The 57,671-nt window shown below is 52.1% G+C and carries 51 protein-coding genes and 1 pseudogene (1 of these 52 running past the window's edge); 29 read left to right on the top strand and 23 right to left on the bottom strand.

The features are described 5' to 3' along the window. The 4 genes from nhaB to iraP form a co-directional block, all read left to right on the top strand. A protein-coding gene (nhaB, locus tag ACM615_RS17550) for a sodium/proton antiporter NhaB (protein WP_112288454.1) crosses the window boundary here: on the top strand, positions 1-555 show its 3' end. The gene continues 1,023 nt to the left of window position 1, outside the view; 555 of the gene's 1,578 nt are visible here — the last part of the coding sequence; its start codon lies beyond the left edge, outside the window; the stop codon is at positions 553-555. A 179-nt stretch (positions 556-734) separates the two neighbouring features. Continuing rightward, positions 735-1,265, top strand: a complete 531-nt coding sequence (dsbB, locus tag ACM615_RS17545; protein ID WP_112288453.1) for a disulfide bond formation protein DsbB — start codon at positions 735-737, stop codon at positions 1,263-1,265. Between the two features lie 362 nt (positions 1,266-1,627). Next, positions 1,628-2,737, top strand: a complete 1,110-nt coding sequence (locus ACM615_RS17540) for an AI-2E family transporter (RefSeq protein ID WP_112288452.1) — start codon at positions 1,628-1,630, stop codon at positions 2,735-2,737. A 170-nt stretch (positions 2,738-2,907) separates the two neighbouring features. Beyond that, the gene (gene iraP, locus ACM615_RS17535) at positions 2,908-3,249 is read left to right on the top strand and encodes an anti-adapter protein IraP (RefSeq protein ID WP_112288451.1); all 342 of its coding nucleotides are present in this window, start codon (positions 2,908-2,910) and stop codon (positions 3,247-3,249) included. A 78-nt stretch (positions 3,250-3,327) separates the two neighbouring features. On the opposite strand, the gene ACM615_RS17530 is transcribed toward iraP, so the two are convergent. The 4 genes from ACM615_RS17530 to ACM615_RS17515 form a co-directional block, all read right to left on the bottom strand. After that, entirely contained in the window at positions 3,328-3,777 is a 450-nt protein-coding gene (locus ACM615_RS17530) for a YcgN family cysteine cluster protein (protein ID WP_112290041.1), read from the bottom strand. Between the two features lie 107 nt (positions 3,778-3,884). Further along, positions 3,885-4,541 (bottom strand): fumarylacetoacetate hydrolase family protein, encoded by a 657-nt coding sequence (locus ACM615_RS17525; RefSeq protein WP_159282151.1) that lies wholly within the window; start codon positions 4,539-4,541, stop codon positions 3,885-3,887. A gap of 26 nt (positions 4,542-4,567) precedes the next feature. Further along, positions 4,568-5,746, bottom strand: a complete 1,179-nt coding sequence (locus tag ACM615_RS17520; protein WP_129638787.1) for a lytic murein transglycosylase — start codon at positions 5,744-5,746, stop codon at positions 4,568-4,570. A 122-nt stretch (positions 5,747-5,868) separates the two neighbouring features. Continuing rightward, complete coding sequence (locus ACM615_RS17515; protein WP_129638786.1) at positions 5,869-6,141, bottom strand: YcgL domain-containing protein; 273 nt, start codon at positions 6,139-6,141, stop codon at positions 5,869-5,871. Between the two features lie 136 nt (positions 6,142-6,277). Between ACM615_RS17515 and minC the strand changes: the two genes are divergently transcribed. Genes minC through minE form a run of 3 tightly spaced genes read left to right on the top strand, consistent with a single transcriptional unit; the run spans position 6,278 to position 8,077 of the window. Next, positions 6,278-6,967 carry a septum site-determining protein MinC gene (minC, locus tag ACM615_RS17510; protein ID WP_112290035.1) on the top strand — a complete coding sequence of 230 codons (690 nt, stop codon included), beginning with the start codon at positions 6,278-6,280 and terminating at the stop codon, positions 6,965-6,967. Positions 6,968-6,991: 24 nt separating this feature from the next. Continuing rightward, positions 6,992-7,804 (top strand): septum site-determining protein MinD, encoded by an 813-nt coding sequence (minD, locus tag ACM615_RS17505; protein WP_431012241.1) that lies wholly within the window; start codon positions 6,992-6,994, stop codon positions 7,802-7,804. Between the two features lie 3 nt (positions 7,805-7,807). Beyond that, positions 7,808-8,077 (top strand): cell division topological specificity factor MinE, encoded by a 270-nt coding sequence (gene minE, locus ACM615_RS17500; RefSeq protein WP_112290033.1) that lies wholly within the window; start codon positions 7,808-7,810, stop codon positions 8,075-8,077. Between the two features lie 380 nt (positions 8,078-8,457). On the opposite strand, the gene rnd is transcribed toward minE, so the two are convergent. From rnd to ACM615_RS17475, 5 genes are all read right to left on the bottom strand, one after another. After that, positions 8,458-9,579, bottom strand: coding sequence for a ribonuclease D (rnd, locus tag ACM615_RS17495; RefSeq protein ID WP_431012240.1), 1,122 nt, complete (start codon positions 9,577-9,579; stop codon positions 8,458-8,460). Positions 9,580-9,676: 97 nt separating this feature from the next. Beyond that, positions 9,677-11,374, bottom strand: a complete 1,698-nt coding sequence (gene fadD / locus ACM615_RS17490) for a long-chain-fatty-acid--CoA ligase FadD (RefSeq protein WP_112290029.1) — start codon at positions 11,372-11,374, stop codon at positions 9,677-9,679. Between the two features lie 337 nt (positions 11,375-11,711). Next, complete coding sequence (locus ACM615_RS17485) at positions 11,712-12,344, bottom strand: Slp family lipoprotein (RefSeq protein ID WP_279918519.1); 633 nt, start codon at positions 12,342-12,344, stop codon at positions 11,712-11,714. A 72-nt stretch (positions 12,345-12,416) separates the two neighbouring features. Then, positions 12,417-13,118: a tRNA (adenosine(37)-N6)-threonylcarbamoyltransferase complex dimerization subunit type 1 TsaB gene (tsaB, locus tag ACM615_RS17480; protein WP_431012239.1), complete on the bottom strand. Its 702-nt coding sequence runs from the start codon at positions 13,116-13,118 to the stop codon at positions 12,417-12,419. Between the two features lie 197 nt (positions 13,119-13,315). After that, positions 13,316-15,229: an ATP-dependent DNA helicase gene (locus ACM615_RS17475; protein WP_120162835.1), complete on the bottom strand. Its 1,914-nt coding sequence runs from the start codon at positions 15,227-15,229 to the stop codon at positions 13,316-13,318. Positions 15,230-15,371: 142 nt separating this feature from the next. Here ACM615_RS17475 and ACM615_RS17470 point away from each other — a divergent pair, with 142 nt between their 5' ends. Then, complete coding sequence (locus ACM615_RS17470) at positions 15,372-15,716, top strand: RidA family protein (protein WP_112290022.1); 345 nt, start codon at positions 15,372-15,374, stop codon at positions 15,714-15,716. Between the two features lie 66 nt (positions 15,717-15,782). On the opposite strand, the gene ACM615_RS17465 is transcribed toward ACM615_RS17470, so the two are convergent. Both ACM615_RS17465 and zwf read right to left on the bottom strand, forming a co-directional pair. Then, positions 15,783-16,424: a bifunctional 4-hydroxy-2-oxoglutarate aldolase/2-dehydro-3-deoxy-phosphogluconate aldolase gene (locus ACM615_RS17465; protein ID WP_112290021.1), complete on the bottom strand. Its 642-nt coding sequence runs from the start codon at positions 16,422-16,424 to the stop codon at positions 15,783-15,785. Positions 16,425-16,714: 290 nt separating this feature from the next. After that, the gene (gene zwf, locus ACM615_RS17460; protein ID WP_112290019.1) at positions 16,715-18,190 is read right to left on the bottom strand and encodes a glucose-6-phosphate dehydrogenase; all 1,476 of its coding nucleotides are present in this window, start codon (positions 18,188-18,190) and stop codon (positions 16,715-16,717) included. A 408-nt stretch (positions 18,191-18,598) separates the two neighbouring features. Between zwf and ACM615_RS17455 the strand changes: the two genes are divergently transcribed. From ACM615_RS17455 to ACM615_RS17430, 6 genes are all read left to right on the top strand, one after another. Next, positions 18,599-19,468, top strand: a complete 870-nt coding sequence (locus tag ACM615_RS17455; protein WP_112290018.1) for a MurR/RpiR family transcriptional regulator — start codon at positions 18,599-18,601, stop codon at positions 19,466-19,468. Positions 19,469-19,699: 231 nt separating this feature from the next. Beyond that, positions 19,700-21,142 (top strand): pyruvate kinase, encoded by a 1,443-nt coding sequence (pyk, locus tag ACM615_RS17450; RefSeq protein ID WP_112290017.1) that lies wholly within the window; start codon positions 19,700-19,702, stop codon positions 21,140-21,142. Between the two features lie 628 nt (positions 21,143-21,770). Then, positions 21,771-23,339 carry a pyridoxal phosphate-dependent decarboxylase family protein gene (locus ACM615_RS17445; RefSeq protein WP_129638780.1) on the top strand — a complete coding sequence of 523 codons (1,569 nt, stop codon included), beginning with the start codon at positions 21,771-21,773 and terminating at the stop codon, positions 23,337-23,339. Between the two features lie 19 nt (positions 23,340-23,358). Beyond that, entirely contained in the window at positions 23,359-24,663 is a 1,305-nt protein-coding gene (locus tag ACM615_RS17440) for a lysine N(6)-hydroxylase/L-ornithine N(5)-oxygenase family protein (protein ID WP_181955554.1), read from the top strand. Positions 24,664-24,677: 14 nt separating this feature from the next. Beyond that, positions 24,678-27,062 (top strand): GNAT family N-acetyltransferase, encoded by a 2,385-nt coding sequence (locus ACM615_RS17435; protein ID WP_129638778.1) that lies wholly within the window; start codon positions 24,678-24,680, stop codon positions 27,060-27,062. Between the two features lie 113 nt (positions 27,063-27,175). Further along, positions 27,176-28,396 (top strand): MFS transporter, encoded by a 1,221-nt coding sequence (locus tag ACM615_RS17430; RefSeq protein ID WP_129638777.1) that lies wholly within the window; start codon positions 27,176-27,178, stop codon positions 28,394-28,396. Positions 28,397-28,441: 45 nt separating this feature from the next. On the opposite strand, the gene lpxM is transcribed toward ACM615_RS17430, so the two are convergent. The 3 genes from lpxM to znuA all read right to left on the bottom strand — a co-directional run bounded on the left by lpxM (position 28,442) and on the right by znuA (position 31,800). After that, positions 28,442-29,422: a lauroyl-Kdo(2)-lipid IV(A) myristoyltransferase gene (gene lpxM, locus ACM615_RS17425; RefSeq protein ID WP_129638776.1), complete on the bottom strand. Its 981-nt coding sequence runs from the start codon at positions 29,420-29,422 to the stop codon at positions 28,442-28,444. A gap of 93 nt (positions 29,423-29,515) precedes the next feature. After that, positions 29,516-30,850, bottom strand: coding sequence for a murein DD-endopeptidase MepM (gene mepM / locus ACM615_RS17420; protein ID WP_120162829.1), 1,335 nt, complete (start codon positions 30,848-30,850; stop codon positions 29,516-29,518). A gap of 20 nt (positions 30,851-30,870) precedes the next feature. Further along, the gene (gene znuA / locus ACM615_RS17415; protein WP_120162889.1) at positions 30,871-31,800 is read right to left on the bottom strand and encodes a zinc ABC transporter substrate-binding protein ZnuA; all 930 of its coding nucleotides are present in this window, start codon (positions 31,798-31,800) and stop codon (positions 30,871-30,873) included. Positions 31,801-31,893: 93 nt separating this feature from the next. Between znuA and znuC the strand changes: the two genes are divergently transcribed. After that, on the top strand, positions 31,894-32,652 hold the full coding sequence (gene znuC, locus ACM615_RS17410) for a zinc ABC transporter ATP-binding protein ZnuC (protein ID WP_129638775.1): 759 nt from the start codon (positions 31,894-31,896) through the stop codon (positions 32,650-32,652). Continuing rightward, positions 32,649-33,434, top strand: coding sequence for a zinc ABC transporter permease subunit ZnuB (gene znuB, locus ACM615_RS17405; protein WP_129638774.1), 786 nt, complete (start codon positions 32,649-32,651; stop codon positions 33,432-33,434). Before znuC ends, znuB begins: the two co-directional genes overlap by 4 nt. Before the next feature lie 45 nt (positions 33,435-33,479). Here znuB and ACM615_RS17400 read toward each other — a convergent pair whose 3' ends face one another. Beyond that, positions 33,480-34,859 (bottom strand): cation:proton antiporter, encoded by a 1,380-nt coding sequence (locus ACM615_RS17400; RefSeq protein ID WP_129638773.1) that lies wholly within the window; start codon positions 34,857-34,859, stop codon positions 33,480-33,482. A gap of 54 nt (positions 34,860-34,913) precedes the next feature. Here ACM615_RS17400 and ACM615_RS17395 point away from each other — a divergent pair, with 54 nt between their 5' ends. Next, a complete protein-coding gene (locus ACM615_RS17395; RefSeq protein ID WP_232829943.1) occupies positions 34,914-35,318 on the top strand; it encodes an EthD family reductase in 405 nt (134 codons plus the stop codon). A 113-nt stretch (positions 35,319-35,431) separates the two neighbouring features. Here ACM615_RS17395 and ACM615_RS17390 read toward each other — a convergent pair whose 3' ends face one another. Then, positions 35,432-35,758 carry a hypothetical protein gene (locus ACM615_RS17390; protein ID WP_129638772.1) on the bottom strand — a complete coding sequence of 109 codons (327 nt, stop codon included), beginning with the start codon at positions 35,756-35,758 and terminating at the stop codon, positions 35,432-35,434. A gap of 330 nt (positions 35,759-36,088) precedes the next feature. Here ACM615_RS17390 and ACM615_RS17385 point away from each other — a divergent pair, with 330 nt between their 5' ends. From ACM615_RS17385 to wrbA, 4 genes are all read left to right on the top strand, one after another. After that, a complete protein-coding gene (locus ACM615_RS17385; protein WP_431012238.1) occupies positions 36,089-37,945 on the top strand; it encodes a YadA-like family protein in 1,857 nt (618 codons plus the stop codon). Between the two features lie 49 nt (positions 37,946-37,994). Then, positions 37,995-38,411: a hypothetical protein gene (locus tag ACM615_RS17380; protein ID WP_431012237.1), complete on the top strand. Its 417-nt coding sequence runs from the start codon at positions 37,995-37,997 to the stop codon at positions 38,409-38,411. Continuing rightward, positions 38,408-38,632, top strand: coding sequence for a hypothetical protein (locus ACM615_RS17375; RefSeq protein ID WP_120162824.1), 225 nt, complete (start codon positions 38,408-38,410; stop codon positions 38,630-38,632). Before ACM615_RS17380 ends, ACM615_RS17375 begins: the two co-directional genes overlap by 4 nt. 304 nt (positions 38,633-38,936) lie before the next feature. Then, positions 38,937-39,536, top strand: coding sequence for an NAD(P)H:quinone oxidoreductase (gene wrbA, locus ACM615_RS17370; RefSeq protein ID WP_015689874.1), 600 nt, complete (start codon positions 38,937-38,939; stop codon positions 39,534-39,536). Positions 39,537-39,571: 35 nt separating this feature from the next. On the opposite strand, the gene ACM615_RS17365 is transcribed toward wrbA, so the two are convergent. From ACM615_RS17365 to fusA, 3 genes are all read right to left on the bottom strand, one after another. Further along, a complete protein-coding gene (locus ACM615_RS17365) occupies positions 39,572-39,883 on the bottom strand; it encodes a CcdB family protein (protein ID WP_095921782.1) in 312 nt (103 codons plus the stop codon). Continuing rightward, positions 39,883-40,119: a type II toxin-antitoxin system CcdA family antitoxin gene (locus tag ACM615_RS17360; RefSeq protein WP_095921781.1), complete on the bottom strand. Its 237-nt coding sequence runs from the start codon at positions 40,117-40,119 to the stop codon at positions 39,883-39,885. The genes ACM615_RS17365 and ACM615_RS17360 overlap by 1 nt, the downstream gene beginning before the upstream one ends. Before the next feature lie 140 nt (positions 40,120-40,259). Then, positions 40,260-42,365 (bottom strand): elongation factor G, encoded by a 2,106-nt coding sequence (fusA, locus tag ACM615_RS17355; RefSeq protein ID WP_431012236.1) that lies wholly within the window; start codon positions 42,363-42,365, stop codon positions 40,260-40,262. A gap of 236 nt (positions 42,366-42,601) precedes the next feature. Here fusA and ACM615_RS17350 point away from each other — a divergent pair, with 236 nt between their 5' ends. Continuing rightward, positions 42,602-42,955: an ArsR/SmtB family transcription factor gene (locus ACM615_RS17350; protein WP_112289990.1), complete on the top strand. Its 354-nt coding sequence runs from the start codon at positions 42,602-42,604 to the stop codon at positions 42,953-42,955. Between the two features lie 11 nt (positions 42,956-42,966). On the opposite strand, the gene ACM615_RS17345 is transcribed toward ACM615_RS17350, so the two are convergent. After that, positions 42,967-43,884: a LysR family transcriptional regulator gene (locus ACM615_RS17345; protein ID WP_181955545.1), complete on the bottom strand. Its 918-nt coding sequence runs from the start codon at positions 43,882-43,884 to the stop codon at positions 42,967-42,969. Between the two features lie 150 nt (positions 43,885-44,034). On the opposite strand from ACM615_RS17345, the gene ACM615_RS17340 reads away from it, so the two are divergent. The 3 genes from ACM615_RS17340 (at position 44,035) to ACM615_RS17330 (ending at position 47,183) form a co-directional block, all read left to right on the top strand. Then, on the top strand, positions 44,035-44,592 hold the full coding sequence (locus ACM615_RS17340) for a chromate transporter (protein WP_431012333.1): 558 nt from the start codon (positions 44,035-44,037) through the stop codon (positions 44,590-44,592). Then, a complete protein-coding gene (locus tag ACM615_RS17335; RefSeq protein ID WP_129638771.1) occupies positions 44,592-45,110 on the top strand; it encodes a chromate transporter in 519 nt (172 codons plus the stop codon). Before ACM615_RS17340 ends, ACM615_RS17335 begins: the two co-directional genes overlap by 1 nt. 111 nt (positions 45,111-45,221) lie before the next feature. Then, the gene (locus ACM615_RS17330; protein ID WP_129638770.1) at positions 45,222-47,183 is read left to right on the top strand and encodes a glycoside hydrolase family 3 protein; all 1,962 of its coding nucleotides are present in this window, start codon (positions 45,222-45,224) and stop codon (positions 47,181-47,183) included. Between the two features lie 9 nt (positions 47,184-47,192). Here ACM615_RS17330 and ACM615_RS17325 read toward each other — a convergent pair. Continuing rightward, positions 47,193-47,372: pseudogene (locus tag ACM615_RS17325) on the bottom strand (methyltransferase); the annotation flags it as partial. A gap of 409 nt (positions 47,373-47,781) precedes the next feature. Between ACM615_RS17325 and ACM615_RS17320 the strand changes: the two are divergent. Continuing rightward, the gene (locus ACM615_RS17320; protein WP_129638769.1) at positions 47,782-49,899 is read left to right on the top strand and encodes a TonB-dependent siderophore receptor; all 2,118 of its coding nucleotides are present in this window, start codon (positions 47,782-47,784) and stop codon (positions 49,897-49,899) included. 153 nt (positions 49,900-50,052) lie between these two features. Here ACM615_RS17320 and ACM615_RS17315 read toward each other — a convergent pair whose 3' ends face one another. Together ACM615_RS17315 and ACM615_RS17310 are read right to left on the bottom strand one after the other, a co-directional pair. Next, positions 50,053-50,643, bottom strand: a complete 591-nt coding sequence (locus ACM615_RS17315) for a TetR/AcrR family transcriptional regulator (RefSeq protein ID WP_129638768.1) — start codon at positions 50,641-50,643, stop codon at positions 50,053-50,055. Positions 50,644-50,680: 37 nt separating this feature from the next. Beyond that, entirely contained in the window at positions 50,681-51,805 is a 1,125-nt protein-coding gene (locus ACM615_RS17310; protein WP_129638767.1) for an HlyD family secretion protein, read from the bottom strand. Positions 51,806-51,885: 80 nt separating this feature from the next. Between ACM615_RS17310 and ACM615_RS17305 the strand changes: the two genes are divergently transcribed. From ACM615_RS17305 to phoA, 3 genes are all read left to right on the top strand, one after another. Beyond that, positions 51,886-53,439, top strand: a complete 1,554-nt coding sequence (locus ACM615_RS17305; RefSeq protein WP_129638766.1) for a DHA2 family efflux MFS transporter permease subunit — start codon at positions 51,886-51,888, stop codon at positions 53,437-53,439. 263 nt (positions 53,440-53,702) lie between these two features. Next, positions 53,703-54,623 carry a L,D-transpeptidase family protein gene (locus tag ACM615_RS17300; protein ID WP_112289982.1) on the top strand — a complete coding sequence of 307 codons (921 nt, stop codon included), beginning with the start codon at positions 53,703-53,705 and terminating at the stop codon, positions 54,621-54,623. A gap of 859 nt (positions 54,624-55,482) precedes the next feature. Beyond that, complete coding sequence (phoA, locus tag ACM615_RS17295; RefSeq protein ID WP_129638765.1) at positions 55,483-56,907, top strand: alkaline phosphatase; 1,425 nt, start codon at positions 55,483-55,485, stop codon at positions 56,905-56,907. The last annotated feature ends 764 nt before the right edge of the window (positions 56,908-57,671 follow it).

Genomic DNA, 57,671 nt, shown 5'->3' with positions numbered 1-57,671 from the left:
GATGAACATGCGATTGGTAAAGCATTCCAGGATTCCCTGCCCTTCACCGCCCTGCTGACCGTCTTTTTTGCCATCGTTGCCGTGATCGTCGAACAGCATCTGTTCACTCCAATCATTCACTTTGTGCTTCAGTCAGCGCCGTCAAATCAGCTGTCATTGTTCTATCTGTTCAACGGATTGCTTTCTTCCGTGTCTGATAACGTTTTTGTCGGCACTGTTTATATCAATGAAGCAAAATCTGCACTGGTTAATGGCGTGATTGACCTGAAGCAATTTGAACTGCTGGCGGTCGCGATTAATACCGGCACAAACCTGCCATCGGTTGCCACGCCCAATGGTCAGGCGGCGTTCTTGTTCCTGCTGACGTCCGCCCTTGCTCCACTCATCCGCCTTTCATACGGCAGAATGGTGTGGATGGCGCTACCTTACACAGTGGTCATGACGCTGGTGGGTTTGCTGTGCGTGCAATATCTGCTGCCGGATATGACGCAGTGGTTTACGGAGATGGGATGGCTGAGCATGCCACCGGCCAGTGAAGTACTCATGCCTCACTAATACACAGACATAACGTCGGTAATTCTCTGGCAGCTCCGTAGCCCAGAAAATTACCGAAATTAAAGTCGAATTCTCCGATTTATATTAATTATTTACCTATTATTTATTCTGACAGGCTGGCAGCAGGGAGCAATTGGTTTACACTGCGTATCAGTAGCTAACCGCAGGGAAATTTTACTATGTTGCAATATCTTAACCGCTGTTCACAAGGCCGCGGTGCATGGCTTCTGATGGCTCTGACAGCTCTGATTCTTGAGCTGGTTGCGTTGTATTTTCAACACGTGATGCTTCTTAAACCTTGCGTCATGTGTATTTATGAACGCTGTGCGTTGATGGGTATTCTGGCTGCCGGGCTGGTCGGTGCGATTGCACCCTCTACCTGGTTACGTTATGCCGGTATTCTTATCTGGATTTACAGCGCTTACGAAGGGATCCGTTTGTCATGGGAACACACCATGATCCAGCTGCATCCTTCTCCGTTCGCGACCTGTGATTTTGCTGCCCGCTTCCCGACCTGGCTGCCACTGGACAAATGGTTCCCGTGGATGTTTATTGCCAGCGGTGATTGTGCGGAAAAACAATGGGAATTCCTGTCACTCGGTATGCCGCAGTGGCTGGTTGTTGTTTTCAGCGTGTTTATGGTCATTGCGATTCTGGTGCTGCTGGCACAGTTCGTAAAACCTAAACGACGTGACTTGTTCGGTCGTTAATTTCAGTAAACTAAATTCACAAAGGCGCCTCCCGGCGCCTTTTCTATGACCTTCAGTATCATCATGCAGGGAATGCAGACTTTTTAATCAGAGTGGTTTATATGACTAATTTGGAACCTGCAATGAAAAATCTCCCTGTCGGGCTGGTCTGGATAATCTGCGTCGGAGCCTGTCTCCTTTTCTGGGTCGTAGTCGGTTTTATTTTTTATGGCTTGTTCAGATAACGCCACACTGGCGGCCTGTCCGGACGAGTATCAGCTGGCAGGTTCGCTCAATACACTGTGCAAAAAAAGACCTGGATTTGTAAAAACCTCAATGAGTTCTATGCTACGAGGGCAAAAAGGTTCATCAGAGGAACAGATATGGTTGTAAAAGGGTTTTCAAAAGGGTTTTTCATCGCGATTCTTTTAATCGTTACTTTGGCTTTTTTTGATGTATTGAGGCCTTATTATTCTTCCGTACTATGGGCAATTATACTTGCGGTGATTTTCAATCCGCTGAAAAACCGGCTTAAACAATTTGTCGGTGATCGCAACGGTGTTGTTTCTTTATTAACCGTCTTGATTATTTGTCTGATTGTATTCACACCGCTGGCGATTATTACTTCTTCGCTGGCGATCGAATTCAATGCGGTATACACCAAGCTTCAGGCGAATGATTCCCAGTTGCCGGCGATGCTGACCGATACCATCCACCATTTACCGCGATGGGCCAGACATTTCCTTGCGGAGCATAATCTGGACAGCACGACTGAAATTCAGAAAAAGCTTTCTGATGTCGCGCTGCAAGGCAGCCAGTATCTGGCGGGTAGCGTTTTTGTCATTGGTAAGAGCACGTTCGGCTTTGTTGTCGGTTTCGGCATCATGCTGTACATCCTGTTCTTCCTGCTGAAAGATGGCGCTTATCTGGTTAATCTGACGCTGGAAGCCCTGCCGCTTTCCCGCCACGTTAAACATCATTTGTTTATGAAGTTTGCGGCCGTATCCCGCGCGACAGTTAAAGGTACGGTGGTGGTGGCAATCGTTCAGGGTGCGCTGGGCGGGCTGGCATTTTACATCGCGGGTGTGGATGGCAGCCTTCTTTGGGGCGCGCTGATGGCCTTCCTGTCAATCATCCCTGCGGTTGGATCAGCCATTATTTGGGTACCGGCTGCCATCTATTTCTTCGCTTCAGGAATGTTGTGGCAGGGGATCTTTATCGTGGTCTTCTTCGTGGTGGTTATCGGTATCGTGGATAACGTTTTACGCCCGCTGCTGGTTGGCAAAGATACAAAAATGCCGGATTACCTGATCCTTATCACCACGCTGGGTGGCATGGAAGTTTATGGCATTAATGGCTTTGTGATTGGTCCGTTGATTGCGGCATTGTTTATCGCCTGCTGGAATATTCTTTCCGGGCGTGACCATCGTAACAATACCGATGAGATTGACGAAGATTTCATTGAGGAAGGTAAAAATCACCCGGAGACATGATACGCAGGGCATTTTCTCTAAGTGCCCAATCCGCGCATCGTTATCTTCGGTCTGAGTTTAACGGGCGGTTGCTACAAACCGCCCAGTTTTACCAAATATGATTATGCAGTTTTCAGAACCTGGCGTAGAAATAAATGACAACTAACACTATCGATCTGCAGGGGTAATAAATGAAAAATATCATTTTAGGTATGATCGCAAAAATCTCCCGTATGGAAGCAGACACTAAACAGCTTACCGCTCAGGTTGAGGCGCAGTCACTCCTTCTCGGGGCTATTTTCATCACTGTCGGGAAAAATGGCGGGCCGCAAGAAATCATCGAAAGCGTCAATAAAGCCATTAACTCCGTGCTCGACTCCGATGATGAAGTCCTTAAATCCGACGCCAAAATTTTGTTTGAACAGTTTCAGGCACTGATTGAGATGACGCGATTTATCGACAAGGCCGATCCGGAGCTGGATTCCGAAGCGCTGAATGCGCTGGGTGCTGTCCGGCCTGATTCTGAGATCTGATATCAAAATCCTGGAATAAAAAAAAGCCCTGGCATTTGCCGGGGCTTTTTCATTTCAGATGCTGAAAGAGAAGCGAGCTTACTTCGCCCAGCTTGGCTTATTCATGATGTGATCCTGCCAGTCTTCGACGTCGTCTTCGCGCACGGCGATGTAACGCACGGAGATCTGCGCCGTATGCATGGCAGATTTGGATGCTTTATTCAGCAGCGGATGCCACGGGAGCAAAGGCTTGCCCTCGCCTATCAGACGATATGCGCAGGTAGGCGGTAACCAGTCGAAAGTGGTCAGGTTTTCACGCGTCAGTTTGATGCAGTCTTCTTCAAGCGTAAAACGACGTTCGTAGTTGCGGCACTGACAAGATTTAATATTGAGCTGGTTACAGGCGACGTTGGTGAAGTAAATCTCGTCCGTATCTTCATCAATCAGCTTATGCAGGCAACATTGTCCGCAGCCGTCGCACAATGCTTCCCATTCTTCGTCAGTCATTTCAGACAGCGTTTTTTGCTGCCAAAAAGCGGGTTCAGTCATGATGTGCATCCGGTATAAATAAAATGAGGGTGCTTATATAGACGCTTTAGCCGTCAGATGCAAGTAAAGCCGCCGGAAAGCTGCTCCGGCGACATCATTGCTTTGCGCTAAATCACGCGGGTAGTCACTTGCTTACCATTGAGTGTAGCTAAGATTTCATCGCCAGCGTGGAGCGGCCCGACACCATGAGGTGTACCAGTCAAAATTATGTCACCTGCACGCAAAGTGAAGAAACGGCTCATATAGGCAATCAGCGGCAAAAGCGGCGTCAGCATGTCACGGGTATTTCCTGACTGACGCGTTTGCCCATTGATCTCCAGCAGCAACTCAGCCTGCTGCGCATCGCCAAATTCGCTGACCGGAATAAACCCGCTGATAGGACAGGATCCGTCAAACCCTTTGGCTTTTTCCCAGGGTTGTCCGGACTCTTTAAAGCGGGTCTGCAAATCCCGCAACGTGAGATCCAGCGCCAGCCCGTAACCGGCGATGGCATTCGCAACGCGATCTTCTGTTGCCTGTTTCAGCGGAGTGCCGATCAGTACCGCCAGTTCGACTTCATGATGTACAGCGCCGAAATCCTTCGGGATAGCGACAGGCTGACGAATATCGCAAAGCGCCGTTTCCGGTTTGATGAACACGACCGGCTCAGCCGATCGCTGACCGCCCATCTCTTTGATATGGTCGGCGTAGTTATTGCCGACACACACCACTTTATTCACCGGAAAATCGAGTAATGCGCCATGCCAGTCTCTGTGTTGGTACATACAGCCACTCCTTGATGTGAGGAATATCAGCCGCTGAACGGATTACGAGGTGCCGCCGCTAAAGGTGCTGAAGACGCCGGTGCGTTCTGCGCCGGTGCTGCCTCGCCGGAAACTACCGGTGTTTGCGCACCCGCGACGCCATCTGCCATCATGCCGATACTCAGCGCGAAATAGGTTGAACGGTTCCAGTGCATGATCGTACGGAAGTTATCGTAAACCAGGAAAGCCCGACCTTGCGTATCATCCGGAGTGATAATCCATGCGCGGGTGGCTGTGGATGTCAGCGGGCTGCCGTCAACCTGCGTTACGCCAAGTTGCTGCCAGTATCGGGCCGGATGCATCTGATTGTTTTTAAGCCCTGCCAGATTACCGTCAAAGTTAGCGGGCAATTTCACTTCCTGTCCCCAGCCCTGATCGCCTTTCCAGCCTTCTTTAGATAAATAATTGGCCGTTGAGGCAAAGACATCGTCGGTATTTTTCCAGATATCGATTTTGCCGTCGCCGTTACCGTCAGCGCCGTAAGTCAGATATGAGCTTGGCATAAACTGCGACTGCCCCATCGCACCCGCCCAGGAACCTTTCATCATGTCGCTGGTGGCTTTACCTGAATCAACGATTTTCAGCGCCGACATAAATTCTTTGGTGAAGAACGCTTCGCGACGTCCTTCGAAGGCCAGCGTCGCCAGCGCGGAGAACACATCTTCTTTCCCCTGAATCTTGCCGAAGCTGCTCTCCATCGCCCACAGCGCCACAATGTACTGCGGCTGTACGCCATAACGGTCGCTGGCTTTTGTCAGCGCAGGCAAATTGTTCTGCAACTGCTCCTGTCCCTGTTTGATTTTCCATTCAGGCAATACGCGGGTCAGATAATCGTCGAGAGTAATCTTCTTCTCTAACTGATTGCGGTCTGAATTAATCACGCGATCGACGAAATGAATATTCGCGAAGGTGCTGTCGATAGTCTGCTGGCTGATCCCCTGAGAGAGCGCCTGCGCTTTGAGTTGCTCCACATAAGCCGGGAATTCAGCGGGATCCCGTCCCTGTTCTGCCAGAGACGTTTTGCCTGAAGGCGCTGCCGGTGCGGCGGCGGCAGGCTGTGTTGCCGCAGTGGATGGTGTGGTGGTTTGCCCTGAGGTGGCTTTTTGCGCTGCACAACCGCTGAGGATGATCAGCGGTGTTAACACGGCCAGTGCCGACAATTTCATCAATTTCTTCCTTTTGACTTCTGCAAGTGATTCATCGTTCTAAGCTTTGAGCACTACAACGATGAATGCAAGTCATGACGTCCGAAAGTTCGAGGATTGCCGAAACAAATGTCTGGAATGCGTTATTTACTGGCGTCGTTCAGATGAACATTCAATAAACTTTCTGCCGGAGGTGGAACCTGCAGATAATAACCCTGCTCTTCGAGAGACTGGCGTACTTTGACAATATCCGCAGTGGCGAGTTTTTCACGGTTGGCCAGATTTAGCATCATTGAGAACTGAGGCACGCCAAAACCTTTGAGTAATTCTTCAGGCACACGGGAAAAATCGTCTTTTTTTTCGACATACAGATAAGTCTGGTCACGTTTAGTACTTCTATAGATCACACAAAGCATTTTTTTAACTCTATTTTATTGAAACGGTGGCTTGCCTAGATATAACTGTAACTATAACATGCTTATCGTACATCGGAATATCGCCCCCCGAGTGGTATTCCGGGGATTTAGAGTTGCTGAGACTGAGTCAGGATAGATGTCACAATCGCCAATAGAACTAAAAGGCAGCAGTTTTACCTTATCGGTTGTTCATTTACATAGTTCACAACCAGAGGTTATTTATCAGGCATTACAGGAAAAAGTGGAGCAAGCTCCGGCCTTTTTGAAAAATGCCCCTGTTGTTATCAACGTTGCTTCACTCACAGGTGCAGCAAACTGGAAAGACATTCAACAGGCTGTCGCTTCTGCAGGCTTTCGCGTTGTTGGCATCAGTGGTTGTAAAGACGAAGCGCAAAAACGCGCACTTTCCCGCACCGGTTTACCGCTGCTCAGTGAAGGTCGTGCCCAGCGTATCGCTGCTGAACCACCGGTTCCTGTCGTGCCCGACAATGCCCCGGCCAAGACCCGCATTGTCAGTACCCCGGTCAGATCCGGCCAACAAATTTATGCCCGTAACAGCGACCTCATCGTGACCAGCAGTGTCAGTGCAGGTGCGGAACTGATTGCCGATGGCAATATCCACATCTACGGCATGATGCGAGGCAGAGCACTGGCAGGCGCCGCAGGCGATGCAAATTGTCAGATTTTTTGCACGCAATTAGGCGCTGAACTAGTCTCTATCGCAGGGCAATACTGGTTGAGTGATCAAATCCCGGCCGATTATCTCGGTCAGGCAGCGCGCCTCAGCCTGATAAATAATGTGTTAACCATACAACCTTTAAACTAAGCCCTTTTGACAAGGAATCCTTTCATGGCACGCATCATAGTTGTTACATCGGGTAAAGGGGGCGTTGGCAAGACCACTTCAAGCGCGGCCATTGCTACCGGTTTAGCTCAAAAAGGCAAAAAGACCGTTGTTATCGATTTCGATATCGGTCTGCGTAATCTCGATTTGATTATGGGCTGTGAGCGCCGGGTGGTTTATGATTTCGTTAACGTGATCCAGGGTGATGCCACGCTGAATCAGGCGCTTATCAAAGATAAACGCACTGAAAACCTGTTTATTCTTCCGGCCTCCCAGACGCGCGATAAAGATGCGCTGACTCGTGATGGCGTGGAGAAAATCCTGAACGATTTAGCCGAGATGGAATTCGATTTCGTTGTGTGTGACTCCCCGGCTGGTATAGAAACCGGCGCGCTGATGGCATTGTATTTCGCCGACGAAGCCGTGATCACCACGAACCCGGAAGTCTCTTCCGTTCGCGACTCCGACCGTATTCTGGGCATTTTGTCATCAAAATCCCGTCGTGCGGAACAAGGCCTGGAGCCTATCAAAGAACATCTGCTTCTTACCCGTTATAACCCGGGCCGTGTCAGCCGTGGTGACATGCTGAGCATGGAAGATGTGCTGGAAATCCTGCGCATTCCACTGATCGGGGTTATCCCTGAAGATCAGTCTGTACTGCGTGCGTCCAACCAGGGCGAGCCGGTCATTCTGGATCAGGAATCCGATGCAGGGAAAGCGTATGACGATACCGTCAGCCGTCTGCTTGGGGAAGAACGTGCATTCCGTTTCATTGAGGAAGAGAAGAAGAGTTTCCTGAAACGCCTTTTTGGGGGATAAACCATGGCATTGTTAGATTTCTTTCTGTCCCGCAAAAAATCGACAGCCAATATAGCCAAGGAACGGCTACAGATCATCGTAGCCGAACGGCGTCGAGGGGATAGTGAACCGTCGTATCTGCCTGAACTGAAACGCGATATTCTCGCCGTCATCTGTAAGTACATTAAGATTGACCCGGAAATGTTACAGGTTCAGTTCGAGCAAAAAGGTGACGATATTTCCGTACTGGAACTTAACGTTACCCTGCCAGAGTCGGAAGAAGCGCCTAAATGACAGCAGTCCATTTAGCCTGTTTACAGGTGCTTTTTTCAGCATAGCGCCCTCTGTTTCCTCAGAGGGCCACTGCCTTTTTCGCATTCCTTTCTGTTATTTTTATTTTTCCTTTCTATAACCACTGTATATAAATACACCCCGCAAATTCATTTCCCGTCTTTTTGCATTTATTCCTGAAAAATTTTGATTAAGACTCATCTCATTCATGCTGGAATTTAATATCCATAGACTGCTTTAATTCGGCATAATTTATGACAACCTGTTATCCGCTAACTTGTTATTCGCAGTTGTCTTGTCATCAAAGAATAAAAAAAGAGCGGGGTATTAGCCCGCTCTTTTTAATTCACTCCTGGATTGACTATACCTTCATAACGAAGGGATCAATAATTGCTCAGAATTTCATTCAGCCTTTCAGCTAACAATTTTCCGCGCCAGCCACTGATTAATTCCGGCTGAGATTCTTTATCTTTTAGCTTCCAGTGATGAGTCAGTAGTTGGTTAATCTGACGACGTGACGCCAGTAATTCAACGCTGAGTTTGCTCTCTTCGCTCACAGCCTGGATCAGTGCCTTGATATCTTTGAAGACTTTACGATAACCGGGCTGATCGATAAGGTTCGAAATCGGTGCAGGCAGTTCAGATTCATCGAGCGCATTGGATTCTTCCACCAGCGCCAGCAGTGTGCGTCCGTGATAGCGGATTTCCGGACCACTCAGGCCCAGCGCTTCCAGTTCGCCCAGTGAGGTCGGCTGATAGCGGGCGACCTGCCACAGATTTTCCTCGCGGACCACAAAGTTAACCGCCAGGTCACGCTGACGCGCCTGATTTAGACGCCAGGCAGCTAACAATTTCAGGCAGCCTAACTGGCGCGGACGCAGCTGAAATGCATTGCCGATTTCCAGATAGGCCAGCTCAGGTTGCAGCACTTCACTGCGACGACGGCAGAGCGCCAGACACTCGTCCAGAGCCGCATCCATCCACCCTGCTTCTTCGGTTTCGCGCATCAGCTGGTCGGCCAGCGGCAACAGATACCACACGTCAGCAGCAGCATACACACACTGTTTTTCGCTCAGCGGACGGGCAATCCAGTCAGTGCGCGATTCACTTTTATCCAGCTCTATGCCGGTCGTTTCCGCCACCAGACGGGCAAAACCACAGGAAAGCGGACGCCCGCTAAACGCGGCGAGGATCTGCGTATCAATCAGAGGTGAAGGCATAACACCAAAAGCATTCAGAAAAACTTCGAGGTCTTCACTGCCCGCATGGAGGAATTTGATGACATCAGGATTAACCAGCAAATCAATGAAAGGCTGCCATGCGGTGATCGGTAAAGGATCGATAAGGGTGAGCTGTTCGCCGTCAAAAAGCTGGATCAAACCCAGTTGAGGATAATAAGTACGGGTACGAACAAATTCGGTATCCAGCGCAATTTTGCTGTGCGCTTTGGCCTGAAGGCAAACCTGCTCCAGCGCGTCATTGGTGGTGATCAACTGATAATTCAAATCTTAATTCTCTTAATCATTACTACGTTATAACGTGATAACGCCGGACATCGCCGGCGTTAAGAATCTGACTGTCACTGAACAAACGTGTTAACCGCTATGCTGCATCCTGCTTCGGATCGACTTTGGGTTTTGCCTGCTCATCGCGAAGTTCCCGTCTGAGGATTTTACCGACATTTGACTTCGGTAACTCATCACGGAACTCGACAATCTTAGGTACTTTGTAACCGGTTAATAACCGGCGACAGTGTGCCAGGAGTTCTTCGCTGGTCAGTGAAGAGTCTTTTTTCACCACGCAAATTTTGACAATTTCACCCGACGACTCATTCGGCACACCAATGGCGGCAACTTCGAGAACTTTGTCGTGTTGTGAAACTACCTCTTCAATTTCGTTAGGGTAAACATTGAAACCGGAAACCAGGATCATGTCTTTTTTACGGTCAACAATCCGTAGGAAGCCCTGCTCGTCCACTGTAACGATATCGCCCGTCGATAACCAGCCATCTTTTAGCACCTCATCGGTTGCAGACGGCCGCTGCCAGTAACCCAGCATGACCTGAGGACCACGTACCCACAACTCGCCCGGCTCGCCCGGCGCAACGTCATGACCGTTATCATCCACCAGACGTACCTCTGTCGACGGCACTGGCAAACCGATGCTGCCACTGTAATGTTTCAAATCGTACGGATTTCCGGCCACCAGCGGGGAACACTCCGTCAGACCGTAACCTTCCAGCAAATGTTTACCCGTCAGTTTTTCCCATTTGTCCGCCACAGATTTTTGCACGGACATCCCGCCACCTACAGAAAGACGCAGCGTGGAGAAATCCAGTTCGCGAAAGTCTTCGTTATTGAGCAGCGCATTAAACAGGGTATTTACCCCGCTGATGGCGGTAAACGGATATTTGGCCAGCTCTTTGACCATACCTGATACGTCGCGCGGATTGGTGATAAGCAAGCTTTTACCGCCCAGATCGAGGAACAGCAGGCAGTTCACCGTCAGGGCAAAGATGTGGTATAGCGGAAGTGCTGTCACCACCAGCTCATGTCCCGGCTGCAATAGCGGTGCGTACGCCGCTTTTGCCTGTTCAAGATTCGCCTGCATGTTTCGGTGCGTCAGCATCGCGCCCTTCGCCACGCCGGTGGTGCCACCGGTATATTGCAGAAATGCCAGGTCGTCATTAATGATGTCGGGTTTGATGTATTGCAGACGACGCCCGCGCTGTAATGCGGTACGGAAGGAGATCGCGTTCGGAAGGTGATATTTTGGCACCAGCCGTTTGATGTATTTCACCACAAAATTGACCAGCGTGCCTTTTGCGGCAGAAAGCTGATCGCCCATGCGGGTCAGAATGACGTGTTTGACCTGCGTTTTGTACACCACTTTTTCCAGCGTATGGGCAAAGTTGGAGACAATCACAATTGCACTGGCGCCGCTGTCATTCAGCTGATGCTCAAGCTCACGCGGCGTATACAGCGGGTTTACATTAACCACGACCATGCCAGCGCGCAAGACGCCGAACAGCGCAATCGGATACTGCAACAAATTCGGCATCATCAGTGCAACACGATCACCCTTCTGCAGACCCAGTTCGTTTTGCAGATAAGCAGCGAAAGCCCGGCTGCGTTCTTCAAGCTTGCGGTAGGTCATCGCCTCGCCCATGTTGATAAATGCCACACTGTCAGCGTAACGCAGCGCGGAATTTTCAAACATTTCGACCAGCGAACTGTAGCGGTCAGGGTCGATGTTCTCAGGAACATCTGCCGGATATCGTTTTAGCCAAACCTTTTCCAAGGTATCACTCCTGAAATCATGTTCTGTTGCCGTCTCTATTCGACGAGTTTTATCACGTCTTTAACAATATTTTAACTCAGCTTACCAGTTGCGTTTCAAACAATGTCGAGGTTGAGAGGCGGGTCACTTTTTCTGCGCCCTTGCTTTGCCAAACCATCCATGGCTTAAAAGAAAAAGGCGGCAATTAAGCCGCCTTAACAACTACAACTACAACTACAACAACTACTGCTGTTACTGCTTTGGTGGCGGCGGCACGGGATGTGCCGGAGCCGGTTTCATTGCCGCCGGTGGGTGCCCGCCAGAATGTGTCGGTGGTGCTCCATGCGGCGACGGAGGTCTATTCGGTGACGATGCTTTCGACCCGTGCGGGTGCCGTGTTATACCAACCGGGCCCCCAGCCGGGTCCAAACCCGCGCCCCCATGAATCATAGGGGCCGCCGTAGCCATAACCCCACGGGCCAATCGGCTGCGGAGGCATCACAACCTGTTGCTGTATACGCCAGCGTTTATAGCTGTTGACGTTAACGGTGACAAAATCATAGGAAGTCTGGCCAATTTTGCCTTTCTCCACACCGGCAATCGGCCCGACGACTGTTACCAGCTGATTGCGATAATCGACAGGATCCACAAAGCCGTTGATGTAAGCCATGATCCGCCCGCGCGACGCTGCGCCTAAGACCGGCCTTGCGCCTTCATCCAGCGGTACCGTGGCAATTTCCAGGCGGGTTTTGTTTTGCAAATTGGTCACAGAGACCACTTTGCCGCCAAAACGCGACTCCTGACCGACATAAAGACCCGGTGCGCCCTGCACTGCCTGTAAATTCATCTGCGGGGTGGCCGTGGTACCGCGAATTTCATCCGGCACCGTGACACAACCCGATAACACCAAAGCACTCAGTGCAACCGCACTCAGCGCCATTTTTTTACCCGTTTTACCCGATAACTGCTGAATTACAGACCACTTACGCATTGCGATGACTCCTGTGCAAACTCTTCATTTTGACCATTTTTCAGAGCACAAGTTGCCTGACTTTACCGTCATTTACCGTCCTGGCAGCTTTTTCCACGTCACTTCATTGCGCAGATAAGTGGGTTCGGCATCTTCCGGATTAACACGGATGCCATTTTCCCAGAGCTGGAGCGCCAGCGGCAGCATATCTTCTGCATGAGGCAGTAACATTTTGCCATCAAATAATTCAGCTGCCGGAGATTCACCTAACAGATGAGGATAAGTCTCCCAACCGGTTCCCACCGTCGCAAAACGGCCAGATAATTCAGCGGCGCGCGCCAGAAGTTGTTCTGGTTTGATGACCTTCTCGGTCTCTTCACCGCTCCAGACGCCCTGTGCATTGCGGCTGAATTCACCCCAGTAGACTTCACCCATGCGGGCATCAATGGCTGCGAGAACGTTATCAGCACCGGTCAGGCGATACGCGCCCTGCGCCATCGTCTGTAACGTAGACACTGGCAGCAAAGGCAATTGCGCGCCCAGCGACAATCCCTGAGCCATACCAATGCCGATACGCACGCCGGTAAAACTGCCCGGTCCGCGACCAAAAGCCAGCGCGTCAAGCTGAGTCAGGGAAAGTCCTGCTTCGGCGAGAATTTGCTGGACCATCGGCAAAATGCGCTGAGTGTGCTCGCGGGCACAGAGTTCAAAATGAGCGAGCGTTTCGCCCTGATTATAAAGCGCAACCGAACAGGCTTCTGTCGCCGTATCAATTGCTAAAATTCGCGTGGACATGCCAGACCTCAGGCGGGGTAATTAATAAGTTGTACCCTATGTACTTCGGATTGCAGCAAGGCGACAAGCTCGTGGATCCCAGGGAACTTAGATAACTAAGTGACTGGGGTGATTGAGCGCAGTCAACGCATCTGCAATCTGAAATATGACGGGTATAAGAGCCTTTTTCGGGGCGGCATCTTAGCATAAACAAAGGGCTATTTCTGCTCTTCGACATCCTGTAAAAAGCGGATCGCTTGTGCCAGGTCACGCGTGCGCGGTGTCGGCGGCAAACTATTGAGGAAAACTTCGCCATAAGGACGCATCACCAGCCGGTTATCGCAAATCACCATGACACCCCGGTCAGACGTATCACGGATCAAACGCCCGACGCCCTGTTTCAGCGTAATGACCGCATCAGGTAATTGTACGTCATTGAACGGGTCTCCGCCGCGCAGGCGACAGTCTTCAATACGGGCTTTGAGCAGCGGATCGTCAGGTGACGTGAACGGCAGTTTATCGATGATGACGCAAGACAGCGCATCGCCTCGCACATCCACGCCCTCCCAAAAACTGCTGGTCGCCACCAGCAAGGCGTTACCCGCTTCGACAAACTGCGCGAGAAGCTGGCCTTTACTGGTTTCGCCCTGCAATAAAACCGGCAACGTCAGGCTGGCTCTGAATTCCTCGGCCAGTTCGCGCATCATTTTGTGAGACGTACACAGGAAGAAGCAGCGGCCTTTGTTGGCTTCAATCAGCGGACGCAACATACGCGCCAGCTGCTTCGAGCTGCCGTTGACGTTCGATTCAGGCAGAAAACGCGGCACGCATAACAGCGCCTGTTTGGCGTAATCAAACGGACTTGGCAGCAGTAATGTTTCTGCCTCATCCAGCCCGAGACGTTCGGTAAAATGATGCAGCTGATCGTTTACGGAAAGCGTAGCTGAAGTGAAAATCCACGCGCCTGGTTTCTCTTTCATCATTTCGCTGAATTTATCGGTTACCGACAACGGTGTCAGCGCCAGCACGAAATGGCGTGAGTTACATTCATACCAGTAACTGTAGCCGGGAATGGACACGTCTTTCAGGCGTTTCAGACGATTGCGGTAAAGCGTGGCGCGTTCGAAAGCCGCATCGAGCAGCGCAGAACGCCCGAGCGACAATTTCACCACGTCATAGCAAAGTTCCAGCGCGTCATCGAGTAATAACAGCGCGCGCTGGATAGCGGGCTGGTTAAGCACATCGCGCAGATTGCCGCGAAAACCCGGTTCACCAAGCGCCAGACGAAAATCCATCGTGCTCTGGCTCAGACGATCAGCACTTTTTTGTAACTGCACGGAATCACGGACTTCCGTGCGGTAAGCGATCGTGATGTCTTTCGCCATATCCAGCAGCTGACGGCTGGTCACCTGCTGACCAAAATACTGGCTGGCGATATCAGGGATCTGATGGGCTTCGTCGAAAATCATCACGTCAGCCTCGGGAATAAGCTCACCGAAGCCGCTCTCTTTCACCACCATATCTGCCATAAACAGATGATGGTTAACCACCACCACATCGGCGTCCATCGCCTTGCGACGGGCTTTTACGACAAAGCATTCTTTATACAGCGGACAGTCACTGCCGAGGCAATTATCGTTGGTGCTGGTCACCAGTGGCCAGACAAAACTATCTTCCGGCACCACATTGCAGGTGCTGATATCGCCTTCTTCCGTGCTGCTCGACCAGTGACGCAGATGTGCCAGTTCGCTGAGCGCCTGGCTGGCGAGATCGCCGCCGGAGAGTGATTGCTGTTCCAGACGTTCCAGGCACAAATAATTTGAGCGCCCTTTCAGCAGCGCCAGACGACCTTTGAAATTCAGTGCGCTGGCGACTTTAGGCAAATCGCGGGAATACAGCTGATCCTGTAAGTTTTTCGAACCAGTGGAGATAATGACTTTTTTGCCGGAACGCAGTGCCGGAGCAAGATACGCATAAGTTTTACCGGTACCTGTACCGGCTTCGACCACCAGCCCCTGCTTACCGGTGATGGCTTTGCTGACAGCCTGCGCCATCAGACGCTGAGGTTCACGCGGTTTAAAACCTTCAATTTTCTGCGCCAGTGCGCCGTCTGTTGCGAAATCGTCTGTCACTCTGTCTCTCTACCTGTACGGATCAGCAGTGATTATGCCAATCCCTTGGCTTCACTACCACCGCCATCTGCCAATCCAACGCATTCATCCTTTGTGATACCCTTAGCGCCATCATAAGTATGTGACTAACCGGAGTTAAAAAATGACCATCGAACGTATTCGCCCTGAGCCACGGATGTCCGACATCGTGATCCATAACGACACCATTTATTACACCGCGGTACCGGAAAATCTGGACGCGAATGCGAAAGATCAAACGGCGGAAACGCTGGCGATTATCGACGCAGCGCTGACTGAAGCGGGCTCAGACAAAAGCAAAATTCTGGATGCCACACTGTTTCTGGTGAATAAAGAAGATTTCCCGGCCATGAACGAAGCCTGGGATGCGTGGGTATCGCCGGGCAATGCCCCCGTACGTTGCACCGTGCAGGCCAACCTGATGAATCCGAAATACAAAATTGAAATCAAGATTATCGCTGCACGTTAATCACTGATTTTCGGACATAAAAAAACCTCCAGCCGGAGGTTTTTTTATTATCAGCGTAATGCTTTATTACGCTTTTGCACCCGCTACAGCTTCTTTAGCGAGTTCGGTGATTCGTGCATAATCACCGCTTTCCAGCGCATCAGCCGGCACCAGCCAGGATCCACCGATACACAACACGCTTTTCAGCGCCAGATAATCACGGTAGTTCGCCGGTGAAATACCGCCAGTCGGGCAGAAACGCACCTGCGGGAATGGCCCTGCGATAGCCTGCAACGCTTTCACGCCGCCGTTAGCTTCCGCCGGGAAGAATTTAAATTCACGCAGACCAGCATCCAGACCCATCATCAGTTCTGAAACAGTGCAGATACCCGGGATCAGCGGGATCGAACCGGCATTCGCAGCCTTAAGCAATGCATCGGTCAGACCCGGGCTAATCGCGAACTGCGCACCGGCTTCGGTCACTTCGGCCAGTTGTTCAGGATTGAGCACAGTCCCTGCGCCAATAATGGCTTCCGGCACTTCTTTGGCAATCGCACGGATCGCATCCATCGCACACGGGGTACGTAAGGTGACTTCCAGAACGCGCACGCCACCGGCAACCAGCGCTTTGGCCAGCGGAACGGCATGTTCCAGTTTATTGATAACAATCACAGGAACGACCGGCCCTGAGGTCAGAATTTGTTCCGCGCTTGTTTTCCAGTTTTTCATCTTGCTCTCCATTCATGCCCGCAGGCACCGTTGTGATTGATGGCGCGCCCCTGCCACAGGGACCAGTGATTTTTTCACAACGAAGAAATCACTGGAAACCGACCACACCCGATTGGACGATACTACCCTCCCCGTCATGTCTGAAGCCGCAGCGGCGTTGGCTACATTTGTTCACCCGAATCACTGACTCATGTCAGCTCATCGGGACTCACTCACTTGCCGCCTTGCTACAGCCTCAAACATTTTGGGGAGTAATGACTCAATAAACTATTCGTTACTCAAACTATTCGTTACTCGAACTCATTCCAGGAACGGCCGTCGCGGGTAATCATCGCCACAGAAGCCACAGGCCCCCATGTCCCGGACTGATACGGTTTTGGTGCTTCGCTTTCTGCAGCCCATGCGTTCATGATGGAGTCGACCCATTTCCAGGCTTCTTCTACTTCGTCACGACGCACGAACAGCGCCTGAATGCCACGCATGGTTTCGAGCAGCAGACGCTCGTAAGCATCGGCAATATGTTGCTCATTGAAGGTTTCAGTGAAGCTCAGATCCAGCTTGGTAGTTTGCAGACGGTGTTTGTGCTCCAGACCCGGTACTTTGTTCAGTACTTCGATCTCGATACCTTCATCCGGTTGCAGACGAATCGTTAGTTTGTTCTGCGGCAACTGCTGGTAAGAATCACGGAACAGGTTCAGTGCCGGGCTCTTGAAATACACCACAACTTCTGAACATTTGGTCGGCAGACGTTTACCGGTACGCAGGTAGAACGGAACGCCCGCCCACTGCCAGTTATCGATATCCACGCGGATAGACACGAACGTTTCGGTGCTGCTGGTTTTCTTCGCGCCTTCTTCTTCAAGATAGCCAGGAACTTTTTTGCCCTGCACGAACCCGGCAGTGTACTGACCGCGTACGGTGTTTTCACGTACGTTAGACTGATCGATACGGCGCAGTGAGCGCAGTACTTTCACTTTCTCATCACGGATACGGTCGGTACTCAGATCAGCCGGTGGAGACATGGCGATCATAGTCAGAATTTGCAGCAAGTGGTTCTGGATCATGTCACGCATCTGACCCGCATCATCGAAGTAACCCCAGCGGCCTTCGATACCCACTTCTTCAGCAACGGTGATCTGCACGTGATCGATAGTGCGGTTATCCCAGTTGCTGGCGAACAGGTTGTTGGCGAAACGCAGTGCCAGCAGGTTCAGTACCGTTTCTTTACCCAGATAATGGTCGATACGGTAAACCTGAGATTCTGCGAAATATTCGGCGACCTGATCGTTAATCACCTGAGACGACTCCAGCGAGTGGCCGAGAGGTTTTTCCATCACGACGCGCGCAGGCTCTTTATTCAGGCCCGCTTCACCCAGACCGCGGCAAATAGCCCCGAAGTGGCTTGGCGCAATCGCAAAGTAGTTAATGGTGGCACGATTTTTCTGGTCGAGCATCTTGCCCAACACTTTGAAATGCTTCAGATCATTGACATCAAGGTTACAGAAATCAAGACGGGCACTGAGTTTGTCCCACAGTTCCGGATCAATTTTTTCTTTCATGAAGGTGGTCAGTGCTTCTTTAACCACTTCGGTATAGGCCGCTTTGTCCCATTCCGCACGTCCGACACCGATAATGCGGGTATCCGGGTGAATGTGACCCGCTTTCTCTAACTGATACAGGGAAGGCAACAGCTTACGGCGCGCAAGATCGCCTTTCGCACCGAAAATTACCAGATCACAAGCCTGGGCTGTCTGAGTTACCGCCATGTTCTTCTCCTCAATGCAGGAATACCTGACATATTTCTGGTTGCTTCGCCGGAGCTGCAACTCGAATTATCCCGGGTACATATTGTAATTTTATTTCAGCAACAATGTACTCTGATTGCCCGTGAGCCGTAAACCATGATCTGACAAGGTAATAACTCTGCGGAAAACCTTATTTTTATCATAAGTCTCTCAGGTGCTGTTAAAACCCACAACATCCTGTAATTTTATGACAAAACTGAACAGAATTTACCATACTGAAAGTTAGATCTCGGTCAAACTCTGACAAAAAAAGCCGTAAATTCGCCTGGCTGACGCTGCCAACGGCATTAAGCGCGTAGTATATTTTCATCAAATCAGTCCGATTTCCTCTTTTCAAAGAAATCGTTGAAACCTATGAGTGGCATGCTTATGAATACGTTGGAAAAAATCCAGACTCACCTTGACATTCTGAGCAAGTCAGAACGCAAAGTTGCTGAAGTTATCCTGGCATCGCCGCATGTTGCTATTCACTCCAGTATTGCCACCCTCGCCCGCATGGCCGACGTCAGTGAACCTACTGTAAACCGTTTTTGCCGTCGTCTCGACACAAAAGGGTTTCCGGATTTTAAACTGCATCTGGCACAAAGTCTGGCAAATGGTACACCTTATGTGAACCGTAACGTCGATGAAAGCGACAGCGTCAGCGCTTACACCAGTAAAATTTTCGAGTCCGCCATGGCCAGTCTCGACCAGGTGAAGAATACCCTGGATATCGCCGCCATCAATCGTGCCGTCGATTTACTCACACAGGCCAAGAAAATTTCCTTCTTTGGTCTGGGCGCTTCCGCCGCGGTCGCCCATGATGCCATGAACAAGTTTTTCCGCTTTAACATTCCCGTGGTTTACTTCGACGATATCGTCATGCAGCGGATGAGCTGTATGAACTCCAGCGAAGGCGACGTGGTGGTACTGATTTCGCACACCGGACGCACCAAAAATCTGGTCGAACTTGCCCAACTCGCCCGTGAAAACGATGCCACGGTGATTGCGATCACTTCTTTTAATACACCTCTGGCCCATGAAGCGACGCTGGCTTTGTTACTGGATGTTCCCGAAGATACCGACGTTTATATGCCGATGGTTTCGCGAATTGCCCAGCTCACGTTGATCGACGTGCTGGCAACCGGTTTTACTCTGCGCCGTGGCGCAAAATTCAGAGATAACCTGAAGCGGGTCAAAGAAGCGTTGAAAGAATCGCGCTTTGATAAAGGGACAGTCGTCCCCACCCTGCATGAATGAGCTTGCTCAACAGGCTAAGGCATAAATCATTCAACAAACGAATTAATAAAGCACCATTGATTTAATAGGGAGTCTGCCCGGAAATCTTCGCGCAACGTGCGCAAGACGAAAGCCAGACATAAGGCCAGCGGGTCACACAGGTGAAACTCTTTTGTATTACAATTACACCTCCGGCAAAGTGGACTCGTTGTTTTTTGCATTACCATGTTTCATCAGTTAACGGAGTTAGGCATGTCCAGAAGGCTCAGAAGAACGAAGATCGTTACCACCCTCGGTCCGGCAACTGACCGCGACAATAATCTTGAGAAGATCATTGCAGCGGGCGCAAACGTTGTACGTATGAATTTCTCTCACGGAACTGCTGAAGATCACATCCTTCGCGCTAACAAAGTGCGTGAAATCGCCGCCCGCCTTGGCCGCCATGTCGCCATTCTCGGTGACCTGCAAGGTCCTAAAATCCGCGTTTCTACCTTTAAAGAAGGCAAAGTCTTCCTCAATATTGGCGACAAATTCCTGCTCGATGCCAACATGAGCAAAGGTGAAGGCGATAAAGAAAAAGTCGGTATCGACTATAAAGGTCTGCCTGCTGACGTCGTACCGGGCGACATCCTGTTGCTCGATGACGGTCGCGTGCAGCTCAAAGTGCTCGAAGTTCAGGGCATGAAAGTGTTTACCGAAGTCACCGTTGGTGGCCCGTTGTCTAACAACAAAGGCATCAATAAACTGGGCGGTGGTCTTTCTGCTGAAGCCCTGACTGAAAAAGATAAAGCAGACATTATTACTGCGGCCAAAATGGACGTAGATTATCTGGCAGTTTCATTCCCGCGCACCGGCGAAGATCTTAACTACGCGCGCCGTCTGGCCCGTGATGCAGGCTGTAACGCACAGATCGTGTCTAAGGTTGAACGCGCTGAAGCCGTTGCCACCGACGCCGCAATGGACGACATCATTCTGGCTTCCGACGTGGTGATGGTCGCCCGTGGCGATCTGGGTGTGGAAATTGGTGACCCTGAACTGGTCGGTATCCAGAAGAAACTGATCCGCCGTGCCCGTCAGCTGAACCGTGCAGTGATCACTGCGACTCAGATGATGGAATCGATGATCACCAACCCGATGCCAACCCGTGCTGAAGTGATGGACGTGGCGAACGCCGTACTCGATGGCACCGATGCGGTCATGCTTTCAGCAGAAACCGCCGCAGGTCAGTATCCTTCAGAAACGGTTGCGGCAATGGCACGTGTTTGCCTGGGTGCTGAGAAAATCCCAAGCATTAACGTATCCAAACACCGTCTGGATGTGGAATTCGATAACATCGAAGAAGCCATTGCGATGTCAGCGATGTATGCGGCAAACCACCTGAAAGGAGTGACGGCGATCATTTCCATGACGGAATCGGGTCGTACTGCTCTGATGTTGTCCCGTATCAGTTCTGGCCTGCCAATCTTTGCCATGTCCCGTCATGAGCACACCCTGAATCTGACCGCCATTTACCGTGGCGTTACGCCGGTCTTCTTCGACAGCGTCAACGACGGCGTAGCGGCGGCTCAGGACGCGGTCAATCTGCTGCGCGATAAAGGTTATCTGTTGTCAGGTGATCTGGTGATTATCACGCAGGGCGACGTCATGAGCACCATCGGCACTACCAATACCAGCCGTGTGCTGCGTGTTGATTAAACTCAATATGTAATTAAATATGTATTAAGGGCCGATCATTATGATCGGCCTTTTTATTTCCCCTTCCACACACTTTTACCCCGAAACAATCCGGTTAATTCCCCGCCTTAATTTGATCATTATTTTGCCATCTTCCTGAAATAATTTTCCGCCGATCTTTTGCAAAAACTTCTAATAGCAGAATAGGCTTGTTTTTATTGTGTATTAATATAACTTTTTGTATCGACAAAGACTGTCCCTTAACCTGTAAAACGAATAATAAATACAGACTACTCCCATGTGAATACCTGTTTTATTGCACTCATCAGCTCAGTTATGTGATGAATATCACATAAAATAAGCTTAATCGCCCCTAATCACCAAATGTTCAATGCCGTAGTTGAATGATAATGATTTGCATTTATAATGATTCTCATTCGTTAAAACCTTGTATAAGTCCGTACTAAGGAAATCAAACAAGACGTAAACCCTGTTATTTGCGATAAGAAAACAGATAAAACCACACGCCTGACAGGCGTGGCCTTAAGCCCTGCCTGCTAATACACACGTTCACTGAAATCTCCTGACTTTACCGGGTGGCCTCCCCTTGCCCGTAGTAAAGGGAACGGAAAAACACAAAGGGTCCAAGATGAGCCAGATAAATAATTGGGAAATAATGCAGGACAGCACCAAAGACCTCATGATCACTCAGGCTAAAATAAGTGAAAATAAGGGTTATATATTCAATCAAAATAGCACGCCGGAATGGCAGGCCCAGATTGAACAAGGGATTGAATTAATTAAATCTCACATTAACCACACGGAAAAACCTTTTTCCGGTGTATCTCCCGCTGAATTAGCAGAACAATTTCGACATATTGATCTGACCAAACCCCTTGCAGGAACACGTCTGGCTCTGGAAGAACTGGATGATTTATATCTTCAGCACGCGGTTTATTTTCATCACCCGAAATACCTTGCACATCTGAACTGTCCGACCGTGGTTCCGTCCCAGCTGGCGGAGCTTTTTATCAGCGCGATTAACTCTTCCGTAGACACCTGGGACCAGAGCGCAGGTGGCACCTTAATCGAGCAAAAAGTCATCGACTGGACTCTCGCCCGTATAGGTTTTGGCGCACAGTCCGACGGCATTTTCACCAGCGGCGGTACGCAATCCAACCTGATGGCGATGCTGCTGGCGCGTGACAGTCACTGCAAACGTACCCGTCCGCAACACAGCATCAAATATCAGGGTCTGCCGCCGGAAGCTAACCGCTGGCGTATTTTCAGCTCTCAGGTCAGCCATTTCAGCATTCAGAAATCCGCTGCCCTGCTCGGCCTGGGTTATGACGCCGTGGTGCCGGTGGCTTGTGACAGTGCGTTCCGTATGGACATAAACGTGCTTAAAGCCGAAATCGAGCGCTGCCACGCAGAAGGGCTGATCCCGATCGCCGTGGTGGCGACTGCAGGCACCACCGACTTTGGCAGTATCGACCCGCTGAATGAAATTGCCGAAATCTGCCGCAAAGAAAAAATCTGGATGCACGCTGATGCCGCTTACGGTTGCGGGTTACTGGTGTCGCCTCAGCATCGTCAGCGCATTGAAGGTATTCATCTGGCGGATTCCGTCACCGTGGATTATCACAAATCCTTCTTCCAGCCGGTGAGTTGCAGCGCGTTTCTGGTTAACGATCACAGCCATCTGGAGCATGTTACTCACCACGCCGAATACCTGAATCCGTTGAGTGCAAAACTCGAAGGCACACCGAACCTCGTCAACAAAAGTATTCAGACCACCAAACGTTTTGATGCCCTCAAAATGTGGCTGACGCTACGCATCATGGGCCAGCAGGCGCTGGGTGAATCCTTTGATGTGCTGCTGGAACGCGCCACCGAAACCCATCAGATGATGGAACAGAACCCGAACATTGAAGTGCTGCATAAACCGGAGCTCAGCACGCTGGTGTTCCGTTTCGTGCCGCGTATGTCCATGAATCATGAGCAGATTGACGCGATTAATGCGGGTATCCGTAAAGCGATTTTCCGCGACGGCAGCGCCGTGATTGCCGGTACCAAAGTCCATGACCGTCAGTATCTGAAATTCACCTTGCTGAACCCGACCACCACCACGGAAGACGTTGCCGATGTGCTCAGTCTGATCACGCATTACGGCAAAGAACTGACTGCCACTGCGCTGAGCGCCGCCAAAAACCGGTAAAAGGAGCCGCACCATGAATATGAATTCAACCGAACAGATGTATGATTTTATCGCCGTGGGCATCGGCCCGTTCAACCTCGGCCTGGCCTGTCTGACTGAACCGGTGAAAGAGCTGAAAGGTCTTTTTTTAGATCAGAATGACAGCTTCGACTGGCACACTGGCATGATGCTGGAAAGTGCGCATTTGCAGACGCCGTTTATGGCCGACCTGGTCACGCTCGCCGATCCGACCAGCCCTTACAGCTTTCTGAATTACCTGAAATTGCAGGGAAAACTCTACTCATTCTACATCCGTGAAGATTTCTTCATGATGCGCAAAGAGTTTAACCAGTATTGCCAGTGGGCGTGCAGCCAGCTAAGCAGCCTGCAATTTTCCACGCGTGTGGAACTGGTGACCTGGGACGCAACGCAGGAATGCTATCTGGTTCAGACACGCTCGACCAAAAGTAACGAGAATCAGATTTACCGCACTAAACGGCTGGTGCTGGGTACTGGCCCGTCGCCGTGGATGCCCGCCTGCGCCCGTGATGCGGGCAACAACGTGCATCACTCTTCAGCCTATCTGCCGAACAAAGAACAGGTACAGAATTCCAAATCCATCACCGTCGTCGGCAGCGGTCAGAGCGCAGCGGAAATTTACTATGACCTGCTCTCTGATATCGATAAGCATGATTACCATCTGACATGGGTGACCCGCGCACCGCGTTTCTATCCGCTCGAATACAGCAAACTGACGCTGGAAATGACCTCACCGGAATACATCGACTATTTCCACGAATTACCGATGGCCAAACGCGATCAGCTCAACCGGGAACAGAAGTGCCTGTATAAAGGCATAAATATCAGTCTGATCAACGATATCTACGACCTGATGTACATCAAGCGCCTCGACGGCCCGCTGAACGTTGATTTGTACACCCATTCAGAACTGACATCGCTGACCCGCAACCACCATGGTGAACTGGAGATGAACCTGCTGCACCACGAGCAGCAGCAGGAATACCGGCACCGTACGGAGTCAGTGATCCTCGCCACCGGCTACGGCTATCAGCCGCCGCAGTTTGTCGAAGGCATTTACAACCGCATTCAGTGGGATGACGCCGGTCGTTACGCCGTCAACCGCAATTACAGTATTGATGCCCATAACCAGATTTTCGTACAAAACGCCGAGCTGCATACCCACGGTTTCGTTACACCGGATCTGGGCATGGCATGCTACCGCAACAGTACGATTATCCGCGAAATGCTGGGGCGCGAAGTGTATCCGGTGGAGAAATCCATCGCCTTCCAGACCTTTTGCACCCGCAACCTTGCCGGAAACTAACGGAGAATTTACCGATGACTGATGCTATTCCCAGTTCCGTATTTTCCTGCCAGCGTGCCGCAGGAAAACTGTCCTTTCGCCCTCTTGCGCTGGAAAAAGATGCCGCCATTTTGCATGGCTGGATGATTCAGCCCTACGCGCATTTCTGGGGGATGCAAAACAGTACCGTCGCCGAAGTGGATGCGTTTTACCGCGACCTGACAGCGGGAAACTCACTAGCCGCGCTGATGGGTGAAATCGACGGCCAGCCGCAGTTCCTGATTGAATGCTATCCGGTTCAGGACGATCCGCTGCGTGAACATTACGACGTTCAGCCCGGCGATATGGGCATGCATATCCTGCTTTCTCCCGCCGACAAACCTGTCACAGGTTTCAGCTGGCAGGTGTTTTCCGCAGTTATGGAATATCTGTTCAGCCAGCCGGACGTGAAACGCGTGGTGGTCGAGCCCGATGTGCGCAACGAGAAAATTCACAAGCTGAACAAGCGCGCCGGTTTCCGTTATCAGAAACAAGTTCAGCTGACACACAAAACGGCATGGCTGGCATTTTGCCAGCGTGAGGATTTTATTCAGGCCAGCCAGAAGGAAAAAAACAGTATGACGCCATCCACTATGCAAACAGGTCAGCATCTGCAACCTGAAATCTGGGCAAAAGCCAATGCCCTGCTGCTGCGCAAATGTCTGTCCGAACTCACGCACGAGCGCCTGCTCGCCCCGCAGGCATTGAAAACTACCGGCACCTGGACAGACTATCAGCTGGCAGTACCGGCCTCGGAAATCGAATACCGTTTCCGTGCGCGCCAGTTGCCGTTAAATGACTGGATGATTGATCTCGACAGCATTCAACGCCTGGATAATCTCAGCCCGCAGCCGCTGGATGCCGTGAAATTCATCATTGAATTCGCTGAAAAAATCGGCATTTCTCAAGCCATGCTGCCGACCTATCTGGAAGAAATCAGCAGTACGCTTTACAGCAGCGCCTACAAACTGGTGAACAACCATACAACGGCAAAACAGCTGTCAGAAGCCGATTTCCAGACCGTTGAAACCAGCATGACCGAAGGCCATCCGAGCTTCATCGCCAACAACGGTCGCATCGGTTTTGATGCCGGTGATTATGTGCGTTACGCGCCGGAAGCAGCCAATCCGCTGCAACTGGTCTGGGTGGCGGTTCACCATGACAAAGCACATTTCGCCAGTGTTGAAGGTTTGCCGTATGAAAAACTGATCGCCGAGGAACTGGGCGACGCGCAGATTTGTGCCTTCACGCAGAAGCTGGTCGATATGGGCGTGGATCCGAAAAATTACTATTTCATGCCGGTTCATCCGTGGCAGTGGCAGAATAAATTGCTGACCGTTTTCGCCCCGGATATTGCCCGTCAGTTCCTGATTTATCTCGGTGAAGGCAATGATGAATATCTGGCACAGCAGTCAATCCGCACCTTCTATAACGCCAGTCGTCCCAAAGCGCGATACGTCAAAACCGCCCTGTCGATTCTGAATATGGGCTTTATGCGCGGGCTGTCGCCGTATTACATGGCGACCACGCCGGGCATCAACGAATGGCTGGCGGAACTGGTGGAAAACGATTCCTATCTGCAATCCACCGGTTTCAGCATTTTGCAGGAAGTCGCTTCGATTGGTTATCACAATCACTACTTCGAAGAAGCGATAAAAGGTGACAGCGCGTACAAGAAAATGTTTGCCGCTTTGTGGCGTGAAAATCCGGTTGCGCAGTTAAAGCCGAATCAGCGACTGATGACCATGGCCGCGCTGCTTCACACCGACAAATATGGCGATGCGCTGATTGTCGAGATGATCAAATCCTCCGGTCTGGCGACCGGTGACTGGCTGAAACGCTATATGCACGCCTACCTCAGCCCGCTGCTGCACTGTTTCTATCAGTACGATCTGGTGTTCATGCCGCACGGCGAAAACTTGATCCTGCGTTTCGAAAACAATATTCCGGTGAATGCTTTCATGAAGGATATCGCCGAAGAAATTGCGGTAATGAATCCCGACGCTAACCTGCCGGAGAAAGCCAAACGTCTGGCCGTCGATGTGCCGGAAGACCTGAAAATTCTGTCGATCTTCACCGACGTCTTTGCCGGCGTATTCCGCTTCATCGCCCGTATTCTGGAAGAGAACGGCGATTATCCGGCCGGTCAGTTCTGGCAGGTGGTGGCGGAAGTGGTGCGCGATTACCAGATTCAGTATCCGGAACTGGCTGGGAAATTTGCGCGCTATGACATGTTTGGCGCCGAGTTCACGCACTCGTGCCTGAACCGTCTGCAACTGGCGAATAACCAGCAGATGATCAACCTGTCAGATCCGGCGCAAAATCTGAAATTCGCCGGTACGCTGGAAAACCCGATTGCGGCGTACGCTAACCGCTACTGAGCAACACTTTAAAGTGATGAAACCTTAAAGTGATGAAATTTTAATGCGATGAATAGTTGCGCGGCTTTTACAGGCCGCGCTTTTTTGATTTTGAGTACCGGAGAGTGAATGTTATGTCGTCCGTTTCTGAACCCGCCTCACGGCTGAATTCCCGCCAGTGGCTGTTCCCGCTGTCGCTGGTGCTGTTCGAGTTCGCCACCTATATCGCCCACGATATGATCCAGCCAGGCATGTTGCAGGTAATCAGTGATTTCAGCGCCAGCGCCGACTGGGTATCCACCTCACTGACCGCGTATCTGTGTGGCGGAATTCTGCTGCAATGGCTGCTGGGTCCGCTTTCCGACCGCCTCGGACGCAGGCCGGTATTACTCGCGGGCGTGGCCTTTTTCACCGTTACCTGCCTGCTGACCGTTTTCACCCAAAGCATCGGGCAGTTTATTCTGATGCGGTTTTTGCAAGGGATGAGCCTGTGTTTCATCGGTGCGGTTGGTTACGCCGCGATCCAGGAAGCGTTTAGCGAAACGCTCAGTGTCAAACTGATGGCACTGATGGCGAACATCACGCTGATCGCCCCGCTGCTCGGGCCACTGGCGGGTGCGGCGTTCATTCATTACGCACCGTGGAAAGCCATGTTTGCGCTGTTTTCCGTCATCTCCGCTCTGGCATTCTGGGGCTTGTGGCGCAGTATGCCGGAAACCGCTTCCGGTCGTGATGGCCGCTTTTCAATGCGCAGACTGCTGGCCGATTACCGTGAAGTGTTTTCCAATAAAGGCGTGGTGATGGGCTCACTCGCCATCGGATTGATCACCCTGCCGTTGCTGGCGTGGGTCGCACAGTCGCCTGTTTTGCTTATCCAGGACGCAGGTATGACGCCATTACAATATGGCTGGTTGCAGGTTCCGGTGTTCACCGGCCTGATTATTGGCAATATCACCCTGAGCAGAATCAGCGGCAGAGTGAATATCCGCACACCGGTCTGGCTCGGGATTGTGCCGATTGTTCTCGGTTTGTTGGTCAGTGCGTTCGCCGCATTGTTTATGGCACATGCCTGGTTCTGGATGGTTGCTGGGCTGAGTCTTTACGCGTTGGGTACCGGACTGGTGAATGCGGGTCTTTATCGTCTGACGCTGTTTTCCAGTCCGACAGGAAAAGGCACCGTGGCAGCGGCACTAGGGCTGATGACTATCGTGGTGTTTGCAGCCGGAATTGAAATCGCTAAACAGCTGTATTTTGCATTGGGTAACGGCATTTTTATGCTTGCAGGCCTTATCGCTGGCGTGGCTGGCATAATCCTGATTGCGGCATTTCTAAAGGACTCATCGAAAAAAGCATAAAAAAAGCTGAGGTGTGAGCCTCAGCTTATTTTTAAATCCAGACGGTCATTTCTTCGGATACAGCTCTTTACGCGAATACGGCTCAGGCTCACCCGGCTTGCGGGTTTTAAGCAGTTTGAGGATCCAGGTGTACTGTTCCGGATTCGGTCCAACCAGAATTTCCACTTCCTCATTCATGCGTCGCGCAATGTAGTTATCATCCGCAGTGGCCAGATCGTCCATCGGCGGTCGGACGTAAATATCCAGACGCTGTTCACGACCGTTATACACCGGGAATAACGGGACAATGGCGGCGCGGCAGACTTTCATCAGACGCCCTACTGCAGGCAATGTCGCCTTGTAGGTCGCGAAGAAATCCACGAACTCGCTGTGTTCCGCACCGTGATCCTGGTCCGGCAGATAATAGCCCCAGTACCCCTGACGCACGGAGCTGATGAACGGTTTAATGCCGTCATTACGTGCGTGCATACGACCACCAAAACGACGACGTACGGTGTTCCACAGATAATCGGTCAGCGGGTTTTTCTGGTTGTGGAACATCGCGGCCATCGGCTGGCCTTCAGCGGCCATCAGCATCGCAGGGATGTCCACAGCCCAGCCATGCGGCACCAGAAAAATCACATTCTGGCCTTTCGCCTTCATCTCATCGATAATTTCTTTGCCATGCCAGTGTACGCGCTGCATGACGTTTTCCGGATTACGTATTGCCAGTTCAGCCATCATCACCATCGCCTGCGGCGCGGTTGCAAACATTTCATCAATGATGTGTTCGCGTTCAGCTTCCGGCGTTTCAGGCAGGCAATACAACAGATTGATTTGAGCACGACGTCGGGCGCCTTTGGCAAACTTTCCTGCCAGACGCCCCAGACTGCCTAACACCGGATCACGGACTTTCGCGGGTAAACAGGCCATGGTTGCCATCGCACCGACGCCCAGCCAGACGCCCCAGTAACGCGGATGGTAGAAGGCTTTCTGAAATTGCGGAATAAATTCTGCGGAAGATCGTTTTTCTTTTTCTGGCTGCATGCTCAGGCTCTTATATCAAATTCTGGCTTAATGATAAGTGCCGTGAGTTATTTTGCAATAAATCACGGCAGCTAATCATTAAAACCTAAGCGGTCAGTCCAGCTTCAGTTGAGGAACAACCTGACGAACGGTGGCCAGATAAGTCGCACGGTCTTTACCGGTCAGCCCTTCGGTACGTGGCAATTTCGCTGTCAGCGGATTAACGGCCAGCTGGTTGATCCACATTTCAAAATGCAGATGCGGGCCGGTGGAACGACCAGTGTTGCCGGAAAGCGCGATGCGGTCACCGCGTTTAATTTTCTGACCTGGTTTCACCAGAATTTTGCGCAGGTGCATATAACGGGTCATGTACTGACGACCGTGGCGGATCGCCACATAGTTACCTGCCGCCCCGCCATTCTTGGCAACCACCACTTCACCGTCGCCGACAGCCAGAACCGGCGTGCCGACAGGTACCGCGAAATCAACGCCACGGTGCGGCGCAATACGGCCGGTAACCGGGTTCAGACGACGCGGATTAAAGTTGGAAGAAACGCGATATTGTTTACCGGTAGGGAAACGCAGGAAACCTTTAGCCAGCCCGCTGCCTGAACGGTCATAAAACTTACCGTCTTCCGCGCGAACTGCGTAATAATCTTTACCGCCAGTGCGCATACGCACGGCCTGCAATTCGCTTTGTTCGTTTTTGCCATCCAGCACTTCGTGGGACATCAGAACCGCAAAATCATCGCCTTTCTGTAACTTACGGAAATCGAGTTGCCATTGCAGCGCTTTGATAACGGCACTGACTTCACCGCTGCTCAGCCCTGCGGCTCTGGCGCTGGTGACAAAACTCCCGTTCAGCGAACCCTTAATCACCGTGTCTTTCCATTCCCCTTTCAGGGTTTCGAGAGAAGCTTTAAAGGTGCTGCCGGAACGGTCAAAGGTATAGGTTTCGCGGCGCGATTTTTCCCAGGTCAGACGCTGTAAATCCCCGGCATCATTCAGTGTCCAGGAAATCTGCTGACCGACTTTCAGATTACGCAAATCACGGTTGGCGTCAGACAGCGCGGCAATTTCTGACATATCAATGCCGTACTGATTCAGAATGCTGCTGAGGGTATCGCCGGTAGAAACAACGTATTCATGGACGCCCGCTTCATTGGCCGTTTTGTCGTCAAGATCATCCTGCGGGATGTCATCGTCGGCCGGTGGGGTCTGATCGATAGGTTCGCTGGCTTCGGGAAGCAAAGAACGTAATTGCTGATTATCGAGGGTGATATTTTTAACCAGCGGTCTGGTATCAGAAAGGTCGTTGTCCGGGTGGTAAGCTAACGGTTTCCATACGGCCACAGCCAGTGTGACGACGGTAAGAGACCCCAGCATAATGCGGTGGGGCCGTGGAAGGTTGCTATACGCCAGAGCGATAGATCGGGCTATCAGCTGCACTTAAATTCTGTCCTTTTAGCTTACTTCAGGCAGCTCAGGTACTGGTTCGCCAGCTGTGACAAAAAGTTCACATAGCTGTCCGCATCCAGTTCAATGCCGCTCCCCAGCGGATCCAATGTGCCCATACGCACTTTTGTTCCCTGGGCAACAGCCGTTATGACGGCCGGCCTGAATTGTGGCTCAGCAAAAATGCAGGTCGCTTTTTGCTCAACCAACTGTGTTCGAATGAGATGTAATCGCTGTGCGCCGGGTTGAATTTCAGGGTTGATCGTAAAGTGACCAAGTGGCGAGAGGCCGAAGTGTTTTTCAAAGTAGCCATAAGCGTCGTGAAAAACAAAATATCCCTTACCCTGCACAGGCTGCAGCATAGTACCAATATTTTTGTCAGTTTTTGTCAAGCCATCTTCAAAACGTGCCAAATTTGCATCTAATTGTTGCTTTTTCTGCGGAACCAGCTCCACAAGTTTGTCATGGATCACAATTGCGGCTTCACGGGCGATTTCCGGTGATAACCAGACATGCATATTGTACTCACCGTGATGGTGCTCATCCCCGTCATTTTCATGGGCATGATCGTGGTCATGCTCATCCTCACCGCCTTTCATCAGCAACGGTTTGACGGCCGGTAATGTCGCAATTTCTACCTGACGGTTTGGTGGTAACTGTGCGGCGGATTTGGTCATGAAGGCTTCCATTTCCGGCCCCACCCATACCACCAGATCGGCGCTGCGCAGGCGTGCAATATCGGAAGGACGCAGGGCAAAATCATGCGGTGATGCGCCGTCAGGCAGCAAGACCTCTGTCGGCATGACGCCGTCGGCAATCGCTGATGCAATGAATCCCAGCGGGCGTACGGAGGCTACAACGTCGGCCTGCGCGCTGAAAACCGCACCTGAAGTCAATATTGCGGCTGCCAGAAACATCCGTTTAACGCTTTTTTTCTGTATCATGCTGAGTGAACTCATCTTCGTGTGGGGGAAACTGGTTATTTTTCGCGAAACGCAATATTATAACATCCGATTTGTTCTGCAAGACCCTATGACATGCCCACATTAGCTACGCTCCAAAATATATCAGTGACTTTCGGTTCCCGACGCGTGCTGTCTAACATCTCGCTGAACCTGCAACCGGGGAAAATCCTGACCCTTCTCGGCCCGAATGGGGCGGGGAAATCCACATTAGTCCGTGTGGTACTTGGCCTGATTGCGCCCACAGAAGGCGTCATGACCCGCGAACCGGGCTTGCGTATCGGCTACGTTCCGCAAAAAATTCACCTTGATCCGACCATGCCGCTGACCGTCAGTCGCTTTATGCGTCTCAAACCTGGCGTGAAGAAAAGCGATATTCTGCCTGCGCTTAAACGCGTTCAGGCCGCGCATCTGCTGGACCAACCGATGCAAAAGTTATCCGGTGGCGAAAACCAGCGTGTCCTTTTAGCGCGGGCATTAATGAACAGCCCGCAGTTACTGGTACTGGATGAACCCACGCAAGGTGTTGACGTCAACGGACAACTGGCGCTTTACAATCTGATCGACAGCCTGCGCTGCGAGCTGGGTTGTGCGGTGCTGATGGTGTCGCATGATTTGCATCTGGTGATGGCGAAAACCGATGAAGTGCTGTGTCTGAATCAACATATCTGCTGTTCCGGTTCACCTGAAGTGGTGTCGACGCACCCAGAATTTATTGCGATGTTTGGCAACCGCGGTGCAGAGCAACTGGCAATTTACCGTCACAACCACAATCATCGTCATGATTTAAAGGGAAAGATAATTTTGCGTAATACCGGAGGTCGTGACGCATGATCGCGCTGTTATTACCGGGCTGGCTGGCCGGTGTTTTGCTGGCTATTGCTGCGGGACCGCTGGGTTCATTTGTGGTCTGGCGACGGATGTCATATTTCGGCGATACGCTGGCACACGCCTCACTGCTGGGCGTTGCGTTCGGTTTGCTGCTCAATATCAATCCTTTTTATACCGTTATCGCCGTCACCTTATTACTTGCCGTATTGCTGGTGGCGCTGGAGCGTAAACCGCATCTCGCCGTCGATACGCTGCTGGGGATTATGGCGCATAGCGCCCTGTCGCTCGGGCTGGTTGTGGTCAGCCTGATGTCGGGTGTGCGTGTCGATCTGATGGCGTATCTGTTCGGTGATTTGCTGTCTGTGACTTACAGCGACATCTGGATGATTGGCATCGGTGTAACGGTGGTCATCGCCGTGCTGTGCTGGCAATGGCGCGCCTTGCTGTCGATGACCATCAGCCCTGAACTGGCCCATGTAGATGGCGTGAATCTGCAGCGTTCCCGGGTTGTCCTGATGCTGGTGACCGCGCTGACGATTGGTCTGGCGATGAAATTCGTCGGTGCACTGATCATTACCTCTCTGCTGATTATCCCTGCGGCAACGGCACGCCGTTTTGCTAAAACGCCCGAACAGATGGCACTGGTGGCAGTTGCAATTGGCATTATTGCCGTTACCGGCGGCCTGACATTTTCGGCGTTTTACGATACACCGGCAGGCCCTTCTGTCGTGCTCTGTGCTGCGGCGCTGTTTATGCTCAGTCTCAGCAAAAAACAGATTGCCTGACCGCCACATCAGAAAGAAAAACGGACGCCCTGAGCGTCCGTTTTTCTATGCTTCATTTTCCTGCTCTTTTTCCCGCGCTTCCCGTTCTTCCCGTGCGGCCTCCTGTCTCGCTTTACGCCAGCTCAGCACCGGTGAAACGGTCAGCCCGTGAATGACTACGCTGGTCACAATGACGGTAAAGGCAATATTGGTCATATAATTGGCTTCTGCCCCGTGTAAACCGTGTGTCCAGGCATAAGCGATGTAATTCATACTGCCGATACCACGAATACCGAACCAGCCAATCATCAGCCGCCTTCCCTTCGGCACATGCACGCCAAGCGTGGTGATATATACCGCCAGCGGCCGGATCACGATAAACAGCAACGCAGCAATCAGCAGACCCATCGGTTCCCAGTGCTCAGCCAGCGTGATACCGAGCACCATGACGATCCCCGCCGCAAAGATACGTTCAATCGTATCGCCAAAAGAGAGTGCATCACCGACCATCAGCCCGATAGAATTGCGCGGCATTTCGGCCTGCATGGAGTGGCGCTGATGCGGATTGACCATCACTTCCGCCGGTGGCGGCCGCGAGCCTTCTTCCACATCGTCTGGCGGATGCAGGGAAACAACGCGCACTTCTGCGCTGCGAAGCCCGACACCGGCGGCAAAGGCGGCGAGAAAACCGGAAGCATCTAAACTCTGCGCAGCGGCGTAACTTAGCGCGATCAGCGACAGTGCCAGAAAATCACTGGGCGCGACCGTTCGCTGACGGCTGTGAAAACGCGTGGCACTCAGCCCGACCAGCTTGCCCATTGCATAACCAATCGCCAGCCCGCCCAATAATGCCCAGACAACATCACGCCACGCCCAGTGCCAGATGGCCTGCGAAGAGAGACCTTCATTCGCGGTAAACAGCATCAGCGCCAGCATCAGGATCGGCAGCGCGGAGCCATCATTCATGCCGGCTTCGCTGGAAAGCGCAACGCGTAAACCATCGTCATCATTAGCATCATTCACCGCAATCATGCTGGCGAGCACCGGATCCGTTGGCGCGATAATTGCACCCAGCGCCAGTGCCAGCGGCCAGGAAATACCGGTGATGTAATGCGCAATACCTGCGACACACAAAACGGTAAGGAGCATAGCCGGAAACGCCAGCAACACGCCTACGCGCCAGCTTTGCGCGCGAAAAGGTAACCTCAGCTTGAGCCCGGTAATAAACAGAGACGCCGCCATGGCGATTTCAGTGAAATGAGCGGTGAGCGTGGAATAGGCCACCAGATCGATATGCAGCAAATCCAGAACCCAGGGGCCACAGACAATTCCCGCCGCCAGATATAAACCAAAAGTCGTCACAGGGCCGCGGGAAATCCACCCCGACGCCAGTGACATGATCAATAGCAGCCCTCCGACTGCCGCTGTCCAACCTAAAAATCCCATGCGTATTCCATGCTAAATATCAATCTATTAAGCATAGTACATATGAGCAGATGAATGATTTTTCAGATAAATATCATCGGGCACAAATGGCGAGGCGCGACCGTGGCCGGTACGCTAAAATTGATTTTTATCCGTAAACAGACGAGAGACGACGTGATTAAATACAGCGTGCTTTACCCGAACATTAAAGGCGGAACCTTCGACCATGATTATTACCGCGATGTGCATTTACCGCTGATCAAACGCCGAATGGGCGAGTATTGCCATTCTTATGCCATCGACAAAATGCCCGAGGGCGCACCGGCAGAGACCCCATTCATTGCTGCCTGCCATATCTATTGCCTCTCAATGGAAGACTTCGAAAAAGGCATGAAAGATAATGCTGCAGATTTCGTCGCGGATGTGGCGAACTTTACGAATATCGAACCGGTGAAGATGATTTTCGACGTTGTTGTCTGAAGTTGATATCTGAATAAGTCACCCTGCTCTTCTGATAAAAAAGGCGGTTAACCCTAAAAGTTAACCGCCTTTTTTATCGCCCGTCAGCTGCGGCAAACATCCTGCCCGCTGCGTTATTTGTTCAATAGCTTTTTGATCGCCGGGCTGGGTTCACGTTTAATCGTATGCAAGAATTCCTGCACTCTGTCATTGACGGCATAGTCGGCAGTCACACCAAAATCCTGCACTATCGCCCACTTTTCAAATAATGCTTCATCACTGTTGCGCATGAACCAAAGCATTCTGACAGCAGAAACGGCCACTTGTGGGATTTGCGTCACCGTGCCGTTGATCCACTTATTTAACGTGCTGCGCGGCAGTCCCAACAGGATACACAACGCGGGCTGATCAATATCCAGCCTCCGGACATAGTCCAGGAACTCATTTGCGTTATCTGCCATTCACTTATCTCCCGTTTTTTTAACCCTGCATATTGTACAAGAATCTCATAGAGATTTCATCCCGTCGCTATTCGCTACGAAAATTCCTAGTTCCTTACAATGCAGACACTCAAATTTGTGTCCATTAGCGACAAATAAGCGCGCTAAGTGAAACAAATTCATGTAGCGCTATAAGTTTACGTTTCTTGACATAAGTCAAACGTTCGGTGAATGCGTGAAGCAAGTCACATTCACCGCATGTATGATTTTCGTGAAGAGACAGAAAGAGCGTTCTGATAATGCTTCTTATTTGTCGCTAACAGATACTTATTTTATGGCCGGAAAAAACAGATGAATTCTTCAAGCAGTCGTAACACTCAAATAATTTCAGTTTTCGCAGCAGGGCAAACCAGTACAACCGAACTTGCTAATATTTTCGGTGTTTCGGTCTCGACAATCCGGCGTGTATTAACGTCTGCTGCGCTGGCTGGCGTAATTATAGGTACGGCTGTTGCACCAAATACTGCAGAAGCCGCTTTATCAGGGGCTGATAAAGAAGCTGCAGATAACTATTTTTCAAACAATCCTGAAATTGCACACTTCAAACCAGAATTGGTCACAAGAGTTTATGAGTCTGATACGCTGCAACAGGCTAATGATGCTCTGAAAGGAAATAGCTACTACACCGGTTATGACAATGGAGACAGAGTTGTACAGATCCTGCCAATCAAACCGACTCAGGATGATGCTCAAAAACCACAAAACTCACTCGCACCCATTGTCCCGATTGAGCCAGTTGTCACTCCCCCAGACGCACAATCCACCCATACTGCTAGTAAGCTGGTTGATGAACCACCTGTTCTAAATGCACCAGCTAAAACAACATCACTTGCAGAAAAATTAGCTTCTCGGTCAGGGTACGACCAGTTACAGGACGTCAAGATCAACAGCATCAAAACAGCACAAACAACTCGTGATGATGGTCAGGATCTAAAAATCGAACAGGCGAGTTCAGCAGCGGCCTTTGCTCTAGGTCGTGCTGATGCGGCGCATAAAAACGCGATGGACAATGAAGCGGTATTAGACGCAAAGATTGACCAGAATAAAAATGACCAGAAAGGCATCGACGACAAGCAGGATAACGATATCAAAGCCGCAACAATGGGTGTTAATTACGCCCGCCAGCAGATTGATAAAGAAACTTCCGCACGTCTGGAGAGCGATAATAACCTGCAAGCTCAGATCGATGGCGCTGCAATGCAGCAGGCCAATAGAGATCGTACTGCTCAACAACATGTTTCTCTGGTAGCTGCTGTAGATGGCGCTACTGGCCAAACAGGTCCCGTAGGTGCAGATGGAGCGAAAGGTGCTGACGGCAAAGATGGAACAGCAGGCCGCGATGGCGTCGATGGCAAAGATGGCGCTAAAGGCGATACCGGCGCTGCGGGTCAAAATGGCAGAGACCTCACTCAAGATCACTATTCACGCATGAATGCTGCCGCCGCCTTAGCTGCTTCTCACGTTGAACAAGACGAAATCGATCAAAATAAATCTGCTTTAAGTGATGTAAAGGGTACGGCTGAACAAGCTGCTAACGATTCAAAAACAGCACAAGACACAGCGGAAGGTGCGGCTAAGCAGTTACAGATGGTTCAGAGTGATAAATACCAGCGTATGGTGCAGGCCAAGACCCAGGCTGAGATCGATGCATCGGCTCATGCCACACAACAGAAAGTTGCTCAACAGCAGCAAGCCGCAGAGAATAAGACTGTAATGGCCGCTAAGCAGCAAAAAATCGAGAGCGTGTATTACGGGGAGCAGATCCAAACCCTGGCACAAACACAGCAGGAACAGCAAGGCGAAATCCTGGCTGAATCTCACAGCCGCGCGGTGGCAGATGCACAAACCCTGGGGCAGGCAAATGACTATACCAACAAGAAATTCAACGACCTGAAATCTGAGGTTGATGGCAATAAGAAAGAAGCCGCCGCAGGTTCTGCTTCTGCCATGGCACAGGCCAACATTCCTCAGGTGCAGGAATCTCAGCAATTCGCGGTCGGTGCCGGTGTCGGTGGTTATGATTCACAAAACGCCCTGTCCGTGGGCGCTTCATTCCATGCCAGCAGATCCACCATTGTCAAAATGTCAGTCTCCGACGATACGCAAAGTAACTTCGGTTACGGCGCTGGCGTGAGTGTTGGCTGGTAAAAATTCAGGGGGGACTCGTCCCCCATCTTTCCAATACGGGTAAATCAAAATGAAAAAACTTTTAGTCATTGCTGCGCTGACCGTCCTTGCAGGCTGCTCCACTCAGGCGTCCAGAATGGCGGACTGTCAGTCACAAGGCATATCAAAAGATACGTGTTACATGGCAGAACAAAATCGCCAGACGGCCATTCAGAGCGCAGCGTTAAAGCAATCAATGGAAAATGCAGCCGCGCAATATGCACAGACTGCAAAAAAGATTGTGCACGCACGTATTAAAGGCATCGATGTCAAAATCTTTCCCGCTGACAAGCAGGGATATATCGAAGGGACTGCAGCATACCTTGATGAAGATAACGCGGATGCTCAGGTCTATCGCAAAGGTGTTTTCACAGCGATTTATTACAAGCGCACCCATAAGCTGGTTTTAATGCGTGATGGGCAAATTTACGGAAGGATGCCGATATGAAAAAACGCCACACCGATCAGTTCAAACATCTGCCGCCAGAGCAGCAATTTACCTGTCTGAAAATGCTTCAGCGCGTTGAAGAAACCCCGCTGGATCACGGCATTACTGGCGTGGCCGTATCGGTCATGATGAAAGACGGTCATACCGCCACACTCAGTAAATTCATCGCGCAACCCGATGAAGTCTCAATTCTGGTCAGTTGGGAAAAAGAAAGAGAATAATGCACTCTGACTACGTTTTATATCTCCCCCCTTCTCTCCCGCCAGTCCCGCACTTCTGTTCTAGTATATAGAGGTGCGAAACCCACCTTCTCTGCACCTTTGCCCTAATTAATTGATGAGCCTGTTCAAAAATTTGCGTTTGTAACTCACGTCTGATGCGCGGACGATGAACACTCTTGCTCATGACAACCGCCGTGCAGGCGCAGGAGTCAATGTGGGATTTTTAAGCGAATTTTTCGCCCGTATTACCGGCTCTAAACCAGCGCGTGATATGGAAAAAACATCACCTCAACAGGAGTTAAAAATGGCAAAAGTACTGGTTCTCTATCATTCCATGTATGGTCATATTGAAACGATGGCGCAGAGCGTTGCAGAAGGCGCACGTAGCGTTCCCGGGGTTGAAGTCACGATAAAACGCGTCCCAGAAACGATGCCTGAAGAAGCCTTTAAGGCTGCCGGTGGCAAAACTGGTCAGACGGCAGAAGTCGCATCTCCCGCAGAACTTGGCGATTACGATGCCATTATTTTCGGTACACCTACCCGCTTTGGTAACATGACCGGCCAGATGCGTACTTTCCTCGACCAGACCGGCGGCCTGTGGGCCAAAGGCGCACTGGCCGGTAAAGTCGCCAGCGTATTCAGCTCCACCGGTACCGGCGGCGGTCAGGAAATGACTATCACCTCCACCTGGACCACCCTCGCCCATCACGGCATGATCATTGTTCCCATCGGTTACACCACGCCTGAATTGTTTGATATTTCACAGGTTCGCGGCGGTACGCCTTATGGCGCCACCACTATCGCCGGTGGCGATGGCTCACGTCAGCCAAGCGCAGAAGAGCTGCGCATTGCCGTGCATCAGGGCAAACACGTGGCGACCATCGTCAGTAAGCTGGTCAGCTAGATAACCGCGTAAAATAAGGCGCAGAATTCTGCGCCTTAAATTCCCATGACCAGTAAGTCCAGCGCTGCAACAACATCCGCCCGATGAATATCTGCATTTAACACCGGTTCATGACGTAATTGCGTCGCACTTACGCTGGTCAGGAGATTAGTCATAAGCACGTATTGATGATTTTGGATCCTGATAAGGGGATGAAGATGCCTGATGGGTTTCAGGTTGCTAAGTGCAGTTAGCGGCACAACGATCCGCTCATTAAGTCTTTCAAATAAGGGATTCTGAATATCCATAAAATAGGGATAAAGATTTTTACCTTCTCCCTGATTTTCGTACACATCAAATTGCGCCATTACAACACTCCACGTCCCTGAGAGAAGAGTCCTGCCTTTTCAGTAAAGGCATTGCAGGAATCCATTGCTTGCTGATTTTCCTCTAAGAAAAGTTTCCTTTGCTTCTCTTTCACCGCTTCTCCTAACGCTTTATCAAACGTTGCTGAAAGATTAATGCCGAACACTTTGGCCTGTTCTAGTAAATCGGCACTCAGCGTGACATTCGTTCGTTTTTTATTTCCCGTTACTGATGACATAACACCCTCCTCATACACACCTGAGATGCGCATTAGCGTGTCACACAATGAAGTCATAAACTATTAAATCCTTTTCTACGACCAAAAAAAACGGCCCTTGCGGACCGTTTTGTCTCTGGCGGAGATTACGCCGGTATTGCTTATTTGCCACGCGACGCAATAATGTTTTCAGCAACATTGCGCGGTGCCTCGGCATAGTGATTGAACTCCATGCTGTAGGTTGCACGACCTTGCGACATCGACCGCAAAACGGTGGAGTAGCCGAACATTTCGGAAAGCGGCACTTCGGCTTTAATAATTTTACCGCCGCCGCCCGCGATCTCTTCCATGCCCTGCACTGTACCGCGACGCGAGGACAAATCGCCCATCACGCCACCGGCGTACTCCTCCGGCGTTTCCACTTCGACTTTCATCATCGGCTCGAGGATCACCGGATCCGCACGTTTAGCCGCTTCTTTGAAACCAAAGATTGCCGCCATTTTGAACGCCATTTCCGAGGAGTCGACCTCGTGGTATGACCCGAAGGTCAGTGTCACTTTCACATCGACCACCGGATAACCGGCCAGAATGCCGTTGTTCAGCGCCTCCGTGACCCCTTTCTCTACCGCCGGGATATAGTCGCGCGGCACTACGCCACCTTTTGTAGCATCGACAAACTCAAAGCCAGTGCCTGCCGGCAACGGTTCGAGCATGAAGACCACGTGGCCGTACTGCCCTTTACCGCCGGACTGACGTACAAATTTCCCCTCCACATCTTTCACCGTTTTGCGCACCGTTTCGCGGTACGTTACCTGCGGCTTACCGATGTTGGCTTCCACGCCGAACTCACGTTTCATGCGGTCGACAATGATTTCCAGATGCAATTCGCCCATCCCGGAAATAATCGTCTGGCCGGATTCCTCGTCGGTGCGGATGCGGAATGACGGATCCTCTGATGCCAGCCGCGACAACGCGATCCCCATTTTTTCCTGGTCGGCTTTAGTCTTCGGTTCGATAGCCTGCGAAATCACCGGATCCGGGAACTCCATGCGCACCAGCGTAATGATGTCGGTCGGATCGCACAGCGTTTCACCGGTCGTCACATCTTTCAGCCCGACACAGGCGGCGATATCACCGGCACGGATTTCATCAATCTCGATACGGTCATTCGCGTGCATTTGCACAATACGCCCGATACGCTCTTTCTTACCGCGCACCGGGTTATACACGCTGTCGCCTTTTTTCAGCACGCCGGAATAAACACGGACAAACGTCAGCTGGCCGACATAAGGGTCAGTCATCAGTTTGAACGCCAGCGCCGAAAACTTCTCGTTGTCATCGGAATGACGGAACACTTCGTTAGCGTCTTCGTCAGTGCCCGCTACCGGTGGAATATCCAGCGGAGACGGCATCAGTTCGATCACGGCGTCGAGCATGCGCTGTACGCCTTTATTCTTGAACGCACTGCCACACAGCATCGGCTGGATTTCACCGGCGATGGTGCGCAGACGCAGACCTTCGGTAATTTCATCCTCGGTCAGCGTGCCTTCTTCGAGATATTTATCCATCAGCGCGTCGTTGGCTTCAGCAGCGGCCGACACCATTTTTTCTCGCCATTCTTCCGCCAGCGCCTGAAGTTCTGCCGGGATCGCTTCATAGGTAAAGGTCATCCCTTGTGTCGCGTCGTCCCACAAAATGGCGCGCATTTTGCGCAAATCCACCACACCGGTGAAATGCTCTTCTTTACCGATCGGAATAACAATCGGCACCGGATTGGCTTTCAGGCGATCGACCATCATCTGGCGGACACGGAAGAAATCTGCGCCCTGACGGTCCATTTTGTTAACGAAAGCCAGACGCGGCACTTTGTATTTATTGGCCTGACGCCAGACGGTTTCAGACTGTGGCTGCACACCGCCGACGGCGTCGTACACCATTACCGCACCGTCGAGTACGCGCATGGAACGTTCCACTTCAATGGTGAAATCCACGTGCCCCGGAGTGTCGATAATGTTAATGCGATGCTCATCGAACGAGTGATCCATCCCGCGCCAGAAACAGGTCACGGCGGCTGACGTAATGGTAATGCCGCGCTCCTGTTCCTGAGCCATCCAGTCTGTGGTCGCACCGCCGTCATGCACTTCTCCCAGCTTATGATTCATGCCGGTATAGAAAAGAATACGCTCGGTGGTGGTGGTTTTACCTGCGTCGATGTGTGCTGAGATACCGATATTGCGGTAGCGCTCGATTGGCGTTTTGCGAGCCATATAACGTCCTTACTGGTTGATGGCTAAGTTGGCGGAGAGTGGTTATCACGTCCCGTCACAAAGTAATGAGTACTAAACTTCTTAATGCGGAGAGTATACTACAATTGTACGTGTATATTCGTACAATAATTTTATTCTATCGATGAAATTGGTGAGAGGCCATCGCGTTGTACAGCAGCAGAGGGATAGGCTATATTGCGCGGCCGTTGATTTTTGTACTTTAAGAGGATAGTCCGATGATAGCCAACCACCCTGAGCGCGGGCAGATCCGCCTCGAAAATGTTCTGACTGCGCTGGGCAATCCGCTACGTCTGGCCGTGGTGCGCACGCTGGCAAAAGGCGGCGAGCATCCTTGCGGAACCTTATTGCAGGGACTGTCGAAATCGACACTGACTCACCACTGGCGCGTATTGCGGGACAGCGGCGTGATCTGGCAGCGCCCGGATGGCCGCGCCAATTTGCTTTCACTGCGCCGCGAAGATCTGGACGCCCGCTTCCCCGGCCTGCTCGATTCGCTGCTCAGCGCCATCGAATCTGACGGCATTACGCTGGAATCCACCCAGAAACATATTTCTGAGCAACATCTTTAATGTGCAGAGAATTACTGCACCGTTAATTGCGATTTCACCAGCGCACAAAACGTATTGATTATAGCCGATGAATGGCTGTCCTCCCGCCGCGCGAGATACAGCGGCGCACTGAGTTGCGTGGCGGCATCCAGTGGCAGGAACACCACGCCATCGCCGCCGAGGCGGGTCATAGACTCCGGCACAATAGAAATCCCCAGCCCCGCGCCGACCAGACTCAGGCAGGATGTTAACCGCGGCGCTTCCTGCACGATGTGCGGGCTAAAACCGGCGCGGACATACGCTGCCAGTATGGCGTCATACAATCCCTGCCCGGCACGACGACGGTACAACACAAAAGGTTCGTTGCTCAGTTCTTCGAGTTTGAGAGGCCTGGCGGAAGTCCGCGATGCCAGTTTGTGTCCGGCCGGAACCGCCACCCACATCGGTTCTTCCAGCACTTTTTCCATTTCTAATTCGGGCATATCTTTGACCCGCATACGCACAAATGCGACATCCAGCTCGCCCGCCACCACAGACGCCAGTAACTCACCGCTGCCGCTTTCCTCCAGCTGCGTGCTGACCGCCGGATAAATCTCCCGGTAGCGGCGCAACAGCGCGGGCACAAAGGTATGCAGCGCGGCTGAGCTGGTGAAACCGATACGCACGCGCCCTTGTTCTCCCTGTGCGGCACGATGCATCGCGGCGCTGAGCTGAGCGGCCCGTGCCAGTACCGCGCGGGCTTCCTGCAATAAGACCTCGCCCGCTTCGGTCGGGATCACCCCGCGCGGCAAACGTTGTAACAAAGGCACGCCAAATTCCTGTTCCAGCCCCTGTAGCAGGCGTGTCAGCGGCGGTTGCTGGATAAACAGCAGTTCTGCGGCGCGGGTAATGCTGCCCGCTTCCACCACGGTGACGAACGCATTCAGACGTTTTAACTCAATCATATCCATACCCTCAGGGTATCTTTTGTCATTATTAAAGGCATTAGACATCATGGCACATCCACGCGCATGATCCTTAACAGAATTTACGCCTCTGGCGGCTTTGAATTACATTTGAGGGAGAGTGTGAAAATGTCGGCACAAACGCAGGATAAATTAATGCTGGATACAGAAGATGGGACCGCGCCGCAACCTGATTGCGGACAACTGTTTAAAGGCTTTTTCATTCTTGGCCTGACCGGTTTCGGCGGCGTGCTGCCGATGGCGCGGCACATGCTGGTGGATAAACGCCGCTGGCTGACCGGCGAGCAGTTCACAGAACTGCTGGGTCTGTGTCAGTTTTTACCGGGCGGCAATATCATTAATTTATCCGTCGCGCTGGGGATGGAGTTTCGCGGGCTGCGCGGTGCGCTTTCAGCCATTCTCGGCCTGATCCTGGCACCGACGATTTGCGTGGTGCTGCTCGGACTGGTGTATGCACGCTATCAGAATGAACCGCTGGTGGAACATTTGTTTGCGGGGATGGCGGCAGCGGCAGCGGGTTTACTGCTCTCGACCGGCCTCAAGATGCTGGCACCTTTGCGGGGAAAATGGCTGCAACTGGCGCTGGTCGCCGCAGGCGTCATTGCCATCGCAGGATTTCGCATCCCGATGCTGCCGGTGATGCTTGTGCTGGCTCCGGTCAGTATTTTCATCTGCGCAAGGAGTAAATTCTGATGGCCGTTTTACTCTCACTCGCCCTGCTGTTTACCGAACTTTCACTGCTGGCCTTTGGCGGCGGTAATACCATTCTGCCAGAGATGCAACGTGCCGTGGTGCAGGTACATCACTGGATGAGCGCGCAGGAATTCAGTGCATTGTTCGCGCTGGCGCAAGCCGCTCCCGGACCGAATATGATGATCGTGCCGCTGATTGGCTGGCAGGTTGCGGGATGGTCCGGTCTGCTGGTGTCTTCGCTGGCAAAATTTGGTCCGTCTTCCGTGGTGACGCTGATCGTGATGGGGGGCTGGAAGCGTTATAAAGACCGACCGTGGCGTCAGGTTATTCAGCGCGGACTGGTGCCGGTCACCGTCGGGCTGGTGGTGTCGAGCGGACTGTTGATCGCCAAAGCTTCAGCCACCACGCTGTCACTTGCCGGCGTGATCGCCCTGTGTACCCTGCTGGCGCTTAATAAGCGGATCCACCCGTTATGGGTACTGGCGGTCGGCGCGGTACTGGGAATGGTGCTTGGCTGATAACATTTGAGAACCTGATCGCAATATCAGTCAGGTAAATAGGTTATTCCTTAAGCATTAAGTTTCTATATTTATCAATTCTTTATAGACACAAAATAATTAAGGATGATGATGAAAATCAAACCTCTGAACCTGGCTGTTTCTGCCCTTCTGTTTTCCACACCGGCTGCTTTTGCTGATACCGATCAACCCGAACTGAGTCAGCGGGAAGTGACATTGCTGACCATTGATGGCCTGCAATTTAAAGATCTCAATCACTCCGGCAAACTCGAACCTTATGAGGACTGGCGACTGACGCCGGAAGAACGCGCGGCGGATCTGGTGAAACGTATGACGCTGGAGGAAAAAGCCGGGGTGATGATGCACGGCTCCGCACCGACGGCCAACAGTCCGATCGGCGCCGGGACTCACTATGATATGGCGGCGGCGGAAAAGATGATTTCCGGCGCGAAGGTCAACAGTCTGATCACCCGGTTGTCAGCGGAAGATCCTGCGGTGATGGCAGAAGAGAACAATAAACTGCAGCAGATTGCTGAAAAATCACGACTCGGTATTCCGGTCACCATCAGCAGTGATCCACGCAACTCGTTTGAATATCTGACTGGCGCAAGCACGGCTTCCGGCAAATTCACACAGTGGCCGGAAACGTTAGGGCTGGCGGCAATTGGCAATGAAAAACTCACCCGCCGCTATGCCGATATCGTCCGTCAGGAATATCTGGCTGTCGGCATTCGCGAGGCACTTTCTCCGCAGGCCGATCTGGCGACCGAACCGCGCTGGGCGCGTATCAGTGGTACTTTCGGTGAAGACCCGACGCGGGTGCATAACATGGTGCGTGGCTACATCGAAGGGATGCAAAATGGCGGCGATGGCCTGAATCAGGGCAGCGTGATTTCGGTAGTGAAGCACTGGGTCGGCTACGGCGCGGCGGAAAACGGCTACGACAGCCACAACGTTTACGGCAAAAACGCGGTGTTCCCGGGCAATAATCTCAAAGAGCACATCTATCCGTTTACCGGCGCGTTCGAAGCCAACGTCGCCAGCGTCATGCCCACCTACTCTATTTTGAAAAACGCGTCCTTTGAAGGCAAACCGCTGGAACAGGTCGGTGCCGGATTCAGCCATCAGTTACTGACGGATATCCTGCGCGGTCAGTATGGTTTCAAAGGGGTGATCCTCAGCGACTGGCTGATCACCAGCAACTGCGAAGACGAATGCCTGAACGGTTCGCCGGAAGGCAAAGAACCGGTACCCGGCGGCATGTCCTGGGGCGTTGAAAAGCTGACGCCGCAGCAGCGTTTCGTCAAAGCGGTGAAGGCTGGTGTGGATCAGTTTGGCGGCGTGACTGACTCACAGCTCCTGGTGAATGCGGTCAACGAAAAACAGCTGACGCAGCAGCGGCTGGATGAATCCGTGGTGCGCATCCTTGAGCAGAAATTCCGCATTGGACTGTTTGAAAATCCGTTTGTGGATCCTCAGAAAGCGGTGAAAACCGTCGGACGCGCAGACTGGCAGAAAGAAGCCGATGCGGCGCAACGTCACTCCCTTGTTTTACTGCAAAATACCGGTGACCTGTTACCGCTGAAAAAAGGCAAAAAAGTGTGGCTGTATGGTCTCGAACCGAAAGCCGCACAGGCCGCAGGTTTCACCGTGGTTGATGCGCCTGAAAAAGCCGATGTCGCGTTGATCCGCGCCCATGCACCTTATGAACAACCGCATAAACAGTGGTTCTTCGGCAAGCGCCACCATGAAGGTTCACTGGCCTTTACCGATGACAATGCCGATTATCAGGCCATCGTAAAAGCCAGCAAAGCGGTACCCACGGTGGTGACGGTGTACCTCGACCGCCCTGCTATTCTGACCAACGTGAATGACAAAGCAAAAGCGGTTATTGGCAATTTCGGCGTCAGCGATGCGGTGCTGTTTAGCCGTCTGACCAGCAGCGAAGCGTATACCGGCAAACTGCCGTTCGAACTGCCGTCATCGATGGAAGCCGTGCTCAAACAACAGTCTGATATGCCGCATGACAGCGAAAACCCGCTGTTTGACATTGGCTTTGGTCTGGCGCGTTAACGCCTGCGTTTAGCTGACTACCTGCGCCAGCACAAAACCGTCCCAGCCTTTACTGCCGACGGTTTGCAGCGCGGTGGCAGATAAGCGGAGTTCCTGCTCAATCATCTCAATAAAGCGGCGAACGCCCTGAACACGGGCGTCGTCGCTATGCGGATCGACCACCGCGCCGTCCCTCACTGCATTATTTCCCGATCTCCGTCGTGAACTTTTTCGATTTTAAAAAACTCACTCTTAAAGCTAATCCTTAACTGCGGTTTTGTCTGCGTTTTCAAGGGATTCTTCTAATTTCACGATGCGATAATCATATTCGATATCCATTGCCTGAGTAAGGTTGTTCGTAAAACAATCAAAAAGACCCTGTTTTTCATCATGATAAACATGCGTCAGTTCACATTTTTAGAAGAAAACCCCCTTGAATTTGTAAAATAATAATGATAACAATTATCATTAAGTTTAACATTCGTCTCGTTTTCGTTAAGCCATACCGCGTTATTGCGCCGCGGTTTCCGCGCGTAACCCTGCTGGCTTTTTGGGTCTATTTCACACGCATCAATTAATCACCTGATGATTTATCAGGTTATTTATAGGGACTATGAATATGTTGTTGGCTTTCCCCCTCAAACGCTCGGTGCTGATGTGCGCCATGGCGCTGGCCGTTCCGGCTGCATCAATGGCTGCCGAAGATACCGTGGTTGTCAAAGCCGCACCTGCTGATACCGCAGATGCCCCGACGCAGGGTTACAGTGCAAAAACCAGTAAAAGCTCGACCAAAACGGATCAGCCGCTGATCACTACCGGTCAGGCCGTGTCTGTCGTGACCCGTCAGCAAATGACTGACCAGAACGCCACCACGGTTAACGCTGCACTTAACTATACGCCCGGCGTCTTCACCAACTTTGCCGGTGGCGCAACGCGTTATGACACAATTTCCCTGCGCGGTTTCCACGGCGGTGACGTCAACAACACCTTCCTTGATGGCCTGCGTATTCTCAGCGATGGCGCAACTTACAACTCCATTCAGGTTGATCCGTGGTTCCTCGAACGTATTGATGTGGTGAAAGGCCCGTCTTCTGCACTTTACGGCCAGAGCATTCCCGGCGGTGTGGTGATGGAAACCACCAAGCGCCCGCAGTTTGCTGAAGAAGGTCACTTCCAGCTTTCCGGTGGTACACAAAACACCAAAGGCGGCGCGTTCGATTACACTAACGCGATCAACGATCAGCTGGCATTCCGCCTGACCGGTATGACCCGCAGCAGCGACACGCAGTACGATCACCAGCGTGAAGAGCGTTACGCGATTTCTCCGCAGTTACTGTGGACGCCGGATGAAAACACCTCCCTGTTACTGCGGGCTTATCTGCAAAAAGATCCGTCTGGCGGTTATCACGCCGCAGTGCCTGCCGACGGCAGCCTGTACGGTCAGAAACTGAGCCGTGGTTTCTTCGATGGCGAAACCACCCGCAACCAGTTCAAACGCTGGGAGCAGATCTACAGCTACGAATTCCAGCACGCGTTTAACGACGTATGGTCATTCCGCCAGAACGCCAACTACACCCATTCCAATACCGAACTGGATCAGGTGTATCAGGCTGGCTGGAACGCAGACCGTACGCTGATGAATCGCTACTATTCCGGCGAGAAATCGTCTCTGGATACGTTTGCTATCGACAACCAGCTGGAAGCGGATTTCGCCACCGGCGAACTGGCACATAAAGTGGTTCTGGGCTTTGATTATTCCCACTTTATCAACGACGTGAAATCTGATGGCGCCACCGCTGAGCCACTTAACCCGTACACCGGTGTGGGCGGCGATGCCCTGGATTATTACAGCCATTCACGCGGTAAAAACCGTTATGAGCAGATGGGCACTTATCTGCAAGATGAAATGAGCTGGAACAAGTGGTATCTGACCCTGTCAGGCCGTTACGACACGCTGAAAACCTCCAGCCGCAGCTACGAAAGCATTTACGGCACGCAGAGCAACAGCGAACGTAAAGACGAACACTTCAGCAGCCGCGCTTCCCTGCTGTACGCCTTCGACAGCGGGATTTCTCCGTACGTCAGCTACAGCCAGGCGATGACACCGTCTGCCCTGCCGGGCGCTGATGGCACCCTGCTGAAACCGATGCAGAGCGAGCAATACGAAGCGGGGATCAAATACCAGCCGGTAGGCACGTCCGATATGTACAGCGCGGCGTTGTATGACCTGACGCAAAAAGACGTGGGTAACCGCGTGGTGGTGGGCAGCTATTACGAGCCGGCAGGGAAAATCCGTTCACAGGGTCTGGAGCTGGAAGCCAAGAAGCAGGTTACCGAACGCTTCAACGTGATGGCCGGTTATACCTATAACAAAGTGCGTATCCGTGATGCCGCCGAAAACAACGGCAACACGCCGTATGTGACGCCAAAACAAATGGCGTCCATCTGGGGTCAGTACAACACGCCGATTGGGGTGGATATGGGTGCGGGCGTGCGCTACATCGGTACACAATGGGCGGATAACGAAAACACCCGTCACATGCCTTCTGCCACGCTGGTTGACGCATCACTGCGTATGAATCTGGTGCAGTTTAATCCGCAGCTGAAAGGCGCGTATGTGCAGCTGAATGCCAACAACCTGTTCGACAAGAAATATGTCGCGGCCTGTTACGGCACCAGCTACTGCTACTGGGGTCAGGAACGTACTGTGGTTGCTACAGTAGGTTATGATTTCTGATAGATTTTTTCAGCTCCTCCCCCTGCGAAGGGGGAGGCTGGGAGGGGGTTTTAAGGGCTAACACCTTGTTTAAGAAAACCTTAACTTTTGATTTAGAACTTAATACCCCACCCCAACCCTCCCCTTCGCAGGGGAGGGAACGATTCTGAGAGTTTATTCTTCCGGCAAATTCAGCCGCGCTTTCACCGTCTTTCGCGCACTTTCCAGCAACGCATCCGAAGCTTTACGATCAGGTTCGCAACGTGCCAGCGACAAGCTGCCCATCAGCTCTGCACTGACTGATATCGCCGTGGTTTTTGGATCACCAACGCCCATCTCCGTCAGCTGACGAAAAATCATCCCGCGGATCCGTTCGATCCCCCGTGCAAACTCCGCCTGACAAGCTGCCGGCATACGGGGTGTTTCCGAAGCCAGCGCGGAAACCGGACAGCCCTGCGCACGGTTATCACGGTGCCATGGCGAAAGATAGAAATCGATATACCCCGCCAGTTGCTGCTGTGCGGTCAGCCCCTGATTATCTTTATCCCAGCGCGCCATCACCTGATTAAACATCTGTGCGATAGCTGCTTCGATCAGGGCATCTTTCGAGGCAAAGTGCGCATAAAACCCGCCGTGCGTCAGCCCGGCTTTACTCATCACGCCAGCCACGCTGACCTGCAACGGCCCCTTGGCGCGGATAGCTTTCGCCGCTTCTTTCACGATCCGCTCGCGGATTTTAGGTTTATGTTCACTTTCATAGCGCATAGTCAGGCCCTGATCATCAGAAAATTGCCGTCATAGTTTACCTGACCGCATCGGTTAACGAAACGCGGGCATCCACCGATAATCCCGGACGCAGCGCCGCTAAATCCGGCTGACCGGCATCGAGACGAATACGCACCGGCACCCGTTGAACAATTTTGGTGAAGTTACCGGTGCCCGGCTCAAACGGCAGCAGAGCAAATGTGGAACCGGAACCTGGCGCGAGGCTGTCGACTTCACCGCGAAACGTCACGCCCGGCAACGCATCAACATGGACATCCGCCCGTTGTCCCGGTTGCATTCTGCCGGTCTGCGTCTCTTTGAAATTGGCCGTCACATAAATCCCCTGCTCCGGCACCAGCGTCATCAGCCGCTGACCGGGCGTGACATAATCGCCCACCTGAACCTGACGGTTTCCCGCCACGCCATCCACGGCTGCAAAAATCGTAGTGTGATTGAGATCCTGTTGCGCCAGATCTTCCGCCGCCTGCGCTTTCACGACTGCCGCATTCGCCAGCGCCAGCGCGGCTTCAATTTCAGCGCGTTTTGCATGTGTGACTGCCGCCTGATTTTGCGCCACATCCAGCATGGCAGCGGCGTGTGCCGAGGTCTGTTCAGCGGTCACGGCGGTGGTTTTATAGCGGTCGGCATCATTACGTGACGTCGCGCCGCTGACCGCCAGCGACTGATAACGCTGCTGTTCGGCTTCGGCGTGTTGCTGCTCGGCACGGGAGGAACGGATTGCCGTGCGTGCCGCGTCAATCTGAGTCAGTGCCAGCTGTTCCTGCGCCTGCTGGCTGAGTAACGCCGCCTGCTGTTGAGCGACCTGCGCCCGCGCATCTTCGAGATCGCCGCGTGCCGCATTCAGGCGTGCTGTAAATTCCTCGCTGTCGATCAGGACCAGTTTATCCCCTGCATGAACCTGCTGGTTGTGCCGCACCAGTACCTTTGCCACAAACCCCTTCACTTTTGGCGCGACGGTAGTCGCATCCGCGGTCAGGTAGGCATCGTCGGTTGATTCCGATGCAGGCGCAGCCAGCAACCAGGCAGCACCGCCAAGGGCAACAGCCAGCGCAATGCCGCTGACCACAAAGATCCGCTTTGAACGTTTACCGGATTTCTCCACCGGAACCGCGATCCCTTCACCTGCTGTGGTTTCACTCATTTTTATTCTCACTCATTGCATGATAATCATCATATTAATATGATGATTATCATATAAACAAGCCCCGGGATCTCACAAAAATGTCTGCCACCCTGACGCCATCCGCAACGCTCTCGCCTGCGGATTACCCGACCTCACGCAAGTTTCTGATTTTCAGCATTATGGCGTTCGGCATGTTCCTGGCGCTGATCGATATTCAAATCGTCGCCGCCTCGTTAAACGATGTGCAGGCCGGGCTGTCTGCCGGACCCGATGAAATCAGCTGGGTACAAACGTCCTACCTGATCGCCGAGCTGGTGATGATCCCTTTCTCGGCGTTTCTGACGCAGACGCTTTCCACCCGCTGGCTGTTCAGTGCCTCTGCCGCGTTGTTTACGCTCAGCAGTATCGGTTGTGGATTGTCGTGGAATATTGAATCGATGATCTTCTTCCGCGCTTTGCAGGGCTTTACCGGCGGCGCGATGGTACCGACTGTTTTCGCCACCGGTTTTGCCATGTTTCAGGGTAAACAGCAGGCGCTGATCCCGGCGATCCTCGGCATGGTCAGCGTGCTGGCGCCCACGCTCGGACCGACGGTCGGCGGCGTGGTCACGCAGTTACTCGACTGGCGGTGGATTTTCTTCATCAACATCCTGCCCGGCATTCTGGTGGCGACCGGTGCGGTACTGTTCATTCATGTTGATAAGGCTGATTTTTCGATGCTTAATCGCATCGACTGGGTGCATTTATTGTCGATGGCGATAGCCCTTGGTTGCCTGGAATACGTGCTGGAAGAAGGTCCGCGCAAGAACTGGTTCAGCGATCCGCAGATCCAGATATCAGCCTGGTTCTCGCTGGTGGCTTTTATCCTGTTCCTCGAACGCTCCTTTTATTCTAAAAACCCGATCGTGCGCCTGACGCCTTTTCGCGATCCAACGTTCACCTTCGCCTGCCTGTTCAATCTGGTGGTCGGATTCGGGCTGTATGCCTCTACCTATCTGACGCCGGTGTTCCTTGGCCGCATCCGCGATTTCAACAGCCTGGAAATCGGGACGACGGTGTTTGTGGTCGGCGTCGGGCAGTTTTTCAGCACGATTATTGCCGCCAGATTAATCAACCGCGTTGACCGCCGGTTGCTGATCGCCGTGGGATTATCCGGTTTCGCACTGAGTCTGTGGCTTACCACGGCTGTCACCACATTCTGGGGATCGGAACAGTTTTTCTGGCCGCAGGTCGTGCGGGGTCTGTTTATCATGTTGTGTATCGTACCGAGCGTGAACATGGCACTGACCGCGTTTCAGGGGCCGGAACTGCGTTATGCGTCCGGGTTGTTTAACCTGATGCGCAATCTGGGTGGCGCGATTGGTATTGCTACCGTGAATACCTGGTTGCAGGACTGGACACGGGTACATGCGGCGCGTTTCGGCGAAAGTCTCGGGCAATATAGCGACAGCGCGCAGGAAGTGATTGGCTCGCTGGCGCAAAGGATCGGTCATCTCACGCCAGACACTGCGCAGGCCTTACTGATGGCAAAAAGTTTGTTCGGCGCCAAAGTAGCCGCGCAGTCTCTGACCCTGGCCTTCAATGATATTTTTCAGGTGATGGCCTGGATGTTCCTGGCGGCGCTGATCATGGTGCCGTTTTGCCGTAAATAAGCAGACGAATGTAAATAAATGTGGAGCCTGCATCAAAAAATGCCTTTAGCTGAGGGAACTTTTCTAACATGGTGAGAAAGCTTTGGCCTGTTTGAAATAAATCCTTATAATTAGCGGCCCTGAAATGCGATTCGTTACACATACTGAGTCCCTTTCAAGTGCTATGTGCAAGTACACTATCTCTCCGGCCGGTTTCGACTGCGTCGGGGGGAATTAACATCCTGACAACAACTGCCAGTGTGGCATTAACGACCAACGAAAATATGAAAATGAGCATTCGCGCAATCCTTACCCTGGTTTTGGCAGTTGCTGCATATAGCCAGGCGTCTTTTGCTGTGGTCTACCCTCTGCCGGCCAATAACGGTCGTCTGGTCGGTGAAAACATCACAGTCACTGTTCCTCAGGGCAGCAGCCTGCCACTGGAACATTTCGCAGCGCAATACCAGATGGGTTTGAGCAACATGCTTGAAGCCAACCCTGGCGTTGACCCGTTCCTGCCAACTCCTGGCACCGTGCTGACTATTCCTCAGCAACTGATCCTGCCGGATACTCCGCACGATGGCATCGTGATCAACAGTGCTGAAATGCGTCTGTATTACTATCCGAAAGGCACCAACACCGTAGTAGTTCTGCCAATCGGTATCGGTGAACTGGGCAAAGACACCCCGATGAACTGGGTGACGACCGTTCAGCGTAAAAAAGCCGGCCCGACCTGGACGCCAACCGCGAAAATGCATGAAGAATATGCTGCACGTGGCGAATTCCTGCCAGCCGTCTTCCCTGCTGGTCCGGACAACCCGATGGGCCTGTACGCGCTGTACGTGGGTCGTCTGTATGCCGTTCACGGTACCAACGCCAACTTCGGTATCGGTCTGCGCGTGAGCCACGGTTGTGTGCGTCTGCGTGATGCTGACATCAAATGGTTGTACGACAACGTGCCGCAAGGTACACGCGTTCAGTTCATCAACGAACCTGTGAAAGCCACCATTGAGCCAGACGGCAAACGTTACATTGAGATCCACAACCCGCTGTCCTCTAACCAGGAAGAGTTTGATTCCCAGCAACCGCTGCCAATCACTCTGACCGGCAGCGCAAGCAGTGTTGCGATGGATCCTGCGGTTAACCAGACTGTGGTTCAGCGCGCGATCGAGATGCGTTCCGGTATGCCGGTTCAGGTCAACTGATAGCGTCTTTGATGTCTTTATGAAAAAGCCCCGATCTTCGGGGCTTTTTTTTGCATAGTGCCGATGCAAAGGGCGGCGTCTCAGTTGCACTGAAAAGCTGTGCCGAGAAAGTTTCGGTTTCTCAATTGCACTGAAAGCTGTGCCGAGAAAGTTTCGGTTTCTCAATAACGGTTATCACACGGCCTCTCGCGCCGAAACCGACCAGAGGGGAAAGGCTTTTCCCCTCTGAACTCCCCTCGCTTTTTTCAACACGCGCTTCCGCTCGCGGGCTATGTTTCAGAAAACACCGCGACAGGCTGGAAATCTTGCCGCTGTGCGGTTCCTTCTCTCGGTCTTCGAGCCATAGGTCTCGAAGCCGCTCCGTTCAGCAAGATTTCTGAATCGCCCGCACGATCTTAAATTCAAAGACAGACTGTGTTTCATCTTTTAGAAAAGTTGATTGGCGTGATCAAAAATGGCACCGAGTGAATGGTTCGAGACCCGAGGCTCGAAACCTGAAACTCGGGAATCGCGCAGCGATGACATTTTACGCCACTCACCAATGCACCAGAACATGTCCGTCATACCCGCGACAGCGCGTAGTGAAAAAAGCGCGGAGTCCAGAGGCCCGCGCGTTACCGGGTCTCTGGTCGGTGTGGGCCGACGCCCACGACCTTGATTTTGACCTTAAGGCCAGTTTGGGTGGCAACCCAAGGTATTGATCTTGAATTTGAATTTGAATTTGAAGTTAAACCCCAATCTCACGGCCAATCCTGTGCCTGTCATTAAACCGTCACAACTCTCCCTTAACCTTCCGGTAACAAAAAATATCTATATGTGTTTTTTTATTTCCGATGGTTTAGAAAAAGGAGTTTTGACAATGCAACAATCTGTATCTCTGATCGCCCGCGCTGTGACTGCCGCCGTGCTGCTTTCCGCCTCTGCCGCCTCCCTCGCCGCTGAAACTGACACGCTGACTGACCGCGCCGCGAAAGGCGTGCTGACAGAACCGGGTGGCGCACGCCGCCTGAGCGGTGATCAGACCGCCGCGCTGAAAGCATCGCTGTCCGACAAAACGGTGAAAAACGTCATTTTGCTGATTGGCGACGGCATGGGTGATTCTGAAATTACCTCTGCGCGTAACTATGCCGAAGGTGCAGGCGGCTATTTCAAAGGTATCGATGCCCTGCCGCTGACTGGTCAGTACACACATTATTCTCTGGACAAGAAAACGCAGAAACCAAGTTATGTAACTGACTCTGCTGCTTCCGCCACAGCCTGGACAACCGGCGTCAAAAGCTATAACGGTGCGATTGGCGTGGATGTAAACGGTAAAGATCACCAGACCATTCTCGAAATTGCCAAAGCGGCGGGTAAAGCCACCGGCAACGTTTCCACCGCTGAATTGCAGGATGCCACACCGGCAGCGCAAATCGCCCATGTCACCTCGCGCAAATGCTACGGCCCGGAAGAAACAGCAGAGAAATGTGCCAGCAACGCCCTGGAAAACGGCGGACGCGGTTCGATCACTGAACAATTGTTGCAGGCTCGTGCGGATGTCACGCTGGGCGGCGGCAGAAAATCATTCAGTCAGCTGGCGAAAGCCGGTGAGTTCCAGGGGAAATCACTGAAAGACCAGGCGCTGGCGCAGGGTTATGTCTGGGTGGAGAACGCTGAACAGCTGAGCGCAATCACGCAGGCAGACCAGAAGAAACCGGTACTGGGCCTGTTTTCCGAAGGCAACATGCCGGTTCGCTGGCAGGGGCCGAAAGCCACTTATCACGGTAATATCGACAAACCTGCCGTGACCTGTGAAGCCAATCCGCAACGCACCGCAGATATCCCGACGCTGGCGGCGATGACAGAAAAAGCTATCGACCTGCTGAAAACCAATCAGAACGGTTTCTTCCTGCAAGTTGAAGGCGCATCGATTGATAAGCAGGATCACGCCGCCAATCCATGCGGACAGTTTGGTGAAACGGTCGATCTGGATGAGGCCGTACAGAAAGCACTGGAATTCGCCCGTCAGGACGGCAACACGCTGGTTATCGTCACCGCCGACCACGCGCATTCCAGCCAAATAATCGAAGCCGACGCCAAAGCACCGGGTCTGACGCAGACATTGACCACCAAAGACGGCGCGCCGATGACCATCAGCTACGGCAACTCCGAAGATGATTCGCAGGGACATACCGGGACTCAACTGCGCATAGCCGCGTTCGGGCCACATGCGGGGAATGTGGTCGGTCTGACAGATCAGACAGATTTGTTCTATACGATGCGGGATGCCATGGCGATCAAGTAATGCAGGATAGCCGCTGCATTTGGGCGGCTTTTCAAAAGCCTAAAATTTTATAACCTTGGGTTGCTATCCAAACTGACCTTATGGTCAAGACCTTGGGTTGCCACCCAAACTGGCCTTAAGGTCAAGACCTTGGGTTGCCACCCAAACTGGCCTTAGGGTCAAGGTCGTGGGCTCGCCGCCCACACTGGCCCAAAGGGTTTTAAACGAAACCCTTTGGAATCCTGCGTTTTTTTAACTGCGCGCTCCGCTCGCTGGCTATGTTTCAGCAACCACCGCGACAGGCTGGAAATCTTGCCGCTGCGCGGTACCTTCATTTCGGGATTGCAGCCTTGAGTCTGCAACCTCTCATTCAGCAAGTTTTCTGAATCGCCCGCACGATCTTAAATTCAAAGACAGACTGTTTTTCATCTTTTAGAAAAGTTGATTGGCGTGATCAAAAATGGCACCGAGTGAATGGTTCGAGACCCGAGGCTCGAAACCTGAAACTCGGGAATCGCGCAGCGATGACATTTTACGCCACTCACCAATGCGTCAGAACATGTCCGTCATACCCGCGACAGCGCGCAGTGAAAAAAGCGCGGAGTCCAGAGGCCCGCGCGTTACCGGGTCTCTGGTCGGTGTGGGCCGACGCCCACGACCTTGAGGACAGTTTGGGTGGCAACCCAAGGTCTTGTCGGTGTGGGCCGACGCCCACGACCTTAAGGCCAGTTTGGGCGGCGAGCCCAAGGTGTTGAATTTGTGATCGGTGTGGGCCGACCCCCACG

The organism is Rahnella sp. PAMC25617, assembly GCF_050606005.1.
Classification (GTDB): domain Bacteria; phylum Pseudomonadota; class Gammaproteobacteria; order Enterobacterales; family Enterobacteriaceae; genus Rahnella; species Rahnella variigena.
The sequence above is the reverse complement of the archived record's forward strand: the minus strand, read 5'-3'. Positions and strand labels throughout refer to the sequence as shown.

Excerpts from the sequence above, each read along its gene's own strand:
- ACM615_RS17305 (WP_129638766.1), top strand. The coding sequence starts at position 51,886 with ATGTCTGCCACCCTGACGCCATCCGCAACGCTCTCGCCTGCGGATTAC.
- ACM615_RS17385 (WP_431012238.1), top strand. The coding sequence starts at position 36,089 with ATGAATTCTTCAAGCAGTCGTAACACTCAAATAATTTCAGTTTTCGCA.
- phoA (WP_129638765.1), top strand. The coding sequence starts at position 55,483 with ATGCAACAATCTGTATCTCTGATCGCCCGCGCTGTGACTGCCGCCGTG.
- ACM615_RS17520 (WP_129638787.1), bottom strand. The coding sequence starts at position 5,746 with ATGAAATTGTCGGCACTGGCCGTGTTAACACCGCTGATCATCCTCAGC.
- ACM615_RS17465 (WP_112290021.1), bottom strand. The coding sequence starts at position 16,424 with ATGAAAAACTGGAAAACAAGCGCGGAACAAATTCTGACCTCAGGGCCG.
- iraP (WP_112288451.1), top strand. The coding sequence starts at position 2,908 with ATGAAAAATATCATTTTAGGTATGATCGCAAAAATCTCCCGTATGGAA.
- ACM615_RS17310 (WP_129638767.1), bottom strand. The coding sequence starts at position 51,805 with ATGAGTGAAACCACAGCAGGTGAAGGGATCGCGGTTCCGGTGGAGAAA.
- zwf (WP_112290019.1), bottom strand. The coding sequence starts at position 18,190 with ATGGCGGTAACTCAGACAGCCCAGGCTTGTGATCTGGTAATTTTCGGT.
- ACM615_RS17435 (WP_129638778.1), top strand. The coding sequence starts at position 24,678 with ATGACTGATGCTATTCCCAGTTCCGTATTTTCCTGCCAGCGTGCCGCA.
- ACM615_RS17470 (WP_112290022.1), top strand. The coding sequence starts at position 15,372 with ATGACCATCGAACGTATTCGCCCTGAGCCACGGATGTCCGACATCGTG.
- ACM615_RS17440 (WP_181955554.1), top strand. The coding sequence starts at position 23,359 with ATGAATTCAACCGAACAGATGTATGATTTTATCGCCGTGGGCATCGGC.
- ACM615_RS17345 (WP_181955545.1), bottom strand. The coding sequence starts at position 43,884 with ATGGATATGATTGAGTTAAAACGTCTGAATGCGTTCGTCACCGTGGTG.
- wrbA (WP_015689874.1), top strand. The coding sequence starts at position 38,937 with ATGGCAAAAGTACTGGTTCTCTATCATTCCATGTATGGTCATATTGAA.
- znuB (WP_129638774.1), top strand. The coding sequence starts at position 32,649 with ATGATCGCGCTGTTATTACCGGGCTGGCTGGCCGGTGTTTTGCTGGCT.
- lpxM (WP_129638776.1), bottom strand. The coding sequence starts at position 29,422 with ATGCAGCCAGAAAAAGAAAAACGATCTTCCGCAGAATTTATTCCGCAA.
- ACM615_RS17525 (WP_159282151.1), bottom strand. The coding sequence starts at position 4,541 with ATGTACCAACACAGAGACTGGCATGGCGCATTACTCGATTTTCCGGTG.
- ACM615_RS17485 (WP_279918519.1), bottom strand. The coding sequence starts at position 12,344 with ATGCGTAAGTGGTCTGTAATTCAGCAGTTATCGGGTAAAACGGGTAAA.
- tsaB (WP_431012239.1), bottom strand. The coding sequence starts at position 13,118 with ATGTCCACGCGAATTTTAGCAATTGATACGGCGACAGAAGCCTGTTCG.
- ACM615_RS17380 (WP_431012237.1), top strand. The coding sequence starts at position 37,995 with ATGAAAAAACTTTTAGTCATTGCTGCGCTGACCGTCCTTGCAGGCTGC.
- ACM615_RS17400 (WP_129638773.1), bottom strand. The coding sequence starts at position 34,859 with ATGGGATTTTTAGGTTGGACAGCGGCAGTCGGAGGGCTGCTATTGATC.
- pyk (WP_112290017.1), top strand. The coding sequence starts at position 19,700 with ATGTCCAGAAGGCTCAGAAGAACGAAGATCGTTACCACCCTCGGTCCG.
- ACM615_RS17390 (WP_129638772.1), bottom strand. The coding sequence starts at position 35,758 with ATGGCAGATAACGCAAATGAGTTCCTGGACTATGTCCGGAGGCTGGAT.
- ACM615_RS17515 (WP_129638786.1), bottom strand. The coding sequence starts at position 6,141 with ATGCTTTGTGTGATCTATAGAAGTACTAAACGTGACCAGACTTATCTG.
- ACM615_RS17455 (WP_112290018.1), top strand. The coding sequence starts at position 18,599 with ATGAATACGTTGGAAAAAATCCAGACTCACCTTGACATTCTGAGCAAG.
- ACM615_RS17360 (WP_095921781.1), bottom strand. The coding sequence starts at position 40,119 with ATGTCATCAGTAACGGGAAATAAAAAACGAACGAATGTCACGCTGAGT.
- ACM615_RS17445 (WP_129638780.1), top strand. The coding sequence starts at position 21,771 with ATGAGCCAGATAAATAATTGGGAAATAATGCAGGACAGCACCAAAGAC.
- ACM615_RS17365 (WP_095921782.1), bottom strand. The coding sequence starts at position 39,883 with ATGGCGCAATTTGATGTGTACGAAAATCAGGGAGAAGGTAAAAATCTT.
- ACM615_RS17300 (WP_112289982.1), top strand. The coding sequence starts at position 53,703 with ATGAAAATGAGCATTCGCGCAATCCTTACCCTGGTTTTGGCAGTTGCT.
- ACM615_RS17530 (WP_112290041.1), bottom strand. The coding sequence starts at position 3,777 with ATGACTGAACCCGCTTTTTGGCAGCAAAAAACGCTGTCTGAAATGACT.
- ACM615_RS17430 (WP_129638777.1), top strand. The coding sequence starts at position 27,176 with ATGTCGTCCGTTTCTGAACCCGCCTCACGGCTGAATTCCCGCCAGTGG.
- ACM615_RS17330 (WP_129638770.1), top strand. The coding sequence starts at position 45,222 with ATGAAAATCAAACCTCTGAACCTGGCTGTTTCTGCCCTTCTGTTTTCC.
- minE (WP_112290033.1), top strand. The coding sequence starts at position 7,808 with ATGGCATTGTTAGATTTCTTTCTGTCCCGCAAAAAATCGACAGCCAAT.
- znuA (WP_120162889.1), bottom strand. The coding sequence starts at position 31,800 with ATGATACAGAAAAAAAGCGTTAAACGGATGTTTCTGGCAGCCGCAATA.
- ACM615_RS17340 (WP_431012333.1), top strand. The coding sequence starts at position 44,035 with ATGCTGGATACAGAAGATGGGACCGCGCCGCAACCTGATTGCGGACAA.
- ACM615_RS17375 (WP_120162824.1), top strand. The coding sequence starts at position 38,408 with ATGAAAAAACGCCACACCGATCAGTTCAAACATCTGCCGCCAGAGCAG.
- ACM615_RS17350 (WP_112289990.1), top strand. The coding sequence starts at position 42,602 with ATGATAGCCAACCACCCTGAGCGCGGGCAGATCCGCCTCGAAAATGTT.
- znuC (WP_129638775.1), top strand. The coding sequence starts at position 31,894 with ATGCCCACATTAGCTACGCTCCAAAATATATCAGTGACTTTCGGTTCC.
- ACM615_RS17335 (WP_129638771.1), top strand. The coding sequence starts at position 44,592 with ATGGCCGTTTTACTCTCACTCGCCCTGCTGTTTACCGAACTTTCACTG.
- ACM615_RS17395 (WP_232829943.1), top strand. The coding sequence starts at position 34,914 with ATGATTTTTCAGATAAATATCATCGGGCACAAATGGCGAGGCGCGACC.
- ACM615_RS17320 (WP_129638769.1), top strand. The coding sequence starts at position 47,782 with ATGTTGTTGGCTTTCCCCCTCAAACGCTCGGTGCTGATGTGCGCCATG.
- minC (WP_112290035.1), top strand. The coding sequence starts at position 6,278 with ATGTCACAATCGCCAATAGAACTAAAAGGCAGCAGTTTTACCTTATCG.
- fusA (WP_431012236.1), bottom strand. The coding sequence starts at position 42,365 with ATGGCTCGCAAAACGCCAATCGAGCGCTACCGCAATATCGGTATCTCA.
- dsbB (WP_112288453.1), top strand. The coding sequence starts at position 735 with ATGTTGCAATATCTTAACCGCTGTTCACAAGGCCGCGGTGCATGGCTT.
- ACM615_RS17540 (WP_112288452.1), top strand. The coding sequence starts at position 1,628 with ATGGTTGTAAAAGGGTTTTCAAAAGGGTTTTTCATCGCGATTCTTTTA.
- minD (WP_431012241.1), top strand. The coding sequence starts at position 6,992 with ATGGCACGCATCATAGTTGTTACATCGGGTAAAGGGGGCGTTGGCAAG.
- ACM615_RS17315 (WP_129638768.1), bottom strand. The coding sequence starts at position 50,643 with ATGCGCTATGAAAGTGAACATAAACCTAAAATCCGCGAGCGGATCGTG.